Here is a 43988-nt window from a genome sequence, read left to right on the forward strand (position 1 = left end):
CAGAGGAGATGGGGATCATGGCTCAGCGCTCGGTAGCAGTAGTCGGTTCGGGATACATGGGCGGGGGCATCGCCCAGGTGCTCGCCCTCGGCGGCGCGCGGGTCGCGCTCGCCGACATCTCGCAGGAGGTCGCCGAGAAGAACCTCGAGCGCCTGCTCGGGGAGGCGGAGCAGTTCGTCGCCGACGGGCTCTTCCCTGCGGACGCGGTCGAGCGCCTGCGGGAGAACCTGTGGGCCGCTCCCAGCATCGAGGAGGCCGTCGCGGACGCCTCCTACGTGGAGGAGGCCGTCCCGGAGATCCTCGACATCAAGCACGGCACCCTGCGCCGGATCAGCGACGCCGCTCCGGCGGACGCCGTGATCGGCTCCAACACCTCCACCATCTCCATCGCCCAGCTCGCCGAGGTCGTCGAGAACCCGGGCCGTTTCCTCGGGGTGCACTTCTCCAACCCCGCGCCGTTCATCCCCGGCGTCGAGGTCATCCCGCACGCGACCACCACGCCCGAGACGGTCGCGGCGGCCCAGGAGATCGTCGAGCTGACCGGCAAGAAGTCCGCCGTGGTCAAGGACGTCACCGGCTTCGTGCTCAACCGCCTGCAGTACGCCCTCTTCCACGAGGCCGCCCAGCTGGTCGAGGAGGGCATCGCCACCGCCGAGGACGTCGACACGCTGGTGCGCACCACCTTCGGCTTCCGGCTGCCGTTCTTCGGCCCCTTCGCGATCGCGGACATGGCCGGACTGGACGTCTACTCCTTCTGCTACGCCTCCCTGCAGACCTCCTTCCCCGAGCGCTTCGCCACGCCCAAGGCGCTCCAGGACCTCGTCGACGCCGGGAAGCTCGGCACCAAGTCCGGCGCCGGCTTCCTTCAGATCCCCGCCGAGCGCTCGAACGACCTCGTTGCGTACCGCAACAAGGCGTACGTGGCCATGGGGCAGCTCCTGAACGACCTGGGCCCCAGCCCGGTCGACGAGGAGACCGCCCAGCAGGGCGGCGCGTCCGCCCACGCCGGCTGAGCCGGCGCCACCGCACACCCCGCCGGGCGGAGCGGCGCTCGACGTCGATCGCCGCTCCGCCCGGCCACCCTCCGAGACCACCGAGGCTGGAACGATGACTTTTCTTGTGAACGATCCTGCGGAGTTCGCGTCCGACGCGCTGCGGGGATATGTGGCCGCCCATCCCGAGCACGTGGTGGCCGCCCACGGCGGGGTGGTGCGCGCCTCCGAGACGCCGGCGGGTCAGCCGGCGCTGGTGATCGGCGGGGGGTCGGGGCACTACCCGGCGTTCGCCGGGTGGATCGGGCCGGGGATGGGCCACGGCGCCCCGTGCGGCAACATCTTCTCCTCGCCCTCGGCCTCCCAGGTGTACTCCGTGGCGCGCTCGGCGGAGAACGGCGGGGGTGTGGTCCTGGGCTTCGGCAACTACGCCGGGGACGTGCTGCACTTCGGGCAGGCCGCGGAGAAGCTGCGCGCCGAGGGCGTGGACGTGCGGATCATCCGGGTGTCCGACGACATCGCCTCGGGCCGGGCCGAGGCCCACCGTGAGCGCCGCGGCATCGCCGGGGACCTGCCGGTGTTCAAGATCGCCGGGGCGGCGATCGAGGCCGGGGCGGATCTGGACGAGGCCGAGCGGGTGGCGTGGAAGGCCAACGACGCGACCCGGTCCTTCGGGGTGGCCTTCGAGGGCTGCACCCTGCCCGGTGCCGGTGAGGCGCTGTTCCACGTGCCGGCCGGGGAGATGGCGATCGGGCTCGGGATCCACGGCGAGCCCGGCGTGCGGGAGGTGCCGATGGGCACGGCCGACGAGATCGCCGACCTGCTGCTGGACGGTGTGCTGGAGGAGGAGCCCGCCCGGGTCGAGGGCGGCTACCAGGGGCGGGTGGCGGTGCTGGTCAACGGTCTGGGCACGGTCAAGTACGAGGAGCTGTTCGTGGTCTACGCCCGGGTGGCCGAGCGGCTGGCCGAGAAGGGACTCACCGTGGTGGCCCCGGAGGTCGGGGAGCACGTCACCAGCCTGGACATGGCAGGGTGCTCGCTGACCGTGGTGTTCCTCGACGAGGAGCTCGAGCGCTACTGGCTGGCCCCGGCCGACACCCCGGCGTTCCGCCGGGGTGCCCCGGACACGGCCGGGCGGCCGGCGCGGACCGGGGTGCACACCCCCGGCGCGGAGGAGGTGCCCGAGGCCACCGCGGAGTCCCGGTCGGCGGCCGAGCGGGTCGTGGCGGCCCTGGCGGTGCTGGAGGCGACCGCGGCCGAGCACGAGGAGCACTTCGGCAAGCTGGACGCCATCGCCGGCGACGGCGACCACGGCCAGGGCATGGCCTACGGGACCCGGGGCGCGCTGGCGGCCGCCCGGGACGCGGCCGCGGCCGGTGCCGGGGCGCGGACCGTGCTGCTGCGTGCGGGGGACGCCTGGGCCGAGGAGGCCGGTGGCACCTCCGGTGCCCTGTGGGGCGCGGCGCTGACCGCGGCCGGCGGGGTCTTCGACGACGCCGCCGGGGCCGGGTCGGACGAGGCGGTGGCCGCCCTGGTGGCCGGGATCGACGCGGTCGTCCGGCTGGGCGGTGCGGAGCCGGGGGACAAGACCATGGTCGACGCCGCCCTGCCGTTCCGCGAGGCGCTGCTGGCCGAGTTCGAGACCTCCTCCAACCTGGCGGGCGCCACGAAGAAGGCCGCCGCCGTGGCCCGGGAGGCCGCCGAGGCCACCGCGGACATCACCGCCCGCCGCGGGCGCTCGAAGGTGCTGGGCGACAAGAGCCTGGGCACCCCGGACCCCGGGGCGCTGTCCTTCTCCGTGCTCATGGACGCCCTGGGCGATCTCTTCGCCCGGACCCCGGACGCCCGGTAGGAGGCTGTCGTGACGGTGTGGATCGGCACGAGCTGGAAGATGAACAAGACCCTGGCCGAGGCCACGGACTGGGCCCGCGGCCTGGCGGATGCCCTGGCCGGGCGGGACCTCGGGGACGTGCAGCCCTTCGTGATCCCGCCGGCCACGGCGATCGCCGCGGTGGCGGCGGCCCTGGCGGAGGAGCCCCGGGTGCTGGTCGGGGCGCAGAACGCGCACTGGGAGCCGGCCGGGGCCTGGACCGGGGAGGTCTCCGTGCCCCAGGTCGCCGACGCCGGGGCCCGGCTCGTGGAGATCGGCCACTCCGAGCGCCGCGAGCACTTCGGCGAGACGGACGACACCGTCCGGGCCAAGGTCGCCGCGACCCTCGCCCACGGGCTCGTCCCGCTGCTGTGCGTCGGGGAACCGGCGGAGGTGCAGGCCGCCGGCGGGTCCGGCGCGCACATCCTCGGCCAGATCGAGCGCGCCCTGGCCGGCCTCGAGGCCGAGCAGCTGTCCCGGGTGCTGATCGCCTACGAACCGATCTGGGCGATCGGCGAGCACGGCCGCCCGGCCACCGTCGCGGAGCTGGCCGAACCCTTCGCCGCCCTCGGAGCGGCCTGGGGGCACCGGGTGCAGGGGCTGCTCTACGGCGGATCGGTCAACCTGGACAACGCCGCGGACCTGCTCGGCATCGACCACGTGGACGGCCTGTTCGTCGGCCGCACGGCCTGGCGGCTGGAGGGCTACCTGCGCCTGCTCGAGATCGCGCGGAGCGCTGAGGCGGCCCGCGCGAGGACCATCAACGACGAGAACGACGACAAGGAAAAGGTGAAGTGATGAGCGAGAAGAAGCTGCGGATCGTGATCGGCGGCGACGACGCCGGGTTCGACTACAAGGAGGCCCTGCGCCGGGACCTCGAGGCCGACGACCGCGTGGAGAGCGTGGTCGACGTCGGCGTCTCGGAGACCGAGAACACGGACTACCCGCACGTGGCCGTCGAGGCCGCCCGGAAGGTCGCCTCCGGGGAGGCCGACCGGGCGCTGCTGATCTGCGGCACGGGCCTGGGCGTGGCGATCTCGGCGAACAAGGTCCCCGGGATCCGGGCGGTGACCGCCCACGACTCCTACTCGGTGGAGCGCTCGGTGCTCTCCAACAACGCCCAGGTGCTGTGCATGGGCCAGCGGGTCGTCGGCCTGGAGCTGGCCCGGCGCCTGGCCAAGGAGTGGCTGGGCTACACCTTCGACACCACCAGCGCCTCGGCGGCCAAGGTCGAGGCCATCACCGGCTACGAGAACGGCTGACCGCACCTCGGCACCGGCACCGCCGGGCTCCGGCACGGGACACCGTGCCGGAGCCCGGCGCGTGTCCGTCCGGGGACCGCGACTACGTCCGCGCAGCACGCAGGTGCGCCAGGACGGCCGCCACCACCTCCTCCGGCCGCTCCTCGGCGAGGAAGTGGCCCGCGTCCAGGGCCCTACCCGTGGCCCGCGGGAACTGCCGCCGCCACAGCGCGAGCGGGTCCTCCCGCGCGCCGACCCGCCCCCGGGCGCCCCACAGGACGAGGGCGGGCAGGTCCCGCTGCTCGTGCTCGTCCGCCTCGTCGATCTCCCGGTCCGGGCCGGCGGCCGCGCGGTAGTCGCGGCACCAGGCGTCGACCACGGCGGGATCCCGCGCCGCGTCCTCGTAGGCGGCGAGCGCCGCCGGGTCGAACGGGACCTGCGTGCCGCTGAGCCCCTGGAGCGTCCGGCGCACGAAGTACACGGGGTCGTGGCCGATCAGGGTCTGCGGCAGGCCCTCGCCCTGGGCGAGGAAGGCCCAGTGGTAGTACTGCAGGGCCATCCATGCGTCCATCGACCGCCACACCTCCAGGGTGGGCAGGATGTCCAGCAGGGCCACGGACGCCACCGCGCCGGGGGCGTCGAGCGCCATCCGGTGGGCGGTCCGGGCGCCGCGGTCGTGCCCGACGACGGAGAACCGGTCGTGGCCCAGCGCCCGCATGAGCTGCACCTGGTCGGCGGCCATCGCCCGGAAGGTGTGGTCCTCGCTGCTCGTGCGCGAGCCGCCGTAGCCGCGCAGGTCGGCCGCGACCACGGTGAACTCCTCGGCCAGCACGGGGGCGAGGTGGTGCCACATGGCGTGGGTCTGCGGGAAGCCGTGCAGCAGGAGCACGGGCGGGCCGTCGCCGCCCGTGCGGGCGTGGATCGTGCCGTCGGCCACGGGGACGTCGTGGGCGGTGAAGTCGGGGAACACGGTTCCTCCTGCAGGTCGGGGACGGGCCGCGCGGCGCGGGGCCGGGACTGTAATGCGGGCCCGGCGGCGTTGTACGTGATGGGCTGGACCGCACAGGCTCCAGACAACACCAGCGAGGAACCGGGAGAAACCCCATGAACCACGCCCCGACGCAGTTCGTCGACCCCGAGGCCCCCACCGGTCACGGCACGAGCACGCGGGAGCTCGTGGAGACCGCCGAGCGGTACACCGCGCGCACGTACTCCCCGCTGGACGTGGTGGCGGCCCGGGCCCAGGGCACCACCGTCACGGACGTGGAGGGCCGGGAGTACCTCGACTTCCTCGCCGGCTACTCGGCGCTGAACTTCGGCCACGGCCACCCGGCGGTCCTCGAGGCGGCCCGGACCCAGCTGGAGCGCGTGACGCTGACCAGCCGGGCCCTCCACAACGACCAGCTCGGCCCCTTCGCCCGGGAGCTGTGCGAGCTGCTCGGCCAGGACATGATGCTGCCGATGAACACCGGCGCCGAGGCCGTGGAGTCGGCGATCAAGGTCGCCCGCAAGTGGGGCTACGAGCGCAAGGGGGTGGCCCCGGGCCGGGCGCAGATCGTGGTGGCGGCGGGGAACTTCCACGGCCGCACCACCACGGTCATCAGCTTCTCCGACGACGACGAGGCGCACCGCAACTACGGCCCCTACACGCCGGGCTTCGTGACCGTCCCGTTCGGGGACCTCGCCGCCCTCGAGGCGGCCGTCACCGAGGACACCGTCGCGGTGCTGCTGGAGCCCATCCAGGGCGAGGCCGGGGTGATCGTGCCGCCGCCGGGGTACCTGCAGGGCGTGCGGCGGTGCACGGCCGAGCGCGGCGTCCTGCTCGTCGCGGACGAGATCCAGTCCGGGCTGGGCCGCACCGGCCGGACGCTGGCGTGCGAGCACGAGGACGTGGAGGCGGACCTCTACCTGCTGGGCAAGGCCCTGGGCGGGGGAGTCCTGCCGGTGTCCGCGGTGGTGGGCCGGGCGGACGTGCTCTCGGTGCTGCGGCCCGGCCAGCACGGCAGCACGTTCGGCGGGAACCCGCTGGCCGGCGCCGTCGGCCGCGCCGTCGTCGCCCTCCTCGCCACCGGGGAGCCCCAGGAGCGGGCGCGGGTCATGGGGGAGAAGCTGCACGCCGGCCTGGCGGAGCTGGCGCCGCTGGGCCTGACCGAGGTGCGCGGGCGCGGGCTGTGGGCCGGGATCGACATCGATCCGCGGCTCGGCACCGGCCGGGAGTGCTGCGAGCGGCTGGTGGCCCACGGGATCCTCGCCAAGGACACCCACGGCTCCACCATCCGGCTGAGCCCGCCGCTGGTGATCACCGACCGGGAGCTGGAGCGGGGCCTGACCGCGCTCGCGGACGTGCTGCGGGAGATGGCCGGCCGCTGACCCGTCTCAGCCCGTCCCGGCGGACTCCGTCCCGGCGGGCGCCTCCCCGTGGGCCAGCGCCGACTCGATGCTGCCGGCGAGCTGCGCCGGCGAGGTCTTCGGGGCGAAGCGGCGGATCACCTGCCCGTCCCGGCCCACGAGGAACTTGGTGAAGTTCCACTTGATGGCGTCGCCCATGATCCCGCCCCGCTCCTCGCGCAGCCACGACCACAGGGGGTGGGCGCCGGGGCCGTTGACGTCGACCTTCTCGAACATGGGGAACGTGACGCCGTAGTTGCGGCTGCAGAAGTCGGCGATCTCCTCCTCGCTGCCCGGCTCCTGGTGCCCGAACTGGTTGCAGGGGAAGCCCAGGACCACGAGCCCGTCCTGCCGGAAGTCCCGCCACAGCTGCTCGAGTCCCTCGTACTGCGGCGTGAACCCGCACTCGCTCGCGGTGTTGACCACGAGCACCACTTTCCCGGCGTACTCGGACAGCGGCTGCTCGCGCCCGTCCAGGGTGGTGGCGGTGAAGTCGTGCAGCGTGGTCATGGGAGCCTCCGGGTCGGTCGAGGACAGATGGTCTGCCCCCATTCTGCCGCCCGGACCGCCCGCCCAGGACGCCGAGATTGCGGCTGACGGCTACGTAACCCCGCGCGGTGGCCGACAACCGCAATCTCGCGGGTCAGGGTTGCGGGCCCGCGGGTCAGTGCTGCGGGCCCTTCATCCGGGCCAGGAAGCGGAACCGGTCCCCGCGGAACACCGAGCGGGTCCACTCCACGGGGGAGTCGTCCGCCGTGAACCCGAGCCGGTGGATCAGCAGCAGGGGAGCCCCCATCTCGATGCCCAGCAGCCGGACGTCGTCCGGGCCGGCGAGCCGGGTCTCCACGGTGTCCTCGGCCGCCACGATGTCGATGCCGTAGTCCCGGCGCAGCGCGGTGTACAGGGAGCCGGTCCGGTCCAGGTGCGCCGCCAGGCCGGGCAGCGCTCCGGCGAGCAGGGCGACCTCGTGGGCCAGCGGCTCGCCGTTGATGAGCCGGATCCGCTCCACTCGCGCGAGCTCGGCGCCGACGGGCACGCGCAGCCGGGCCGCCGCGTCGTCGTCGGCGGCCGTGCGGCTCACGTCGAGGACCGTGGAGGAACTCACGAGGCCTTGGGCGTCGGCGTCGTCGCTGAACGAGGTGAGCTGGCGGACGTAGGTGAACCGCGGCGGGGCCACGAAGGTCCCCCGGCCCTGGGCCCGGCCCAGCACCCCTTCCGCCACGAGCTCGCCGATGGCCTGGCGGACCGTGGTTCGGGAGGTGGCGTACTGCTCGGCGAGCGCCCGCTCCGTGGGGATGAGCGCGCCGGGGGTCGCGTCCCGCACGAGCGCCCGGAGCTGCTCCTTGAGCAGGTAGTACTTCGGGACGGCCCGCAGCTCCGCGCTCATGGGGCCAGCATATCGACCGCGCCGCCCGGGCCTGCGGGCCCCGGTTCCCGCCGTGTGAGCATTGACACACAAATTGGTCTAGTCCAAGCTGGGGGAACGACAGCTGTGACGATCGCGAACACTGCGGCCGAGAGAAGGGGAACTGCTCATGAGTGCACGAACGAGGCGCCGGTCCCGGGCCGTGGTGCTGGGGACCAGCCTGTCGATGGCCGTGGTGCTGGCCGCCTGCGGCGGCGGGGAGAGCGCGAGCGGCGGCGGGGAGGGCGACGGCGTGATCGAGGTCTGGGCCCACAGCGGCCAGGCGGCCGAGGCCGAGGCGCTCGAGGCCCTCGTCGCCGAGTACAACGACTCGCAGGAGGACGTCAGCGTCGAGCTGACCCTCATCCCCGAGCCGGACTACACCAGCACCGTCCAGGCGACCGCCGCGGAGGACCTGCCCGACGTGATGGAGATGGACGCCCCGACGATGGCGTCCTTCGTCTACGACCGCAAGCTCGTGCCCCTCGACGACGTGGTGTCGCAGGAGACCCTCGAGAACCGGATCGAGGGCGTGCGGGAGAGCGGCACGTACCAGGACCGGACCTACGCCGTCGGCATGTTCGACGTCGGGCTCGGGCTGTGGGGCAACCAGCAGCTCCTCGATGCCGCGGGCGTGGACGCCCCGGCCACCGCCGGCGAGGCGTGGACGGCGGAGGAGTTCGAGCAGAACCTGCAGAAGCTGGCGGAGGTCAGCCCGTCGGGCAACGCGATCGACCTGGGCGAGGCCAACGGATTCGCCGCCGAGTGGGGCACCTTCACCACCTCCCCGGTCCTGTGGTCCAACGGCGGCACGCTCATCCGGGACGGCGCGGCGGTCGGTGTGCTCAACAGCGCCGAGAACGTGGAGGCCCTCGAGGAGTGGGCCTCGTGGAAGGAGCACACGGACCCGAACACCAGCGGCACCGCCTTCCCCGACGGGGACGTCGCCCTGACCTGGACGGGCAACTGGATGTACCCCACCTTCAGCGAAGCCCTCGGCGAGGACCTGGTCCTGATGCCCCTGCCCGACCTCGGCAACGGCACCAAGGCGGGCCACGGCTCCTGGCAGTGGGGCGTGACGCCGGCGGCCGGCGGCGACCAGGCCGCGGCCGGTGCCTTCCTCGACTTCCTGCACTCCGACGAGAGCATCGCCACGATGGTCGAGGCCAACGCGGCGGTGCCCGGCACCACGAGCTCCCTCGAGGGCAGCGAGCTCTACGGCGAGGGCGGGCCGCTGGAGCTGTTCGCGTCCAACCTGGCCTCGGCCTGCAGCTCGGAGGAGGTCACCCAGGAGTGCATCGCGGTGGCGCGGCCCATCACCCCGGGCTACCCCACGGTCACGAGCTCCTACGGCAGCGCCCTCGCGGCGATCTGGGGCGGGGCGGACCCGCAGGAGGAGCTCGACAGCGCGGCGCGGGCCATCGACGCCGACTTCGAGGACAACAACGGCTACCAGGACGAGTGACCGCCGCGGCGGGGCCGTCCAGCGGCCCCGCCGCGCACCTGCGAGGAGTGCACCATGACCACCACACCGGGCCTCGCGGCCCCCGCGTCCGCCCCGGCGGACGTGCCCGAGGCTCCACCGCCCCGCAGGGGGCTCCGGCGGGACGGACTCGCCGGGGTCCTCATGACGGGTCCCGCCGTGCTGCTGCTCGTCCTGTTCGTCGCGGTCCCGTTCGTCGCGGCCATCGGCTTCTCCTTCCACAACGTCCGGCTCGGCGACCCGCGCGATCCCGTCTTCATGGGGCTGACCCAGTACGCCCGGATCTTCACCGACCCCGACGTGTCCAGCCGGTTCCTCAGCGCGCTGCTCCACAACCTGGTCTTCGCGGCCGTGGTGGTCCCGGTGCAGACCGCCCTCGCGCTCGCGCTGGCCCTGCTCGTGCAGAAGACCGTCCGGGGGGTCGGGATCTTCCGGTCCGTCTTCTTCCTCCCCGTCGTCTTCCCCATCGCCCTGGTGGCCCTCATCTGGCGGCTGATCCTCGCCCGCGGGGACGACGGCCTCCTCAACTCCCTGCTCGGGTTCTTCTCGGGCGGCGCCTTCGGGGCCCAGGACTGGCTGGGCTCCGAGCTCACGGCGCTGGCCTCGGTCATCGTCCTGTCGATCTGGCAGGGCGTCGGCTTCCAGATGGTGATCCTGCTGGCGGCCCTGCAGCAGGTGCCCGCCGACCTCTACGAGGCGGCCCGCCTCGACCGGGCCGGTGCGTGGCAGCGCTTCGTGCACGTCACCCTGCCCGGGATCAACACCACCCTCGTCTTCGTGGCGCTCTACACGATGATCCTGTCGCTGCGCGTGTTCGACCAGATCTACGTGCTGGCCCGCTCCGGCGGGGGGCTCAACGAGGACGCCACCCGCACCGTGATGTACGAGGCGGTGACGTCCGCCTTCGACGAGAACAACATCGGGCGCGCGAGCGCCATCTCCGTGGTGTTCTTCGTGATCGTGGTGGTCCTGTCCCTCATCCAGCGCCGCGCCACCCGCGAACGGGAGGACTGACATGACGCAGACCGGCTCCGCCGCCCGCCGCCGCCGCAGGACGGACGTGCCCCGCTACGCGGTGCTCGTCGTCACGAGCCTCCTGTTCTTCGCCCCGGTCGCCTACATGGTGGCGGCCTCGCTGGCCCCCGCCTCCCGCACGCTCGCCGGCTTCGAGGTCTTCGACCCGCGCGAGTGGGGCCTGCACAACTACACCGGCGTGGCCTCGAGCCTGTCCTCGGACAGCACCGGCCACCTGTGGCGGTTCTTCTTCGTGTCCGTCACCGTCACGGTCTGCGTGGTGGGGCTCGGGCTGGTCGTGAACTCGATGGCGGCCTTCGCCCTGTCGCGGCTGACCTGGCGGGGCAGGAACCTGGTGCTCCTGGGCGTCCTGCTGCTGCTCATCGTCCCGTTCGAGGCCGTGGCCGTGCCCATGTTCTACCTCTACAACGACGCCCGGAACACCCTGTGGATCCAGATCGTGCCCTTCATCGGCAACGCCCTGTCGATCTTCCTCTTCTACTCGTTCTTCTCCGGCATCCCCCGCAGCATCGACGAGGCCGCCCGGATGGACGGCGCCGGGCCGCTGCGGGTGTTCTGGCAGATCATCGCGCCCATGAGCAAACCCGCGTACGCGTCGGTGGCGGTGCTGACCTTCCTGACCCAGTGGGGGGCGTTCCTGTGGCCGGTGCTGATAATCTCCGAGCCGAACCTGCGCCCCCTGCCCCTCCAGATCAGCGTCTTCGCGGGCCAGCTCCCGCCGGCGTGGGGCGAGGTCATGGCCTTCGGAGTGCTCCTGGTGGTGCCCGTGATCGTCGTGTTCCTCGTCTTCCAGCGCTGGTTCATCGAAGGCGTGGCGAGCTCCGCCGTCAAGGGCTGAGCCGGACCGCCCCGGCACCGCCCACCTCCACCCGTCGTCCGGAAGGACCCCCATGCAAGTGCTCGTCCTGCCCACGGCCGGCGACGTCGACGCGCGCGCGGCGGACCTCGTCGCCGAGCAGGTCTCGCGCCGGCCGGACACCGTGCTGGGCGTGGCCACGGGCTCGTCCCCCCTGGGGGCCTACCGGGAGCTCGCCCGCCGCCAGGCCCACGGTCTGCTGGACCTCACGCGGCTCCGCTGCTTCGCCCTCGACGAGTACGTCGGGCTGCCCTCCGGGCACCCGGCCGGCTACGCCGCCGTCCTGGAGCGCGAGCTCGCCCGGCCCTTCGGTCTACCCCCTTCGCGGGTGCAGGTCCCGGACGGCTCCCGGGGGGACCTCGGAGCGGCCTGCCGCGACTACGAGGATGCCGTCGCCCGCGCCGGCGGCATCGACCTCCAGATCCTGGGCATCGGCGCCAATGGCCACATCGGCTTCAACGAACCGGGGTCCTCGCTGTCCTCCCGCACCCGGGTCAAGGCACTGTCCGCGCGGACCCGTGCCGACAACGCCCGGTTCTTCGAGGCCCTCGACGACGTCCCCACCCACTGCGTGACCCAGGGGCTGGGCACGATCCTCGACGCCCGCCGGGTGCTGCTCGTCGCCCAGGGCGAGCGCAAGGCCGCCGCGGTGGCCGCAGCCGTGGAGGGGCCCGTGTCCGCGATGTGCCCGGCGTCCGTCCTGCAGTTCCACCGGACGGTCACGGTCGTGGTGGACGAGGCGGCGGCGAGCCGGCTCGTCCTGACCGACTACTACCGGTTCGTGGCCGAGGCCGAGCACCGGCTGCCCCGGGAGGAGGGATGACGTTCCGCCTCGCGGACCACTGGGTCTGGGACAGCTGGCTGGCCGACGACGGACAGGACTACCACCTGTTCTTCCTGCGGGCCAGCCGCGCCCTGCGGGATCCCGACCGGCGTCACCGCCGGGCCTCGATCGGGCACGCCGTCTCGTCCGACCTGGAGAACTGGGCCCTCCTGCCGGACGCCCTCGTGGCCGGCGACGAACCGTCGTGGGACGACATGGCGACCTGGACGGGCAGCACCGTCCAAGGCCACGACGGCCGCTGGCACCTCTTCTACACCGGTGTCAGCCGCGCCGAGGACGGGCTGCGGCAGCGCATCGGATCGGCCGTCTCGGACGACCTGATCAGCTGGGAGCGCACCGGTGCGGGCCCGCTCGAGGCGGACCCCCGCTGGTACGAGAAGCTCGGGGAGGGCACCTGGCCGGACGAGGCGTGGCGGGACCCCTTCGTCTTCTACGACGACGACAGCCGGCAGTGGCAGATGCTTGTGACGGCACGCGCCGCCACGGGGGATCCGGACGCCCGCGGCGTGGTCGGCCACGCCGTGAGCGACGACCTGGAGCACTGGACGGTCCGCCCCCCGCTGACCGCGCCCGCCGGCTTCGGGGAGATGGAGGTCGTCCAGTCCCAGGTCGTGGACGGGACCGCAGTGCTCATCTTCTCCTGCCTCCCGCGGCTGGCGCCCGGCATCCCGTTCTCGGAGACGAGCACCGGGACCTGGATCGCCCCCGGCGCCGGCCGGCTCGGACCGTGGGAGCTCGAGCGGAGCTCCAGCTTCTTCGTGCCCGGCGTCTACGCCGCCCAGCTGGTCCGCAGACGCGACGGCCAGTGGGTCGTCTTCGGCTTCCAGAACGGGGTGGACGGCAGCTTCGTCGGCGAGATCGCGAGCCCGGTGCCCCTGGCGGACCTGCTGACGGAGGGCCGGCTCTTCCCCGTCCACGAACGACCACCCATCCCCACCCCCTGCACAAGGAGCACCTCATGATGAAGAAGCTGATGGCCGTGGGATCCGCGGCCGCCCTGCTCGTGACCGCCGGCGCGCTCGGTGCGTCCCCCGCCGCGGCGGCCCCGGGCCACGGCCCGGACCGCAGCACCGACCTCCGCGTCATGTCCTTCAACATCCACCACGGCGCGGACGGGGACGACGTGCTGGACCTCGAGCGCACCGCCGCCGTGATCGAGGCGTCGGGCGCGGAGGTGATCGGGCTGCAGGAGGTCGACGACGCCTGGTCCTCGCGCAGCGACTTCGAGGACCAGGCGGCCCGCCTCGCGGAGCTCCTGGACATGCACTACGTCTACGGCGCGAACCTGGACGCAGCGCCCGCCGAGGGGCGGACCGAGAACAGCCGGTACGGCAATGCGATCCTCAGCGAGCACCCGATCATCGACTCCGAGAACCACCTGCTGACCAGCATCGAGTACGCGGAGCAGCCCACCGAGCAGCGCGGTCTATTGGAGGCGGTGATCAACGTGAAGGGTCACCACGTCGGGTTCTACAGCACCCACCTCGACCACCAGCGCGCCGAGCAGCGCGAGCTGCAGGCCCGGGAGATCCTGCAGATCACCGGCGAGAGCTCGCGCCCGGCGGTGGTCGTCGGGGACCTCAACGCCGAACCCGACGCCCCGGAGCTGCAGGGCTTGTCCGAGGTGTTCACGGACGTCTTCGCGGCCCTGGGCCAGGACGACGCCTACACCTTCGCCCCCGACGGCGCCCCGGTCGAGGACGCCGGCCTGCGGATCGACTACGTCCTCGTGTCCGAGGAGGTGCGGCCGCGGGCCGCGCACGTGGTGCGCACCTCCGCGTCGGACCACCTGCCGATCGTCGCCGACCTCGCGATCCCGCGGTCCCCGAACGGGCTGGTCCGGTAGCCCCCTGCCGGTTTGACGTCCCGCACCACCGGAAGGAGGAGAGGCCCTTGGTCACCGATGACTCCCCGCGCAGGACGGTCCTCTCGGGCCGCGTGCACACGGGGCACACCGAGCACCCGGACGGTCTGGTGGTCGTCGAGGGCGATCGCGTCGTCCACGCCGGGCCGCGGTCCGGCTGCCCCGGTGGCGACCCGGGAGAGCACCACGTCCTGGGCCCCGGACAGATGGTGCTGCCGGGGCTCGTGGACGTGCACTGCCACGGTGGTTTCGGCGCGGACTTCTCCTCCTCGGCGGAGGAGGAGATCCGCGCCACCCTCGAGCACGTCCACCGCCAGGGCACCACGACGCTCGTGGCCAGCCTGGTCACGGCCTCACGGGAGGACCTGCTGGGCGCCGTGCCGCTGCTGGCGGCGCTCACCGGGGAGGGGCTGATCGCCGGGATCCACCTCGAGGGCCCGTTCCTGTCCACGGCCCGCTGCGGGGCGCAGGACCCCGCGTGGATGCTGGAACCGGACCTCGGGCTGGCCGCCGACCTCGTCGCCGCCGCGGCGGGGGCGCTCCGGACGATGACCTTTGCCCCGGAGCTGCCCGGCTCCCGGGACCTCGCCGAGCTGCTCGTCGCCCACGGCGTGGTCCCCTCCCTCGGGCACACCGACGCGGACACCGCGACCGTCGACGACGCGCTGCGCCACCTGCAGGGCCTGCTCCGCGACGCCCCCGGGGACGGCCCGCCCCGCTCGCCCACGGTGACGCACCTGTTCAACGCCATGCCCGCCATCCACCACCGGTCGCCCGGGCCGGTGCCGGCCTGCCTGCGCGCCGCCGCGCAGGGCCGGGCCGTCGTCGAGCTCATCGCGGACGGCACCCACCTGGACCCCAGCATCGTGCGGTGGGCGTTCGAGCTGGCCGGCGCGGACAGCATCGCGCTGGTCACCGACGGGATGGCCGCGACCGGGCTGACGGACGGCACCTACACGCTCGGCGCGGCGGAGGTGCGGGTGCAGGACGGGGTGGCCTCCCTGGTCTCCAACGGCTCCATCGCCGGAGGCACGGCCACGATGCTGGAGGTCCTGCGCCGGACGGTCGCGGCGGGTGTCCCTCTCGGGGACGCGCTGCGCTCGGCCACCGTGGTCCCGGCCCGCGTCCTGGGCCTGGCCGGGGAGGCCGGGAGCCTGGCGGCGGGTGCGCTCGCGGACCTCCTGGTCGTGGGGGAGGACCTCCGGCTGGACGCCGTCATGCGCCGGGGCGAGTGGATCTCCGGGACCCCGCCCCACTGACCCTGCCCCGGCGGCGCCGAGGTCGCAGCTGACGGCCACGCAGCCGGGCGCGGTGGCCGTCGGCTGCAACCTCGCGGGACAGGAGCGGGGCGCGGGCGCAGGTGGGTAACGATCCCCCGGGCGGCTCCTGTGGGCTGCGGGGGCGCGGCGTACCCTGGCCGTGTCGGAAGGAGCCCGTCATGACACAGCGCAACGAAGCGTGGCCCGCCGGAACCCCCTGCTGGGCCGATCTGACCGCGTCCGATCCCGGCCGCACGCAGGACTTCTACCGTGCGGTGCTCGGCTGGGAGTACGACGAGCCGCGGCCGGAGCACGGCGGGTACCGCAACGCCCTGGTCGGCGGGAGGCCCGTGGCCGGGCTCTCCCCGGCGGCCCCGGACCTGACGGGCGTCCCGCACGTGTGGCAGGTCTACCTCGCCTCGGACCGGATCGACCTCTGCGCCGAGCGGGTCCTCGCCGCCGGCGGCACCCAGCTGATGGAGCCGGTGGAGGTCGGCGGGTCCGGCCGGATGGGCGTCTGGCAGGATCCCACCGGGGCGTCCTTCGGGATGTGGCAGGCCGGGGAGCACATCGGCTTCGCCGTGCTCGACGTGCCCGGCAGCGTCGCCTGGTGCGACCTCATGACCCCCGACCACCACACCGCCCGGGACTTCTACGCCCACGTCTTCGGCTACCACTACGAGGACATCGGCGAGGACGGCGTCTCCTACGCCACGTTCACGGTGCCGCACGGGGACCGCCCGGCCGGCGGCATCGGCGGGACCGACCCCGCGGCGGAGAACGCTCCCGCGGTCTGGTCGGTCTGCTTCCAGGTCGACGACGTCGACGCCGCCGTCCAGCGGGTGCGCGACGCCGGCGGAGCGGTCATGGAGGACCCCTTCGACTTCGCCTACGGGCGACTGGCGGTCGTGGCCGGCCCGGACCGGGAGTCCTTCGCGATCATGACCCCGGGGGAGCCGATGTAGGTCGTCGGCGCGCCACGCTCCGCCCCCCTGCGGGGCCGTGGCGGAGCGTGCGCGAGCGGTCCGTGATCCCGGTCACCCAGCGGTAGCATGGTGACCCAGCGGACATCCACTCACCTCCCCAGAGATCGGAGCGACATGAACTCCATCGTCCTCGCCGTGGTCGGTGTGGCCATGATGATCCTCGGGTACCTCCTGTACTCGAAGTTCGTGGCCCGCCGGATCTACCAGCTCCAGGACTCCTTCGTCACCCCCGCCCACGAGCTCAGTGACGGCGTGGACTACGTCCCCACCAACAAGTACGTGCTGTGGGGCCACCACTTCACCTCCGTGGCCGGTGCGGCCCCCATCGTGGGCCCCGCCATCGCCGTCATCTGGGGCTGGGTGCCCGCCTTCCTCTGGGTGACCCTCGGCACCGTCTTCTTCGCCGGCGTGCACGACCTCGGCGCCCTGTGGGCGTCCAACCGGCACCGTGGCAAGTCCATCGGCTCGCTGTCCGGGCAGTACATCGGCCACCGCGGCCGCAACCTGTTCCTGGTCGTGATCTTCCTCGTGCTGCTCATGGTCAACGCCGCGTTCGCCGTGGTGATCTCCAACCTGCTGGTCGGCACCCCCACCTCGGTCATCCCCACGTGGGGCGCCATCGTGGTCGCGCTGCTCATCGGCCAGGCGGTCTACCGCTACAAGTGGAACCTCGCCGTCGTGTCCGTGGTCGGCGTCGTGGCCCTGTACTCCCTGATCCTGGTCGGCGACCGCTTCCCGGTGGTCCTGCCGGAGACGGTCCTGGGCCTGCCGGCCAACGCGTTCTGGATCGTGGTGCTCTTCGTCTACGCGGGCATCGCGTCCGTGCTGCCCGTGTGGATGCTGCTGCAGCCGCGCGACTACATCAACGGCCTCCAGCTGTTCATCGCCCTGGGCATCCTCTACGGCGCCGTCCTGATCTCCGCCCCGACCGTGGTGGCGCCCGCGTTCAACGCCTCCGTGCCCGAGGGCACGCCGAGCATCGTGCCGCTGCTGTTCGTGACCATCGCCTGCGGCGCGATCTCCGGGTTCCACGGGATCGTGGCCTCGGGCACGTCCTCCAAGCAGCTGGACAAGGAGCCGGACGCCCGCTTCGTCGGCTACTTCGGGGCCGTGGGCGAGGGCCTGCTGGCACTCGGCGCGATCATCGCGACCACCGCCGGGTTCCGCACTCTCGCCGACTGGGAGGCCGTCTACAGCGCGTTCGGCCAGGGCGGCGTGGCCGCGTTCGTCCAGGGCGGCGCCTCGGTCGTCAACTCCGGGCTGGGCATCCCGCCGTCGCTGAGCGCGACCATCCTCGCCACGATGGCCGTCCTCTTCGCGGCCACCACGATGGACACCGGCATCCGCCTGCAGCGCTTCGTGGTGCAGGAGGCCGGGCACATCATGGGCGTCAGCATCGGCAAGGTGGTCTCCACCCTCATCGTCCTCGCGGTGGCCATGGGGCTGACCTTCAGCGCGGGCGCGGACGGCTCCGGCGGCATGCTGATCTGGCCGCTGTTCGGCACCTCCAACCAGCTGCTGGCCGGTCTGACGCTGTCGATGATCGCGGTGATCCTGCTGCGCAAGGGCCGCCCGGTCCTGCCCGTGCTGGTGCCGCTGGTGTTCCTGCTGGTGATGTCCGTCTACGCGCTGATAGTGCAGCTGGGGCAGTTCTGGGCCGCCGAGAACTGGTTCCTGCTCGTGCTCGACGTGATCATCCTGATCGCGGCCCTGTGGGTCATCGTCGAGTCCGTGGCCGCCATGAACGCGGCCCGGAAGAGCCCGCCCGAGCTGGACGAGGAGACCGTCAGCACCTCGGCCGGGGAGAACCGCTCCCTGTGAGCCGGTGAGGGTCCTCGACCGGCTGCGCTCCGTGCAGGCCCGCCTCGGTGCGGGCCTGCACGAGTTCTACGTGGCGCCCTACCGGCGCACCTTCGCCCGCGCCCAGCGCGACGAGGAGGACCTGTTCATGATGCTGGTCCTCTCCGAGGCCCTGGGCGTGCCCAACCCCGCCAGCTACTACACCGTGGAGCTGCTGCCCGTGGTCTACGACCGGTTCCACGACTGGCACCGGCGGATGGGCATGGAGCGCTCGCCCCTGGAGCACATCTCATGCTGCTAGAGCTCGCCGCCGCCCGCCGGGTCCTGTTCGTGGGCGGCAAGGGCGGCGTCGGCAAGACCGCCGTCGCCTCCGCCACCGCCCTCGCCCAGGCCCGCGCCGGCCGCCGGGTGCTCGTCGTCTCGACCGACCCCGCCCACAACCTCGGGCACCTGTGGGAGCGCCCGGTGGGGGACCGGATCACCCCGCTGGCCCGCGACCTCGGCGGCGGCGCCCTCGACGGCATCGAGGTGGACCCGGTCGCCACGACCGACGCCCACCTCGCCGCCGTGGGTGCCACCATCCGCCGGTTGATGCCCGAGCACCTCGCCGCCGAGGTCGACAAGCACATGGAGCTCGCCCGGGACTCGCCCGGCACCCACGAGTCGGCGGTGCTCGAGCGGATCGCGGAGCTCGTGGACACGGGCCTGGACGACTACGACCTCATCGTCTTCGACACCGCACCCTCCGGGCACACCGCCCGGCTCATGGCCCTGCCCGAGATCATGTCCGCCTGGACCGAGGGGCTGCTGCGGCGCCGCGGGAGGGCGGAGAAGTTCGGGGCCGCCCTGCGCGGTCTCGAGGACCGGGACGCCGCGAGCGAGAGCATCGTGGGCACCGGCCGGCCCCGGGACCCCCGCGAGGAGCGGGACCTCGAGATCCGGCGGATCCTGCTGCGCCGACGCGAGCGCTTCGAGGCGCTGCGCGAGGTGCTGGTGGACGCCGAGCGCTGCAGCTTCGTCATCGTCCTCGCGGCCGAGCGGCTGCCCGTCCTCGAGACCGTGGAGCTGCACGAGCAGCTGGTCCGCGCCGGCGTGCACGTGGGGGCCCTCGTGATCAACAAGCGCTCCCCGGCGGACGCCGGGGACTTCCTCGCCGGGCGGCGCGCGCTGGAGGAGGTTCACGTCGCCACCCTGCGCGGTGCCCTCCCGGGCGTCCCGCTGCTGCAGGTCCCCCTGCTGCCGGGGGACGTCGTGGGCCAGGAGGCGCTCGAGCGGTTCGGGGACGCGCTCGCCCAGGCTGATCTCAGGGCCACGTGACACGCTGACGCGCATGACCTCCACCGCGGACCGTCCGGACGCCGGGCGACGACGACGGGACCCCGCCGACCTCAGCTCCTGGATCCTCGCGGGCGTCGCCGCGACCGCTCTCGCCGTGGGCCTGGCCGAGCTGCTCGCCTGGGTGACCGGGCCGGTGGGCGCGCCCCTCACGGCGGTGGGCGGGGTGATCGTGGACGCGGTCCCGGCCCCGGTCAAGGACGCGGCGATCGCGCTGTTCGGCACCGCGGACAAGCTCGTGCTGCTGCTCGTCATGGCCGCCGGGCTCGTGGCGGTCGGCACGGGCATCGGGGCGGCCCAGCGCGCCACTCCGCCGATGGGCACGGTGCTGCTCGGCGTGCTGGGGCTCCTCGGGCTGCTGGCGGTGCTGACGCGGGCGGGGCCGACCGTGGCGGACACGGTCCCCGTCGTCGTCGGCACGGGGGCAGGGGCGCTCTTCCTGACGGTGCTCACCCGCCGCACCGCTCCCTCCGTCCGGTCCGGGCCCGCCCTCGACCGCCGCGGCTTCGTCCGGGTCTCCGCAGCCGCCGCCGTGCTGGGCGCCGCCGCCGGTGTCGCGGGACGCTGGGCGTCCGCGGCCGCGGCCCGGGCGCCCGCCGCCCGGGACCTGCTGCGGATCCCCGCCCCGGCCGTGCGGGACCCGGTCCCCGCCGGGGCCGACCTCGGCGTGGCGGACGTGGAGCCCTGGCTCACGCCCGCCGACGACTTCTACCGCATCGACACGGCCCTGTCCGTGCCGCGCATCGACGTGGACGCGTGGGAGCTGCGCCTCCACGGCATGGTGGAGCGCGAGCTGACGCTGCGCTTCGAGGACCTCACGGCCCGGCCGCTCGTCGAGCGGATCGTGACGCTGGCGTGCGTGTCCAACCCCGTGGGCGGCGACCTCGTGGGCAACGCGGTGTGGACCGGCGTGCCGATCCGGGACCTGCTCGCCGAGGCCGGGCCCTCCGCCGAGGCGGACATGGTGCTCTCGACCTCCGAGGACGGGTTCACGGCGAGCACCCCGCTCGAGGCCCTGACCGACCCCGGCCGGGACTCCCTGCTCGCGGTGACCATGAACGGGGAGCCGCTGCCGTTCGAGCACGGGTACCCCGTGCGGATGGTCGTGCCGGGGCTCTACGGCTACGTCTCGGCGACCAAGTGGGTCGTGGACCTCGAGGTCACCCGCTTCGACCGGGCGGAGGCGTACTGGACCTCGCGCGGCTGGACGGCCCGGGGACCGATCAAGATGTCCTCCCGCATCGAGGTGCCGGCCGAGGGCGGGCGCACGGAGGCCGGGCCCGCGGTCCTCGCCGGCACGGCCTGGGCCCAGCACACCGGGATCGCCGCCGTGCAGGTCAGCGTGGACGGGGGGCCGTGGCAGGACGCCGAGCTGGGCTCCGCGGGCACGGACGACACCTGGCGGCAGTGGGTCCTGCGCACCGACCTCCCGGGCGGCCGGCACACCGCGCGGGTGCGTGCCGTGGACCGGGACGGGACCGTCCAGACCGCCGAGCAGGCCCCGCCCGCCCCGGACGGCGCCTCCGGGTGGCACGAGCGGACCTTCACGGTGGCCTGACCGGCCCGTCCTGCGCTCCCTCCGCGCCGACCGCCGGGTCAGGGGCGGTCGGAGGCCGGGACCGGACCGGTGGAGGAGCGGACGACGAAGTGGGCCGGGAAGAGCTCGTTCGACGGTTCGCGGCTCCCTCCGGCCAGGTGCTCGAGGAGCCGCTCCACAGCGCGGGTGCCCTGCTGCCGGGCGTGCTGGTCCAGGGTCGTCAGGCCGAAGGCCTCCCCGATGGGATGGGCGTCGACGCCGATGACGGACAGGTCCCCGGGCACGGTGAGCCCGAGGTCCCGCGCCGCCAGGATCGTCCCGGCCGCCATCTCGTCGGACGAGGCGAAGATGGCGGTCGGGCGGTCGGCGGGGTCCGCCAGGAGGTTCTTGGCCTGCTGGTACGCGTCGGTGAACGTGTAGTCCGCGATGAGCGACCACGCGGCTTCCACGGCCAGCCCGGCGTCCGCCATCGCCCGCTCCCAGCCGTCCCGGCGGTCGCTGGACATGGGGAAGTAGCGCCTGCCCTCCTCGGCCCCGCCGAGGTGCGCGATCCGCCGGTGGCCCAGCCCGATGAGGTGCTGCGTCGCGCGGCGCCCGACGTCGAGGTCGTCGATGCTGATGGTGGGGGCCCCCACCAGGGGGCCCCCGACCCCGACGAGGGGGATGCCGGCGGAGAACAGCTGCTCGGTCTCCGCCGGGTCCAGGTGCAGGGACACCGCCACGGCCGCGTCCAGGCGCTTGCGCAGCAGGAAGTCGGTCAGGACGGTCTCCCGGTAGCGGTCCCCCTCGAAGTTGTAGAGGGTCAGGTCGTACCCGGCCTCCATGAGCGCGCCGGCCACTCCTTCGAGGACGGTGGAGAAGTACCACCGGTCGACGTGGGGGAGGACCACCCCGATGTTGCGGCTCCGGCCGCTCGCCAGGCTCGAGGCGTGGTAGGACACGACGAAGCCCAGTTCCTGCGCCGCCTCGCGGACCCGGGCCCGGGCGCGGGGCGAGACGTGCCCCTTGCCGCTGAGCGCGCGGGAGACGGTCGCGGTGGACACGCCCGCCCGCGCGGCGACGTCCTGGAGTCGGGGTGGGTTCATCGTCCGGTCGTCCCGGGGTCCTCCGTCTGCAGCCATGCGCACTCCTCCGGGTCCAGGATATGCGGCGCGGAGGCCGGGGACCCGCTGCGGAGCAGGACCGGCAGGTCCGGCAGCTCGACCGGGGCGGAGCCCGTGTTCAGCAGCACCAGGACGCCGTTGTTGACGAGCCCGAGACAGTCCGGGCCCGTGAGGTCCTCCGCCCACGCGAGCGAGCCCGAGCCGAGCCCGTGCTCGCGCCGCAGCGCCAGCGCGGAGCGGTAGAGGGACAGTGTGGACCCCGGGTCGTGGCGCTGCGCCTCGCGCGAGAGCTCCGCCCAGCCCGGGGGCTGCGGGAGCCAGGCCTCGCCCGTGGCGCTGTAGCCCAGGGACGCCCCGGTGCCGGTCCAGGGCAGCGGCACCCGGCAGCCGTCACGGCCGAGCCGGCGCCCGCCGGTCCGGTGGTAGGTCGGGTCCTGGCGGACGTCGTGGGGGAGGGTCGTGTGGTCCGGCAGGCCCAGCTCCTCCCCCTGGTACAGGTACACGCCGCCCGGCAGGCCGAGCATGAGCAGGGACGCGGCGCGCGCCCGCCGCGTGCCCAGCACGTGGTCCGGCTGCTCGTCCTCGGGCCCGCGGCCGTCGCCCGGGCGCGGGGAGTCCGCGGTCAGCGCCAGGCGGGTCGGGTGCCGCACGACGTCGTGGTTGGACAGCACCCAGGTGGTGGGGGCCCCGACCGCGTCGAACGCCTCGAGGGAGGAGGTGATGATCCGGCGCAGCTCCGCGGCGTCCCACGGCGCCGCCAGGTAGGAGAAGTTGAACGTCTGGTGCATCTGGTCGGGACGCACCCAGTCGGCCAGGCGGTCCAGCGGGTCCACGCTCGCCTCGGCGCAGAGGATCCGCTCGCCGTCGTACTCCGCGAGCACCTCGCGCCAGCGCCGGTAGATGTCGTGGATCTGCGGCTGCCCGAACATCGGGGCGTCGGTGAACGGGTAGCCCGGGATGCTCCCCCCGTCGGCCCGCCCGTCCCAGTCTGGGAGGCCCTCCGCCTTGATGAGCGCGTGCGCCACGTCCACCCGGAAGCCGGCGACGCCGCGGTCGAGCCAGAAGCGCAGCACCCGCTCGAACTCCTGGCGGACCAGCTCGTTGTCCCAGTTGAAGTCGGGCTGCGACGAGTCGAACAGGTGCAGGTACCACTGGCCGGGCTGCCCGTCGGACCCGGTCACCCGGGTCCAGGCCGGGCCCCCGAAGTGGGACTGCCAGTTGTTGGGGGGCAGCTGGCCGGCCGCGCCGCGGCCGTCCCGGAAGACGAACAGGTCGCGCTCCGGGGCGCCGGGACCCGCCGCGAGGGCCTGCCGGAACAGGAGGTGCTCCTGCGAGCAGTGGTTGGGCACCAGGTCGATGATCACCCTGACGGACAGGGCGTCCGCGGCCGAGACCAGCGCGTCGAAGTCCGCGAGGGTGCCGAAGGCGGGGTCGACGTCGCAGTAGTCGCTCACGTCGTAGCCGCCGTCGAGCTGCGGGGAGGGATAGAAGGGGGAGAGCCAGATCGCGTCGATGTCCAGCTCCGCCAGCTGTCCCAGCTCGGTGGTGATGCCGGCGAGGTCGCCGACGCCGTCCCCGTCGAGGTCCCGGAACGAGCGGGGATACACCTGGTAGATCACCGAGGAGCGCCACCACTTCGGCTCCTGGTCGCGGTCGTGGACGGGTGTGAGGCGCAGGGACTGCAGCGCACCGTAGGTCGTGGACATGCGGTCCATTGTAGGGCGGATCACTCCATACTGGAAGCGCTATCACATCCAGTGCCTTGACGAGGCTGTTGCTGTACCGGGTGTGGACAGTCTTGGTGGTAGCGCTTACAGTAGTGAGCCAGCTCACCTCCTGGGGTGAAGCCCCCGGTTGCAGCAGCCCGACCGACCCGCACCACCCCCGCAGACCGACGGCCGTCGCGACCGCGCGACCACGGAAGACATCGAGGAACCCCACCATGAAACACCTCCACCGGGCGGCCTGCGCCGTCGGTGCCGTGCTCCTGCTCGCGGGGTGCTCGGCGGCACCCACGGCCGGGGTCGCCGGCCTGGCCGGCGGGCCGGGCAGCATCAAGATCCAGGCGGGGTCCGACGAGATCCCCGCCCTCCAGCAGATCGCCGAGGAATTCACCGCCGACACCGGGGTGGAGGTGGAGTTCGTCCAGCGGGAGATCAACGCGCAGGCGATCTCCAACTTCATCTCCCAGTCGCCCACGGGGCAGGCCCCCGACATCATCGTCTCGCCGCACGACAACCTCGGGCAGCTGGCGTCCAACGGCGTCGTCGTCCCCGTGGAGATGGGGGACCGGGCGGAGGACTTCACCGAGAACGCACGGGAGGCCGTCGTCTACAACGGGGTGAGCTACGGGGTGCCGTATGCGATCGAGAACGTGGCGATGCTGCGCAACAACGAGCTCACCGCCCAAGAACCCGCCACGTTCGACGAGCTGCGGGCGATCGGGCACCGGCTCATGGAGGAGCGGGGCATCGAGTACCCCTTCACGGTGAGCCAGTCGCCCGAGGCCGGCGACCCGTACCATCTCTACGCCCTGCAGACCTCGTTCGGGGCCGAGGTGTTCGAGCGCACCGCGGAGGGGGAGTACACCGGCAACCTCACCATGGGGGGCGAGGACGGCAACGAGTTCGCCCGCTACCTGCAGGAGCTCGGAGCCTCCGGGGACCTGCGCACCTCCATGACCCCGGACATCGCCAAGGAGTCCTTCCTCGACGGCGAGTCCGCCTTCCACCTGGGCGGTCCGTGGGAGCTGACCGACGTCGAGGCCGCCGGGATGGACGTGAGCGTCCTGCCCGTGCCGCCGGCAGGGGACGAGGAGGCCCGCCCGTTCGTGGGCGTCCAGGCGTTCTTCGTCAACGCCAACGCGCAGAACCCGTTGGCGGCCCAGGACTTCGCCGCCAACTACCTCACGCGCCCCGAGGCGCAGACGGCCATGTACGAGAGCACGGGCCGGCCCCCCGCCAGCCAGGTGGCCGTCGACCGCATGCAGGGCGACCCGCTGCGCTCCGCCTACGCGGAGATCGCCGAGAAGGGTCTGCCCATGCCGGCCATCCCCGAGATGGGCGCGGTGTGGAGCTTCTGGGGCACGACGGAGAACGCCGTCGTGGACGGCCGCGGGGACCCCGTGGAGCTGTGGAACCGCATGATCGACAACATCGAAGGACAGATCTGATGAGCACGCGCACCCCCACCCGGGGCGGGACCGCCGCCCCCGGAGAGACCGGCGGGGGCGCCGGCCTCGGCGCCCCCCTCGAGCTCCAGCACGCCCACTCCCGCGGATTCGGCGTGGGCTTCGTGGTCAAACTGGTCTTGATGGCGCTGATCAACGCGTTCGGCCTCTTCGGCATCCTGGCGGCCTGGGCCGCCGGCAGCTGGGGCATCCTGGCCTTCCTCGTCGTCGCACTGATCGCAGCCGATCTCGTGTACTTCCTGCCGACCAGGAAGCTGCTGCCCGCGAAGTACCTGTTCCCCGGGCTGATCTTCCTGCTGGTGTTCCAGATCTTCGTGCTGATCTACACCGCCGCCACGGCGTTCACGAACTACGGCGACGGCCACAACGCCACGAAGGACGCGGCGATCACCCAGCTCACCACCACGTACGAGCAGCGGATCGAGGGCTCCGAGGCCTACCCGGTCACGGTGCTCGAGGGCGAGGGCGAGGGCGAGGGCGAGGGCGAGGACGGCCTGGCCCTGGCCACGGTGCGCGACGGCCAGGTGCTCGTGGGGGCGGCGGACCAGCCCCTGGCCCCGCTGGACGGCGCGACCACCGCCGATGGCCGGGTGTCCGAGGCGCCCGGCTACGAGCTCCTCGACTACGGGGGCGTCGTGGCGGCCGCCGGCGAGCTGGCGGACCTGCGGGTGCCCGTGGGCGAGCAGGAGGCCGAAGGCGTGCTGCGCACCGACGACGGCCGGACGGCCTACGCCTACGAGCCCACGCTCGTGCACGACGAGGCGGCCGACGCCATGGTCGCCGACGACGGCACCGTGTACGCGAACAACGGCGAGGGCGCGTTCGTCAGCGCCGAGGGCGAGGCCCTGCGGCCGGGCTGGCGGGTCTTCGTGGGCCTGGACAACTTCGGGGCGATCTTCGACCCGGAGGTCCTGGGCGGCCCGTTCGTCTCCGTGACCCTGTGGACCTTCGCCTTCGCGATCCTCTCGGTGGCGCTGACCTTCTTCCTGGGGCTGCTCCTGGCGATCCTGTTCAACGACGAGAAGCTGAGGTTCCGGAACGTCTACCGGGCCGTCATCTTCCTGCCGTACGCATTCCCCGCGTTCCTGTCCATCCTGATCTGGGCCGGTCTGCTCAACGCGGACTTCGGCTTCGTCAACCAGGTCCTGCTGGGCGGCGCCGGGGTGCCCTGGCTCGAGAATCCCTGGCTGGCCAAGCTCTCGCTGCTGCTGGTCAATCTCTGGCTGGGCTTCCCGTACATGTTCCTCGTGACCACCGGCGCCCTGCAGGCCATTCCCGGCGAGCTCTACGAGTCGGCCGAGATGGACGGTGCGGGGCCGGTGCGCCAGTTCGGGTCGATCACCCTGCCCATGCTCATGGTGGCCGTGGGCCCGCTGCTCATCGCGTCCTTCGCCATGAACTTCAACAACTTCAACGTGATCTACCTGCTCACCGGAGGCGGTCCCCAGGACCTGGAGTCCACCACAGGGGTGGGCGCCACGGACATCCTCATCTCGTTCGTCTACAAGATCGCGTTCGCCGGCGGCACCAACGACTACGGTCTGGCCTCCGCCCTGTCCATCCTCATCTTCATCATGGTGGCCGTCATCTCCGCGCTGACGTTCCGCCGCAGCAAGGCTCTCGAGGAGATCAGCTGACATGTCCACTCCCACCGCACCCACCCCGGGCGACCGCCCCGGCCCCGACGGCACGGACCGCGCCCCCTGGGCCGCCGCCGCGGCCGCGCCGTCCGCCGGAACCTCGACCACCCTCCAGCCGACGGACACGCTGCGGCCCCCGGGCGCAGCGCCCGGGGCTGCCCGGCCCCGCCGGCGCCGTCGCTCCGCCGGCGGCGGGTGGAAGCACCTCGCCGCGATCGCCGCGTGCGTCTTCGCCCTCTTCCCGCTGGTCTACGCCTTCTCGGCCTCGCTGTCCGCCTCGGGCTCCCTGCTCGGGTCCAACCAGCTGTTCTCGGACGTCACCGGCGCCAACTACACCAACCTGCTCAACGACCCGCAGAACCCCTACCTGACCTGGTTCGGGAACTCGCTGTTCGTCTCAGTCACCACGGCCGTGGGCACCGTGCTCATGGGCGCGGCCGCCGCCTACGCGTTCTCCCGGTTCCGCTTCCGCTCCCGCAAGGGCGGGCTGCTGGCCCTGCTGGTCATCCAGATGTTCCCCCAGCTGCTGGCGTTCGTGGCGATCTTCCTGCTGCTGTTCGCGATCTCCGGGGTCTACCCGTTCATGGGCCTGAACTCCCGGCTGGGACTCGTCGCCGTCTACCTGGGCGGGGCGCTGGGCGCCAACACGTTCCTGATGTACGGCTTCTTCAACACCATCCCCAAGGACCTCGACGAGGCCGCGGAGATCGACGGCGCCTCGCACGCCCAGATCTACTGGACGATGATCCTGCCGCTGGTGACCCCCATCCTCGTGGTGGTCGGGATGCTGTCCTTCATCGCGTCCTTCTCGGACTTCCTGCTGGCCCAGATCGTGCTCCAGGACCCGGACAAGTACACGCTGGCCGTGGGGCTGTACCAGTTCGTCTCCGTGCAGTTCGGGGAGAACTGGGGCGTCTTCACCGCCGGGGCGATCCTGGCGGCGATCCCGGTGGTCGCGCTGTTCCTGTTCCTCCAGCGCTACATCGTCTCCGGGCTCACCGGCGGCGCCGTGAAGGGCTGACCGCCCGCCCGGCACCTGCGCCGAACCCACCGGTCCGGCCCGGGGGACGGGTCCTGTCATGATGGGGCAGGACGGGCGACGGGCAGAACGGGAGGTGGCACGCGGTGACGCTGGTGGACAACGTGGTGTACGTGGAGGGCCGGCGCACGTCGACCCCGGAGGACCTCGACGAGACCTACGCGGCGCTTCGCGGGCGCGGCGGGATGGCCTGGATCGGTCTCTACCGCCCCGAGCCGGCCGAGGTGCAGTCCGTGGCCGCGGAGTTCCGGCTGCACGACCTCGCGGTGGAGGACGCCCTGAAGGGCCACCAGCGCGCCAAGCTGGAGCGCTTCGGGGACACCCTCTTCGTGGTGCTGCGCCCGGCCCGCTACCTGGACGACGTGGAGAAGGTCGAGTTCGGGGAGCTGCACGTGTTCGTGGGCCGCGACTTCGTGGTCACGGTCCGCCACGCCGAGTCCCCCGACCTGGCCGCGGTCCGGCGCCGGCTGGAGGCCGCGCCGGAGTTGCTGGGCACGGGCCCGCAGGCGGTGCTGTACGGGATCCTGGACGAGGTGGTCGACGGCTACGCCCCCGTGGTCGCGGGGCTCGAGAACGACATCGACGAGATCGAGGACGAGATCTTCGGCGCGGACCGGGACGTCTCCCGCCGCGTCTACGAGCTCTCCCGGGAGGTCATCGAGTTCCAGCGTGCCGTCCACCCGCTGGTGGCCATGCTGGAGGCCCTGCAGCACGGGGCGGAGAAGTACGGGCTCGACCTCGAGCTGCAGCAGCGGCTGCGGGACGTGCAGGACCACGCCATCCGGGTGGCCGAGCGCGCGGACGCGTTCCGGGTGCTCCTGCAGAACGCCCTCACGGTGCACGCGACCCTGGTGGGGCAGCGGCAGAACGACGAGATGCAGCGGCTCACCGAGTCGGCCCTCGCGCAGAGCGAGGAGGTCAAGCGGATCTCCTCCTGGGCCGCGATCCTCTTCGCCCCGACCCTGGTGGGCACGGTGTACGGGATGAACTTCGAGCACATGCCCGAGCTCGCGTGGCCGCTGGGCTACCCGCTCGCGCTGCTGGCCATGCTGGGCATGGGGGTGGCCCTCTACGGGGTGTTCAAGTGGAAGCGGTGGCTCTGAGCGGCACGGGTCGACCTCCGCGGCGCCCCTCCCTGCGGGCTGCTCAGATGCTGTTGCGCATCGCCCGGATCCCCACGGTCAGGCCCAGGGCGGCCAGCACGACCGCCGCGAGGGCGCCGGCGGCCACGGCCGGATCGCCGAACTGGCCGTTGAACAGGGCCCGCTCGGCGTCGACCATGTAGGTGAGCGGGTTGAACCGCGAGAGCACCTGCATCCACCCCGGACCGGCCTCGAGCGGCAGGAGCATCCCGGAGAGCAGCATGAGCGGGAACAGCAGCCCCTGCTGCACGGTCCAGAACATCCAGTCCCGGTTCCGGGAGACGATGGCGAGGGCGTAGCTCAGCGCCCCGAGCCCCACCCCGAAGACCGCGAGGATCGCCAGGCCCACCACCATGCCGGGCAGGGACGGGCGGAAGCCGAAGAACGCGGCTACCCCGGAGAGCACCAGCGCCTGCAGGACCAGCGGCACCATCTCCTTGCACGCGCGCCCCACCATGAGCGCGGAGCGGGTCACCGGCGCCACGAGCATCCGCTCGTGCGCCCCGGACTGGATCTCGAACAGCAGGTTCGAGCCGGTCATCGCGGTGCCGAACAGCGCGATCATCACCACGATGCCCGGCACGAACCACTGGAACGCCTGGTCGAGGGGCAGCCCGGTCATCCCGCCCAGGAGCGGGCCGAAGAAGGCCAGGAACATCAGCGGCTGCATGAGCGAGAACACCAGGCTGAAGGGGTCCCGGACCACGGGCCGGAGCTCGCGGACGAAGACGCTGACGGAGTCGTGCAGGATCCCTGCCGGGCGGGCCCGGTCGGTGCCGCCGGGGGACTCGCCGGTGGTCGGAACGGCGGTCATCGGGGTGCTCCCGCGCTCGTGGCCTCGGCGGCCGGGTCGGTCTCGGACGCGTCGGCCCGCTCCTCGCGCAGGCTCCGGCCGGTGAGCCGGAGGAAGACGTCGTCGAGGGTCGGGCGGGTCAGCTCGGCGGTCCGCACGGCGTGGCCGGCCCGGTCGAGCTCGCGCAGCAGGGCGGACAGCACGCGCTCGCCGTGCTCGACCGCGACGACCACGCGGGTGCCCTCCCCGGCGGGGACCGCCTCCGGCTCGGCGCCGCCGGCCCCCGCCGCGGCGGCCGCGCGCCGGACGGCCGCCGCGGCGGCGGGCGGGTCGGCGTCCAGGGTGAGGGCGATCCGGTCGCCGGCCAGGTCCGTCTTGAGCCGGGACGCGGTGTCGTCGGCGATGATCCGTCCCCGGTCCACGACCATGACCCGCTCGGCGAACTGGTCGGCCTCGTCGAGGTAGTGGGTGGTAAGGAACAGCGTGGTCCCGTAGCGGCGGCGCAGCTCGAGGATGTGCTCCCACAGGTGCGCGCGGGACTGCGGGTCCAGCCCGGTCGTGGGCTCGTCGAGGAAGAGCAGCTGGGGGCCGGGGATCAGTCCCAGGGCGATGTCCACGCGGCGGCGCTGGCCGCCGGAGAGCTTCATCGTGGGCCGGCGGACGAGGTCGCCGAGGCCGAGGGCCTCCACGAGCTCGTCCACGCGGCGCCGCGTCTCCGCCCGGCTCAGCCCGTACAGGGCGCCCTGGCTGAGCAGCTCGTCGCGGACCCGCTGGTACTGCCCGGCCCCGTTCTTCTGCCCGATGTAGCCGATGCGGGCGCGCACCTCGGCCGGCTGCCGGGCGACATCGAACCCGCACACGGTGGCGGAGCCGCCGGTGGGCCGCAGCAGCGTGGTGAGCATGCGCAGCGAGGTCGACTTGCCCGCGCCGTTGGGCCCGAGGAACGCGGTCAGCGTGCCGGGCGCCACGTCCATGGTCAGGTCGGCCACCGCTTCGACGGTCCGGCCGCCGGGCCCGCGGAAGCTCTTGCTCAGCCCGCGGGCGCTGATGATGGGTGGGGTGCTCATGGGTCCACGGTAGAGCGCATTCAGGCCAGCAGCTGTCCGCAGGGGGGCGTAGATTGCGGGTCATGTCCGATCCGACGTCGCGGGTGCTCCGGCTGCTCTCCCTGCTGCAGACCCACCGCTACTGGTCCGGGCCCGAGCTCGCCGAGCGGCTGACGGTCTCCGAGCGGACGCTGCGCCGGGACATCGACCGGCTGCGCGAGCTCGGCTACGAGGTCACGGCCCGCCCCGGCACGGCGGGCGGGTACCAGCTCGCCGGCGGCACCAGCATCCCGCCGCTGCTGCTCGACGACGACGAGGCCGTGGCCATCGCCGTGGGGCTGCGCACCGCCGCGGTGCACGGCGTCGGCGACGGCGAGCAGACGTCGCTGAGCGCCCTGGCCAAGGTCCAGCAGGTGCTGCCGCGGCACCTGCGCCGCCGGGTCGCCGCGCTGCAGGCGCACACCGTCCCGGTGGCCCGCACGGACGCGCACGTGGCCACCGAGGTCCTCGCCCAGCTCGCCCTGGCCTGCCGCGACCACGAACGGGTGCGCTTCCGCTACGTCGACCGGCAGGGCCGGGAGAGCGCCCGGCTGGTCGAGCCGCACTCCCTGGTCCCGCGGGACCGGTGGTGGTACCTCGTGGCCTGGGACGCAGACCGCGCCGACTGGCGCACGTTCCGCATCGACCGGCTGCGGAAGCCGGCGGGCACCGCCGTGCGCGTCGCGCCGCGGGAGCTGCCCGCCGCGGACGCCGCCGAGTTCGTGCTGGCCGCCCACGGCGCGGCCGCCGCGCGGCACGAGCTGACGGTGCGGATGACCGTGGGCCTGGACCGGGTCCGGGAGCACTTCGGGCCGTGGGCGGCCACGGCGGTGCAGGGTCCCGGGGACACCGTCGACTGGACCGTCACGGGCGGCTCGGTCCCGGAGCTGCTGATGGCGCTGCCCTGGATCCCCGCGGACGTGCCGTGGCGGCTGCTGTGCTCGGACGAGGTGGCCGAGGCCGTGCGCGGGTTCCGGGACCGCCTCGGCGACGCCCTGGACGGCCCGTCGCTCTCGGCCTCCAGCGGGCCGGGGGAACCCAGCCCTTAGAGTCGTGGACGTGACCGTCCAGACCACCGCCCTCGACCCCGCGCGGGTCCGGCGCGCCCGGATCGCGGTGTCCGCGTTCTTCCTCACCAACGGGGCCCTCTACGCCAACCTGCTGCCGCGCCTGCCGGAGGTCAAGGACGCGTTCGGGCTCTCCAACACCCTCTACGGCCTGCTGGTCGTGGCGTTCCCGCTCGGGGCGATCCTCGTGGGCGCCCTCCCCGCCCGGGCGATCCGCCGCTTCGGCTCCGGCCGCGTGGCGGCCCTGGGCACCGTGCTGCTCTCCGTGTGCCTCGCGGCCGCCGGAGCCGGGGCGGGCCTGGGCGCCGGCACGGGGCTGGGCGCGGGGGTGTTCCTCACGGCGATGTTCCTGGGCGGCGCCCTGGACGCCCACGTGGACACCGCCCAGAACGCCCAGGGAATGGAGGTCCAGCGTGCCCGCGGCCGCTCGATCATCAACTCCCTGCACGCCCTGTGGAGCCTGGGCGCCGTGGTCGGCGGGCTCATGGGCACCGCGGCGCTGGCCCTCGGGGTGCCCCTGGGGTGGCACCTGCCGGCGAGCGGGCTCGTGTGGAGCGCGGTCGCCCTCGTGGCGCTGCGCGCCGCGCTGAGCCCGGCCGAGGGGCAGGAGCTGCGCACGGTCCGCTCGGACGACCCGCCGCCGGAGGACCCGCTGCCGGACGGCACAACGACGACGGGCCCCGGCACCACCGGCTCCCGGCCGAACCCCGGCCCCGGGCCCGCCGGGACGGGGCGGCGGTCGGCGGGGCGCATCGTCGTCGTCAGCCTCCTGCCCGTGGCCGTGATCGCGATGGCCGGGGTGATGGTCGAGGACGCCGGGCAGAATTGGTCGGCCGTGTACCTGAACGCCGAGCTGGGCGCCCCGCTGGCCACTGCGGGGCTCGGACTCGTGGCGCTCATGGCGGCGCAGTTCGTGGGCCGGATGCTCGGCGACCCCATGACCGACCGCTGGGGCCGGGCCGCGGTGGTCCGCGCCGGCGCCGCCCTGAGCGCGGCCGGGATGCTGCTCGTGGTCCTCGCCCCGGCGCCGGGCCCGGCCGTCGCGGGCTTCGCACTGGCCGGGTTCGGCTGCGCCACGCTCGTGCCCGCGGCCTTCCACGCCGCCGACGACATCCCCGGGCTGCGGACCGGGACGGGCCTGGCCCTGGTCAGCTGGCTGATGCGGATCAGCTTCCTCGGTCTGTCCCCTGCCGTCGGGGTGCTCTCCGACGCCGTGGGGCTGCGGGCGGCGCTGCTCGTGGTCCCGGTCTTCGCGCTCGTAGCGGCCCTGATGGCCGGCGTCCTCCGGGAGCGCCGGACCCCCTGACCTGGGGCTCCACACCCCCACACCCCCGCACCCCGCGCGCCGAGTCCCCCGTGTGGTCGCAGTTCCCCCGGATCGGTCGGGGGGAACTGCGAGCACACGGGGGACTCAACGGGGTCGGCTGGTGGGGAGCAAGGCAAGGCAAGGCAGGGCAGGGAAGTGTGTCAGCCGTTCCACTGGGTCAGCTGCGCGAAGACCAGGAACAGCGCGCTCAGCACCACCCAGATGCCGAACAGCGGGAGGAAGAACCGGACCCACTTCTCCCACCGCACGCCGCCGATCGCGAGGGCGGCCATGAAGTACCCGGAGGTGGGGTAGAGGATGTTGGACGGACCGTCGCCCAGCTGATAGGCAAGCACGGACGTCTGGCGGGTGACACCGACCAGGTCGGCCAGCGGCGCCATGATCGGCATGGTCACCACGGCCTGGCCGCTGCCCGAGGGGACCACGAAGTTGAAGAGGGTCTGCACCGCGAACATGCCCAGCGCCGCGAGCGCGGCGGGCAGCGCGTCCACGGCGTTGCCGAGGGCGTGGACGACGGTGTCCAGGATGTTGCCGTCCTCCAGCACCACGGCGACGGAGCGGGCGACGCCCACGATGATCGCGCCCTCGAGCACGTCCCGCATGCCCTCGGTGAAGGCGGCGCAAACCTCGTTGACGGACAGGCCCGCCACGAGCCCGACGACGACCGACAGGACGATGAACATCCCGGCCATCTCGAGGAAGAACCAGCCCTGGGTGAGCACGCCCCACACCAGCACGCCGACGATCGGCGCGGAGGTGAGCAGCGCGGCGCCCTGGCGCCGGGTGAGGACGAGGGGCTCGCCGGAGTGCCCGTCGGCGTAGAGGCGGCGCTTCTCCGCCTCGGCCGGCTCGTCGTGCAGCAGGCCCCGCTCCGGGGAGCGGCTGATCCTCCGGGCGTAGCGCATGACGTACACGGAGCCGGTGACGACCAGGGCCAGGAGCACGAGGAGACGGAGACCGAGTCCGGAGAAGGGCTCCAGACCCGCGATCTGCTGGCCCAGCCCCGTGTTGATGGGGTTGAGGACGCCCGCCGTGAAGCCGGCGGTGGTGCCCACGAGGGCGACGGCGACGGCGGTCAGGGAGTCGTAGCCGAGGGCGATCATGACCGGCAGGATCACCGGGATGTAGACGAGGGCGAGCTCCTGGGTGCCGATCAGCGAGGCGATCACGGCGAAGGCGGTGATGAGCACGGGGATCAGCAGCGTCCGCCGGGACGCGAAGCGCCGGCTGGTGCGGTCGAGGGCGGCCTCGATGATGCCCGTGCGCCGGAGCACCATGAACGTCCCGCCGATGACGAACGTGAAGAACACGACCTCCGAGGCGTCGACGAGTCCCCGCGGGATCGCGGTGACGAAGTCGACGAGGGAGGTCGGCGAGGACTCGACGGCGCCGTAGCTGGACGGGTCGATCATCTCGCGGTCGTCCGGTCCGAGGACGCGTTCGTACCGGCTGGCCGGCACGAGGTAGGTGGCCAGGGCGGCGAGTCCGGACAGGACGAAGAGCACCACGTACACGTGGGGCATCCGGAACCGCGGGCGCTCGCCGGCCGGTCGCCGGTCGAGCGGGGTGGTTGTGGTGGCCATGGGAGTTCCTTCGGTGGCGCGGGAGGAGGGCGACAGCCACGGTATGGAACCCGCGTTTCATCGACGACGCCACAAGATGTCGGAATCGTTTAATGCAACTAGGCTTGTGCTGGAACGATCGTTTCATCCGGGCGGGGCACCCCGGAGGTTGCTCACCCCGGCTATCCTGGGGTGACCATGTTCCACCACTTCTTCCTCTGACGGGTTCCGGATCCCGCCGCGCGTCCGCCGCGGCGGTCCGTCGTCCTGCCCGCCCGTCCCCTCGTCAGGAGCCCCGGCCGTCCGGCCGCGCGCGGCTCCGCACCCCGGAGGAAGCATGTCCGCCGTTCCCGTCCACCGTCCCGCCGTGCCCGCGGGCGAGCACGCCCAGCTGACCGCCACCGGGATCCGCCTGGTCCGCGGCTCCCGCACCGTCCTGGACGGGCTCGACCTCACGATCACCCCCACCACCCGCCTCGGCGTGGTGGGGGAGAACGGCCGCGGCAAGACCTCGCTGCTGGAGGTGCTCTCGGGCGCCCTCCTCCCGGACGCCGGCACCGTCCGCCGCACCGGCACGCTCGCCGTGGTCGACCAGGAGCTGCCCGTGCCGCCCGAGGGCACCGTGGGGGACCTCCTGGACCTCGAGCTCACCGCCGAGCACGCCGCGGTGGCGCAGGTCGAGGCCGCCGCCCGGGCCCTCGCCGCGGACCGGCCGGGCGCCCCGGAGCAGTACGCGCAGGCGCTGGCGGTCGCCCAGGCCCTCGACGCCTGGGACGCCGACCGACGGGTGGGTCTCGCCCTGCAGGCCCTGCACGCCGTGTCCGACCGCTCCCGGGTGCTCGGCACCCTCTCGGTGGGCCAGCGCTACCGGGTGCGCCTGGCCTGTCTGCTCGGCACCGTCCACGACCTCCTGCTGCTGGACGAGCCCACCAACCACCTCGACGCCGCGGGGCTGGCCCACCTGGGGGCGGCGCTGCGGGAGTTCCGCGGCGGCGTGGTCCTGGTCAGCCACGACCGGCGGCTGCTGGGCCAGGTCGTGGACACCGTCCTGGACCTGGACCCCAGCCGGGACGGACGCCCGCGGTGGTACGGCGGAGGGGTGGCGGGCTGGCGCGCCGGCCGGACCGCCGAGCGCTCGCGGTGGATCCACGACCACCGGGAGCAGCAGGCCGAGCACGCCCGGCTGGCCGGGAACCTCCAGCGCGCCCGCTCCCGCCTGGTCGACGGATGGCGCCCGGACAAGGGCACCGGCAAGCACACCCGCGCCACCCGCGCGCCGGGGCTCGTCCGCTCGGTGCACCGCCGGCAGGAGGACCTCGAGCGGCACCGCGTGGACGTCCCCGAGCCCCCGCTGGAGCTGTCGGTGCCGGAGCTGCCGGCGCTGCCCGGCGTCGAGCTGGTGCGCGCCGAGGGCGTCGCGGTCACGGGTCGGCTGCTCCGGCCCGTCGACGTGGTGCTGGAGTCCGGGGACCGGCTGGTCGTCGCAGGCCCCAACGGGGCGGGCAAGTCCACCCTGCTGCAGGTGCTCGCCGGTGCGCTGGCTCCTGACGCGGGGCGGCGCGCCGCCGCCCCCGGGGCGCGGATCGGCCACCTGCTGCAGGACGGGGTCCGGCACGGGGCGCGCTCGGCCCAGGAGGTCTACGAGCAGGAGCTCGTCCGGCTCGTGCTCGCGGACCGGCTGGCCGAGCACGAGGTGGCCCCCCTGGAGTCCCTGGGTCTGCTGGCGGCGCGGGACCGCGGACGCCCCGTGGCGGAGCTGTCGGCCGGGCAGCGGCGGCGCCTCGAGCTGGCCGTGGTGCTGGCGTCCCGGCCGCACGTGCTGCTGCTGGACGAACCGACCAACCACCTCTCGATCGCCCTCGTGGACGAGCTCACCGAGGCCCTCGCCGCCACGGCCGCGGCCGTGGTGCTGACCACTCACGACCGGCAGCTCCTGCGGGACACGAAGGGCTGGTCGCGGCTGAGCCTGTGACGGCCCCGCCGTGGGCGGGGGCAGGAAGGGGGCGGCCCCGGACCGCGGAGCAGAGGGGCGGTCGGACGCCGTCACAGAGGGGCGTGGAGACGTCACACCTCCTGATTCCATATACCCCCTGGGGTATGATGTCGTCGGCGTCACCACAGACCGTCGAGCCGCGCGATCCCGCCGGGCTGCTCCTCCCAAGATGGAGAACGGATCATGCACCAGAGACTGATCGTCCCGGCCGCTGCGGTGCTCCTCGTGACGGCCATCAGCGCCTGCGGCCCGCAAGCTTCCCCGCCGACCGGGGGCGGCACCGTCCCGACGTCGAGCCCGTCGAGCTCGGCGACGGCGCAGCCCGGAACGGCGCCCGCCTCGGGTGCTGCCGGGGCGGTCCCCTCGGTGCCGACTCCTCCGGCCCCGGCCCACCCCGTGGCCGCGGCCGCGTGGGAGGCCCTGATGTCCCCCGAGGGCGAGTACGCCGCTTCGGCGCAGTACCGGGCGGTCGTCGACGAGTTCGGACCCGTCGAGCCGTACGCGAGCATCCAGGCCGCCGAGGAGCAGCACGTCGACGCCCTGACCCGCCAGCTGGAGCGGCTCGGTGTCACGGTCCCGCCGAACCCCTACACCGCGCGGATCCCCGCGCCCACCGACCTCGAGGCCGCCGCCACCGCCTGGGCGGCCTGGGAGGCCGACAACATCGCGCTCTACGACCGACTGCTGGAGGAGGTCCGCGGGGACGAACCCCTGACCCGCGTCTTCACCAACCTGCGCAGCGCCTCCCAGGAGATCCACCTGCCGACGTTCGAGGCGGCGGCGGCCAACGGGGGCCGGCTCACCCCGGAGCAGATGCGGGTCCTGGGCCACGGCTGACCCGTCGCTCCTCCTGCGGGAGGAGTGCGCCGTGGTCGCCCGCGGGCCGTCCGCCGCCTCCCGCACGGATCGGCTCCGGCCGCCTCGTCCTGTCCGGTCGGGCCTGACCTCCCCCGGAGACCGCGCCCGCCCCTAGACTGCCGAGCAGGGGGCGCGTGAGCCGCGTCACCGCACCGGGAGTGCCGAGGAGGACACCATGAGGATCCGCGCCGCCGTCGTCGAGGGGATCGGGGCCCCGTTCGAGCTGGAGGACGTCGAGCTCGCCGAACCCGGCCGCGGGGAGGCGCTGGTCCGGATCGTCGCGACCGGGGTCTGCCACACCGACGCCATCACCCGTGCGGGCGACATGCCGCTGCCGCTGCCGGGGATCCTGGGCCACGAGGGCGCGGGGATCGTGGAGCGGGTCGGCGAGGGCGTCAGCGCCGTCGTGCCCGGCGACCGGGTCGTCATCGGGTGGCCCTCGTGCGGAGCGTGCCGCAACTGCCTGGACGGGCAGCCCCGCTACTGCGCCCGGACCGGGGAGGCTCTCGTCTCGGGCCGCCGCTTCCGGGGCGAGGACGCAGGGACCTCGGCCTACACACGGGCGGACGGCTCAAAGGTCTCCGGGCACTTCTTCGGCCAGTCGTCCTTCGCGACCCACTCGATCGTCCTCGCCGACGCCCTCGTGAAGGCTCCCGACGACGTGCCGCTCGAGCTGCTCGGACCCCTGGCCTGCGGGCTGGGCACGGGCGCCGGCGCGGTGCTCAACGAGGCCCGCCCGGGGCCGGGCTCGTCCCTGGTGGTCTTCGGCGTCGGGGCCGTGGGACTGGCCGCGATCATGGCCGCCCGCTGCACCGCCGCCACCACGGTCGTCGCCGTGGACCTGCACGACTCCCGGCTCGAGCTGGCCACCCGCTACGGGGCCACCCACGTCATCAACTCCCGGGACACGGACGTGGTCGCGGAGGTCGCCCGGATCACGGGCGGCGCCGCCGACTACGCCTTCGAGTGCACCGGGGTGGTCCCCGTGGTGGAACAGGCCGCGGACTGCGTGGGCATGCTGGGCACGCTCGTGCTCATCGGCGGCGCGCCCGCCCAGGCGCGCTTCAGCCTCGACCACATGCACGCGCTGTGGGGCAAGCGGATCGTCGGGGTCCTAGGCGGCGGCAGCCGCAGCGGAAAGTTCATCCCCGCCCTGATCGACCTCCACCGGCAGGGGCGGTTCCCGTTCGACGAGCTGGTGCGCTTCTACGAGCTCGACGAGATCGAACAGGCCCTCGCCGACAGCGGGTCCGGCGACGTGGTCAAGCCCGTCATCCGCATGCCCCGGTGACGCGGCGCCCCCACCGCCGCGGCGGGTCCGGCGGGCACGGGCACCCGGTTCAGTCGATCCGCAGCTCGTGGACGCCGCGCTCGAGGCCGCGCTCCACCGCGGCGATGACGTCGTCCACGTTGTGCCCCGGCGGCAGCCGGGGCGGCAGGCCGGTGAGCGCCCGGTCCACGAGCCCGGTGTCCATGTGCGGCAGCCGGGCGTCCACCACCGCGATCCGACGACGGCGCAGCTCCCGCCGCAGCGACCCCAGCCACGAGGCCATGGCCGCCTTGCTGGCGGCATAGCCTGCCATCCCGGCCAGCGGCAGCTCCGCGACCACTCCGGTGAGGACCGCGATCGCGCCGCCGTCCGCGACGTGGGGCAGGGCCGCCCGGATGACGGCCATGGGGCCGAGGGCGTTGACCTCGAACAGCTCCTCCACGACGGCCTCGTCCTCGTCGGCCGCGGGGCCGAACGCGGCGATCCCGGTGGCGATCACCACGGCGTCGAGCCCGCCGAGCTCCTCGGCCGCGCGGCGCACCACCTCCGCCGCCTCGTCGTGGTCCACGAGGTCGAGGGCGTGGGCCGCGCGCAGGCCGAGACCGCGCCGCAGCTCCTCCGCGGCGGAGGCGGAGCGGCCCGTCACCACGATGTCGGTGGTGCGCTCCCTCAGCCGTTCGCACAGCCGCTGTCCGAGGACGCCGGTCGCCCCCACCACGAGGATCCTCGCGCCGTTCAGGTCCATGGCCCCACTCCTGTCCCCGGTGCGGCCTCGGAGCGGGCCGTGCCCCGAGCGTACCCAGGCTCTCCGACAGCGCCCAGGAATTTGCGATCCCACAACGATCGCCGGGTGCCCGCCGTCCGCCGTTGCCGACCGCGAACCGGGCGGCGTAGCCTGCAGTCCTCGGAGCCGGGCCGGGCGCACGCCCGGGGCGCTGGTGCTCCGCGATCGGGGGGCCGTCCACATGTCACCGACCACGTCACGACCGACCCGGGCGCTGGGCGCGGCCGCCGCGGCCCTGTTCCTCCTGGCCTCCTGCGGCACCCCGTCCGGCGGGGACCCCTCCGCCGAGGGCACGAGCCCGGCCGCGTCGCTGGCCGCCACGGTGGCGGAGTCCCCGGGTGGGCCGGGCACGGTGCCCGCCTCGGCGGGCACCGCCGACCCGGACCAGGGTCCGACGGCGGGCCCGGCCGCTGACCCGGTCGCGAGCCCGACCACCGGCCCCGCCGAGGACTCGACGGGCACTCCCACCGCGAGCCCCACGGCGGGCCCCGCGGCGAGCCCGGCGCCCGCTCCCATCGAGCTCGTGACCAACTCCGGCACGGCCGCCGACGCCGCCTTCGCCTTCGAGCTGCCCGCGACGTGGAGCGTGGACGGGGACTTCTCGGACGTCGGCGGCACGGTGACGGTGCTCGGGCCGGACGGTGCTCCCGTCGGCCACCTGTCGGTCCTCATCGCCTGGGGCGCCGAGTGCGGCCCCGACTGCTCGATGCCGCCGGTGGCCCACCTCGGGGACGTCCCGGGGAGCGTGCCCCTGTCCAGCAGCGGGGAGTTCGTGGTGCGCTCCGTGGCCATGGACCTGACGTCCGCGCCCGAACTGCGCAACGCGTACGGCTGGCCGGACGCCGTGCGGCTCGTGACCTCGCTGACCGATGCGGACGCCCCTCCGCCCACCACGATGCTGCCGCACGTCCTGTACGGCCTGGGGCTGGTCGAGACCGGGGTGGTCGCGCCCAACGGCATCACCTACCGGACGGTCATCTTCAGCTCGGTCCACGACTTCCCCACGCTCGAGGCCGCCCGGGAGTACGCCGGATCGGAGCAGCACCGGCAGGTCGAGGCGATGATCGCCTCCTTCCGCGCCTGAGTGCCCGAGAGACCGCGCCGCGCGCCGTGGACCACGCCGTGCCAGGGGCGAGGCGGCACGGAACCTCCTACGCGGAGTCGTCGCGCGGGGCGTACCCCATGCGCCGGCTGACCCGCAGGCCCGCCTCCTTGAGGTCGTCGACGATGTCGGCCATGTGCTGCTCCGTGAACCGGAACGCCGGTCCCGAGACGCTGATCGAGGCGATGACCGTGCCGAGATGGTCCCGCACGGGCACGGCGACGGAGTTCAGCCCGATCTCGAACTCCTCGCACACGGTGGCGTAGCCCCGGGCGGCCACCTCGATCAGCTGCCGTTCCAGCTGCTTCTTCGACGTGATCGTGCGTGCGGTGAGGGCCGGCATGCCCTGGTCGCGGAGGACGTGGGCCCTCTCGTCGGACGGCAGCCCCGCCAGCAGCACCTTCCCGCTGGACGTGGCGTGCAGGGGGGTCAGGCTGCCGATCCAGTCGTGGGTCGCGACCGAGGAGGGGCCCATCTCCTGGTCCACGTTGACGGCGTGGCCCTCCCGCAGGACCGCCAGGTTGACCGTCTCGGAGTGGGTCCGAGCCAGGCCACGGACCTCGTCGCGCGCCTCGGCCACCACGCTCAGCCGGCCGGGGATCGCGTGCGCCAGCCGCAGGATACCGAAACCGAGCTGATACGGGCTCCCGTCGCTCGGATGGTGCACGAGGCCCCGGGACTCCAGGGCGCCGAGCAGCCGTGAGGCAGTGGACTTGTGCACCCCCAGCTCCGTGGCCACCTCGGTCACCGTGGAACCACCGGTCCGGGCGAGGACCTCGAGCACGGTGATGGCCCGGTCGACGGACTGGACACCGCCCGGGGTCACCCCGTCCGAGCTGGGCTGCTCCGATGCGACGTCGACAGTGGATGAGGGTCTGGGGGCTTTTGGGGACATGACCCCATGGTAGTCAGTCGTCATTTCAGCACTTCGTCCGCTCTGTCTGTTCCGTCCGAGAACTGCCCGTCCGCCCGAGGAGGGCCGGTCCCGGTGGGAGGCTGCCCCGCGACCTGCGTGCTGGGCCGGGGCACACCCCGGCCCAGCACGGCTGCCCTCACGAGCGGCTTGCCCCCTTCTTGCGGACCTGGCCGTTCTCCTGGCCGTCCACCCGGGCGTAGATCGGCTGACCGGCGGCCGTGGCGTCCACGGCCTGGAACTGGGCCGTGGGCGGATCCGAGCTCTCCTGGGTGACCAGGGTGAACTTCTGGTGCCCGTACTCGTCCACGGCCGTGCGGATGGCCCGCCGCATCACGGAGTCCGACAAACGCTGGCGCAACCACATCGGGTCCGCCCGCAGGTCGCGGGTCAGGGCGATGCACAGGACGAACATCACGAGGACGAACGGCAGCGCGGCGACGATGGTGAGCCGCTGCAGACCGCTCAGCGCCTCCGCGGGAGTATCACCGCCGGCCAGGAGCATGACGGCCGCGACCCCTCCCATCAACACGCCCCAGAAGATCACGACGGGCTTGGACGGCTCGAGGCTGCCCCGGGAGCTGAGGGAGCCCATCACGATGGATGCCGAGTCGGCCCCGGTGACGAAGAAGATGGCGGTGAGCACCATGGCCAGCACTGCCAGGCCGATGGTCAGCGCCTGCGGCGTGCCGAGGTTGTTGAACATGTCGTAGATCGCGCCGTCGAAGGAGATGGTGGGGACGCCGTCGACGACCGTGGCGATCCCGTCGCCGGGGTCGGGGGTCGCGTTCGCCGCCTGCTGGATGTGGATCGCGCTGCCGCCGAAGACGGCGAACCACAGCAGGGACACCAGGGAGGGCACCAGCAGCACGCCGGTGACGAACTGGCGGATGGTGCGGCCGCGGCTGATGCGAGCGATGAACATGCCCACGAACGGCGTCCAGGAGATCCACCAGGCCCAGTAGAAGATGGTCCAACTGGACAGCCACGCCCGCATCTCCTCGCCACCGGAGGCCTCCGTGCGGGCGGCCATCTCCGGGAGCTGCTGGAGGTAGGAGCCGATCGCGTTGGGGATGAGGTTGAGGATGAACAGGGTGGGTCCCACGACGAAGACGATGAGGGCCATGACCACCGCGAGCACCATGTTGGTGTTGGCCAGGAACTGGATGCCGCGCTCGATGCCCGACACCGCCGAGGCCACGAAGCAGAACGTGAGCACCGCGATGATGAGCACGAGCATCGGGGTGGCCACCTCGCCCACGACTCCGTTGAACTGCAGGCCGCTGCCGATCTGGAGCGCACCCAGCCCGAGCGAGGCCGCGGAGCCGAAGAGCGTGGCGAAGATGGCCAGGATGTTGATGACCTTGCCCCCGACGCCGTCGACCGCCCGCCGCCCGAACAGGGACACGAACGCCTCGGAGAGCAGGTTCTTGCGGCCCAGGCGGAAGGTGCCGTAGGCGATGGCGATGCCGAGGACCGCGTACATGGCCCAGGGGTGCAGCGTCCAGTGGAACAGCGACGTGGCCATGGCCGTCTCGATGGCTTCAGCCGTGCCGGCGTCCACCGTGGCCGGTGGCGGGGAGATGTAGTAGAAGAGGGGCTCGGCGACGCCGTAGAACATCAGACCGATGCCCATGCCGCACGCGAACATCATGGAGATCCACGAGACGGTCCTGAACTCGGGCCGTTCGCCGTCCTTGCCCAGCGGGATGTTGCCGAACCGTCCCAGGGCCAGCCACAGGACGTAGGCGACGAACAGGGAGGACATCAGCACGAAGATCCACCCGGTGTTCTCCAGGACCCAGCCCAGCGCCGTGGTCGAGACGGTGGACAGGTTGTCCGTGGCGACGAAGCCCCAGACCACGAAGGCGACGACCAGGGCGCCGGTCACGCCGAAGATCACCTTGTCCAGCCCCTCGAAATCGCCCCGGAGCGAGCTGCGCCGTTTCCGGACCCCCTCCCTGAGCTCGCCGAGGATCTGGGTCTCCTCGGCCTCCGCCTCGTGGAGGTGCGTCGTGTCGTCGACGGGACAGGCCGGCGGGGCTTCCGCGTCCGACGACGGACCCGGTGACGGATTCTCAGTGCTCATCGTGATCCCCTCCCGGGAACAGGTGCTGCGGCCCGGTCCCGGAGGACCGGCGTGGCGCCGTCCCGACGACGTCGCCGATCTTGTCGGTGATCCAGTCGTGGAAGGCGCCGATGTGGTGTTCGGAGGGGACGAGGAC

38 protein-coding genes are annotated in these 43988 nt (G+C 73.2%); 27 read left to right on the top strand and 11 right to left on the bottom strand.

What is annotated here, in order from left to right:
- Window positions 1-17: 17 nt before the first annotated feature.
- From RF647_RS14010 to RF647_RS14025, 4 genes are all read left to right on the top strand, one after another.
- Window positions 18-1013 carry a 3-hydroxyacyl-CoA dehydrogenase family protein gene (locus RF647_RS14010; RefSeq protein ID WP_368812242.1) on the top strand — a complete coding sequence of 332 codons (996 nt, stop codon included), beginning with the start codon at window positions 18-20 and terminating at the stop codon, window positions 1011-1013.
- Between the two features lie 94 nt (window positions 1014-1107).
- Window positions 1108-2844: a dihydroxyacetone kinase family protein gene (locus RF647_RS14015; RefSeq protein WP_368812243.1), complete on the top strand. Its 1737-nt coding sequence runs from the start codon at window positions 1108-1110 to the stop codon at window positions 2842-2844.
- A gap of 9 nt (window positions 2845-2853) precedes the next feature.
- Complete coding sequence (locus tag RF647_RS14020) at window positions 2854-3660, top strand: triose-phosphate isomerase (protein ID WP_368812244.1); 807 nt, start codon at window positions 2854-2856, stop codon at window positions 3658-3660.
- Window positions 3660-4124, top strand: a complete 465-nt coding sequence (locus RF647_RS14025; RefSeq protein ID WP_368812245.1) for a ribose-5-phosphate isomerase — start codon at window positions 3660-3662, stop codon at window positions 4122-4124. The genes RF647_RS14020 and RF647_RS14025 overlap by 1 nt, the downstream gene beginning before the upstream one ends.
- 82 nt (window positions 4125-4206) lie before the next feature.
- Here RF647_RS14025 and RF647_RS14030 read toward each other — a convergent pair whose 3' ends face one another.
- Complete coding sequence (locus RF647_RS14030) at window positions 4207-5073, bottom strand: alpha/beta fold hydrolase (RefSeq protein WP_368812246.1); 867 nt, start codon at window positions 5071-5073, stop codon at window positions 4207-4209.
- Window positions 5074-5207: 134 nt separating this feature from the next.
- Here RF647_RS14030 and rocD point away from each other — a divergent pair, with 134 nt between their 5' ends.
- On the top strand, window positions 5208-6473 hold the full coding sequence (gene rocD / locus RF647_RS14035; RefSeq protein ID WP_368812247.1) for an ornithine--oxo-acid transaminase: 1266 nt from the start codon (window positions 5208-5210) through the stop codon (window positions 6471-6473).
- Between the two features lie 6 nt (window positions 6474-6479).
- On the opposite strand, the gene RF647_RS14040 is transcribed toward rocD, so the two are convergent.
- Entirely contained in the window at window positions 6480-7001 is a 522-nt protein-coding gene (locus RF647_RS14040; RefSeq protein WP_368812248.1) for a glutathione peroxidase, read from the bottom strand.
- A 154-nt stretch (window positions 7002-7155) separates the two neighbouring features.
- Window positions 7156-7878 carry a GntR family transcriptional regulator gene (locus tag RF647_RS14045; protein WP_368812249.1) on the bottom strand — a complete coding sequence of 241 codons (723 nt, stop codon included), beginning with the start codon at window positions 7876-7878 and terminating at the stop codon, window positions 7156-7158.
- Between the two features lie 148 nt (window positions 7879-8026).
- Here RF647_RS14045 and RF647_RS14050 point away from each other — a divergent pair, with 148 nt between their 5' ends.
- The 12 genes from RF647_RS14050 to RF647_RS14105 all read left to right on the top strand — a co-directional run bounded on the left by RF647_RS14050 (window position 8027) and on the right by RF647_RS14105 (window position 20916).
- On the top strand, window positions 8027-9361 hold the full coding sequence (locus tag RF647_RS14050) for an ABC transporter substrate-binding protein (RefSeq protein ID WP_368812250.1): 1335 nt from the start codon (window positions 8027-8029) through the stop codon (window positions 9359-9361).
- Window positions 9362-9415: 54 nt separating this feature from the next.
- Window positions 9416-10393, top strand: a complete 978-nt coding sequence (locus RF647_RS14055) for a carbohydrate ABC transporter permease (protein WP_368812251.1) — start codon at window positions 9416-9418, stop codon at window positions 10391-10393.
- A 1-nt stretch (window position 10394) separates the two neighbouring features.
- Window positions 10395-11252, top strand: a complete 858-nt coding sequence (locus tag RF647_RS14060; protein WP_368812252.1) for a carbohydrate ABC transporter permease — start codon at window positions 10395-10397, stop codon at window positions 11250-11252.
- A 52-nt stretch (window positions 11253-11304) separates the two neighbouring features.
- Entirely contained in the window at window positions 11305-12093 is a 789-nt protein-coding gene (gene nagB / locus RF647_RS14065; protein ID WP_368812253.1) for a glucosamine-6-phosphate deaminase, read from the top strand.
- Window positions 12090-13076, top strand: a complete 987-nt coding sequence (locus tag RF647_RS14070; RefSeq protein WP_368812254.1) for a family 43 glycosylhydrolase — start codon at window positions 12090-12092, stop codon at window positions 13074-13076. The genes nagB and RF647_RS14070 overlap by 4 nt, the downstream gene beginning before the upstream one ends.
- Entirely contained in the window at window positions 13073-13960 is an 888-nt protein-coding gene (locus RF647_RS14075) for an endonuclease/exonuclease/phosphatase family protein (RefSeq protein ID WP_368812255.1), read from the top strand. The genes RF647_RS14070 and RF647_RS14075 overlap by 4 nt, the downstream gene beginning before the upstream one ends.
- Before the next feature lie 47 nt (window positions 13961-14007).
- A complete protein-coding gene (nagA, locus tag RF647_RS14080; RefSeq protein ID WP_368812256.1) occupies window positions 14008-15237 on the top strand; it encodes an N-acetylglucosamine-6-phosphate deacetylase in 1230 nt (409 codons plus the stop codon).
- Between the two features lie 179 nt (window positions 15238-15416).
- Window positions 15417-16202: a VOC family protein gene (locus RF647_RS14085; RefSeq protein ID WP_368812257.1), complete on the top strand. Its 786-nt coding sequence runs from the start codon at window positions 15417-15419 to the stop codon at window positions 16200-16202.
- Between the two features lie 135 nt (window positions 16203-16337).
- Window positions 16338-18044: a carbon starvation protein A gene (locus RF647_RS14090; RefSeq protein WP_368812258.1), complete on the top strand. Its 1707-nt coding sequence runs from the start codon at window positions 16338-16340 to the stop codon at window positions 18042-18044.
- 4 nt (window positions 18045-18048) lie between these two features.
- Window positions 18049-18324 (top strand): cory-CC-star protein, encoded by a 276-nt coding sequence (locus RF647_RS14095; protein ID WP_368812259.1) that lies wholly within the window; start codon window positions 18049-18051, stop codon window positions 18322-18324.
- On the top strand, window positions 18315-19340 hold the full coding sequence (locus RF647_RS14100) for an ArsA family ATPase (protein ID WP_368812260.1): 1026 nt from the start codon (window positions 18315-18317) through the stop codon (window positions 19338-19340). The genes RF647_RS14095 and RF647_RS14100 overlap by 10 nt, the downstream gene beginning before the upstream one ends.
- 13 nt (window positions 19341-19353) lie before the next feature.
- The gene (locus tag RF647_RS14105; RefSeq protein ID WP_368812261.1) at window positions 19354-20916 is read left to right on the top strand and encodes a molybdopterin-dependent oxidoreductase; all 1563 of its coding nucleotides are present in this window, start codon (window positions 19354-19356) and stop codon (window positions 20914-20916) included.
- A gap of 38 nt (window positions 20917-20954) precedes the next feature.
- Here RF647_RS14105 and RF647_RS14110 read toward each other — a convergent pair whose 3' ends face one another.
- Together RF647_RS14110 and RF647_RS14115 are read right to left on the bottom strand one after the other, a co-directional pair.
- The gene (locus tag RF647_RS14110) at window positions 20955-22016 is read right to left on the bottom strand and encodes a LacI family DNA-binding transcriptional regulator (RefSeq protein ID WP_368812262.1); all 1062 of its coding nucleotides are present in this window, start codon (window positions 22014-22016) and stop codon (window positions 20955-20957) included.
- Window positions 21977-23704 carry an alpha-amylase family glycosyl hydrolase gene (locus RF647_RS14115; RefSeq protein WP_368812263.1) on the bottom strand — a complete coding sequence of 576 codons (1728 nt, stop codon included), beginning with the start codon at window positions 23702-23704 and terminating at the stop codon, window positions 21977-21979. Before RF647_RS14115 ends, RF647_RS14110 begins: the two co-directional genes overlap by 40 nt.
- Before the next feature lie 236 nt (window positions 23705-23940).
- Here RF647_RS14115 and RF647_RS14120 point away from each other — a divergent pair, with 236 nt between their 5' ends.
- The 4 genes from RF647_RS14120 (at window position 23941) to RF647_RS14135 (ending at window position 28970) form a co-directional block, all read left to right on the top strand.
- Window positions 23941-25170, top strand: coding sequence for an extracellular solute-binding protein (locus tag RF647_RS14120; protein ID WP_368812264.1), 1230 nt, complete (start codon window positions 23941-23943; stop codon window positions 25168-25170).
- Window positions 25170-26825, top strand: a complete 1656-nt coding sequence (locus tag RF647_RS14125) for an ABC transporter permease subunit (RefSeq protein ID WP_368812265.1) — start codon at window positions 25170-25172, stop codon at window positions 26823-26825. Before RF647_RS14120 ends, RF647_RS14125 begins: the two co-directional genes overlap by 1 nt.
- A 1-nt stretch (window position 26826) precedes the next feature.
- Window positions 26827-27849 carry a sugar ABC transporter permease gene (locus RF647_RS14130; protein WP_229588538.1) on the top strand — a complete coding sequence of 341 codons (1023 nt, stop codon included), beginning with the start codon at window positions 26827-26829 and terminating at the stop codon, window positions 27847-27849.
- 104 nt (window positions 27850-27953) lie between these two features.
- On the top strand, window positions 27954-28970 hold the full coding sequence (locus RF647_RS14135) for a magnesium and cobalt transport protein CorA (RefSeq protein WP_368795379.1): 1017 nt from the start codon (window positions 27954-27956) through the stop codon (window positions 28968-28970).
- Between the two features lie 43 nt (window positions 28971-29013).
- Here the strand turns inward: RF647_RS14135 and RF647_RS14140 are convergent, their stop codons facing one another.
- Both RF647_RS14140 and RF647_RS14145 read right to left on the bottom strand, forming a co-directional pair.
- Complete coding sequence (locus RF647_RS14140; protein ID WP_368812266.1) at window positions 29014-29823, bottom strand: ABC transporter permease; 810 nt, start codon at window positions 29821-29823, stop codon at window positions 29014-29016.
- On the bottom strand, window positions 29820-30869 hold the full coding sequence (locus tag RF647_RS14145; protein WP_368812267.1) for an ATP-binding cassette domain-containing protein: 1050 nt from the start codon (window positions 30867-30869) through the stop codon (window positions 29820-29822). The genes RF647_RS14140 and RF647_RS14145 overlap by 4 nt, the downstream gene beginning before the upstream one ends.
- Before the next feature lie 62 nt (window positions 30870-30931).
- Here RF647_RS14145 and RF647_RS14150 point away from each other — a divergent pair, with 62 nt between their 5' ends.
- Complete coding sequence (locus RF647_RS14150; protein WP_368812268.1) at window positions 30932-31936, top strand: helix-turn-helix transcriptional regulator; 1005 nt, start codon at window positions 30932-30934, stop codon at window positions 31934-31936.
- 10 nt (window positions 31937-31946) lie between these two features.
- Window positions 31947-33260, top strand: coding sequence for an MFS transporter (locus RF647_RS14155; RefSeq protein ID WP_368812269.1), 1314 nt, complete (start codon window positions 31947-31949; stop codon window positions 33258-33260).
- Window positions 33261-33421: 161 nt separating this feature from the next.
- Here the strand turns inward: RF647_RS14155 and RF647_RS14160 are convergent, their stop codons facing one another.
- On the bottom strand, window positions 33422-34864 hold the full coding sequence (locus RF647_RS14160) for a YfcC family protein (protein WP_368812270.1): 1443 nt from the start codon (window positions 34862-34864) through the stop codon (window positions 33422-33424).
- 316 nt (window positions 34865-35180) lie between these two features.
- On the opposite strand from RF647_RS14160, the gene RF647_RS14165 reads away from it, so the two are divergent.
- The 3 genes from RF647_RS14165 to RF647_RS14175 all read left to right on the top strand — a co-directional run bounded on the left by RF647_RS14165 (window position 35181) and on the right by RF647_RS14175 (window position 38985).
- Entirely contained in the window at window positions 35181-36815 is a 1635-nt protein-coding gene (locus RF647_RS14165) for an ATP-binding cassette domain-containing protein (protein WP_368812271.1), read from the top strand.
- Window positions 36816-37019: 204 nt separating this feature from the next.
- Entirely contained in the window at window positions 37020-37673 is a 654-nt protein-coding gene (locus tag RF647_RS14170) for a hypothetical protein (RefSeq protein ID WP_368812272.1), read from the top strand.
- Between the two features lie 196 nt (window positions 37674-37869).
- Window positions 37870-38985, top strand: coding sequence for an NAD(P)-dependent alcohol dehydrogenase (locus RF647_RS14175; protein ID WP_368812273.1), 1116 nt, complete (start codon window positions 37870-37872; stop codon window positions 38983-38985).
- A 49-nt stretch (window positions 38986-39034) separates the two neighbouring features.
- Here the strand turns inward: RF647_RS14175 and RF647_RS14180 are convergent, their stop codons facing one another.
- Window positions 39035-39709 (bottom strand): SDR family NAD(P)-dependent oxidoreductase, encoded by a 675-nt coding sequence (locus RF647_RS14180; RefSeq protein ID WP_368812274.1) that lies wholly within the window; start codon window positions 39707-39709, stop codon window positions 39035-39037.
- A gap of 220 nt (window positions 39710-39929) precedes the next feature.
- On the opposite strand from RF647_RS14180, the gene RF647_RS14185 reads away from it, so the two are divergent.
- A complete protein-coding gene (locus RF647_RS14185; RefSeq protein ID WP_368812275.1) occupies window positions 39930-40832 on the top strand; it encodes a hypothetical protein in 903 nt (300 codons plus the stop codon).
- Window positions 40833-40899: 67 nt separating this feature from the next.
- Here RF647_RS14185 and RF647_RS14190 read toward each other — a convergent pair whose 3' ends face one another.
- Complete coding sequence (locus RF647_RS14190) at window positions 40900-41745, bottom strand: IclR family transcriptional regulator (RefSeq protein ID WP_368812276.1); 846 nt, start codon at window positions 41743-41745, stop codon at window positions 40900-40902.
- 157 nt (window positions 41746-41902) lie between these two features.
- Window positions 41903-43852, bottom strand: coding sequence for a BCCT family transporter (locus RF647_RS14195; protein WP_368812277.1), 1950 nt, complete (start codon window positions 43850-43852; stop codon window positions 41903-41905).
- Between the last annotated feature and the right edge of the window lie 136 nt (window positions 43853-43988).

Source organism: Kocuria sp. CPCC 205263, assembly GCF_040981075.1.
GTDB lineage: Bacteria > Actinomycetota > Actinomycetes > Actinomycetales > Micrococcaceae > Kocuria > Kocuria rosea.

What these genes read in the sequence shown, in the direction of transcription:
- RF647_RS14185 (WP_368812275.1), top strand. Translation starts at nt 39,930, where the DNA reads ATGTCACCGACCACGTCACGACCGACCCGGGCGCTGGGCGCGGCCGCC.
- nagB (WP_368812253.1), top strand. Translation starts at nt 11,305, where the DNA reads ATGCAAGTGCTCGTCCTGCCCACGGCCGGCGACGTCGACGCGCGCGCG.
- RF647_RS14025 (WP_368812245.1), top strand. Translation starts at nt 3,660, where the DNA reads ATGAGCGAGAAGAAGCTGCGGATCGTGATCGGCGGCGACGACGCCGGG.
- RF647_RS14165 (WP_368812271.1), top strand. Translation starts at nt 35,181, where the DNA reads ATGTCCGCCGTTCCCGTCCACCGTCCCGCCGTGCCCGCGGGCGAGCAC.
- RF647_RS14120 (WP_368812264.1), top strand. Translation starts at nt 23,941, where the DNA reads ATGAAACACCTCCACCGGGCGGCCTGCGCCGTCGGTGCCGTGCTCCTG.
- RF647_RS14125 (WP_368812265.1), top strand. Translation starts at nt 25,170, where the DNA reads ATGAGCACGCGCACCCCCACCCGGGGCGGGACCGCCGCCCCCGGAGAG.
- RF647_RS14105 (WP_368812261.1), top strand. Translation starts at nt 19,354, where the DNA reads ATGACCTCCACCGCGGACCGTCCGGACGCCGGGCGACGACGACGGGAC.
- RF647_RS14010 (WP_368812242.1), top strand. Translation starts at nt 18, where the DNA reads ATGGCTCAGCGCTCGGTAGCAGTAGTCGGTTCGGGATACATGGGCGGG.
- RF647_RS14190 (WP_368812276.1), bottom strand. Translation starts at nt 41,745, where the DNA reads ATGTCCCCAAAAGCCCCCAGACCCTCATCCACTGTCGACGTCGCATCG.
- RF647_RS14015 (WP_368812243.1), top strand. Translation starts at nt 1,108, where the DNA reads ATGACTTTTCTTGTGAACGATCCTGCGGAGTTCGCGTCCGACGCGCTG.
- RF647_RS14175 (WP_368812273.1), top strand. Translation starts at nt 37,870, where the DNA reads ATGAGGATCCGCGCCGCCGTCGTCGAGGGGATCGGGGCCCCGTTCGAG.
- RF647_RS14090 (WP_368812258.1), top strand. Translation starts at nt 16,338, where the DNA reads ATGAACTCCATCGTCCTCGCCGTGGTCGGTGTGGCCATGATGATCCTC.
- RF647_RS14170 (WP_368812272.1), top strand. Translation starts at nt 37,020, where the DNA reads ATGCACCAGAGACTGATCGTCCCGGCCGCTGCGGTGCTCCTCGTGACG.
- RF647_RS14085 (WP_368812257.1), top strand. Translation starts at nt 15,417, where the DNA reads ATGACACAGCGCAACGAAGCGTGGCCCGCCGGAACCCCCTGCTGGGCC.
- RF647_RS14075 (WP_368812255.1), top strand. Translation starts at nt 13,073, where the DNA reads ATGATGAAGAAGCTGATGGCCGTGGGATCCGCGGCCGCCCTGCTCGTG.
- RF647_RS14115 (WP_368812263.1), bottom strand. Translation starts at nt 23,704, where the DNA reads ATGTCCACGACCTACGGTGCGCTGCAGTCCCTGCGCCTCACACCCGTC.
- RF647_RS14050 (WP_368812250.1), top strand. Translation starts at nt 8,027, where the DNA reads ATGAGTGCACGAACGAGGCGCCGGTCCCGGGCCGTGGTGCTGGGGACC.
- RF647_RS14055 (WP_368812251.1), top strand. Translation starts at nt 9,416, where the DNA reads ATGACCACCACACCGGGCCTCGCGGCCCCCGCGTCCGCCCCGGCGGAC.
- RF647_RS14070 (WP_368812254.1), top strand. Translation starts at nt 12,090, where the DNA reads ATGACGTTCCGCCTCGCGGACCACTGGGTCTGGGACAGCTGGCTGGCC.
- RF647_RS14195 (WP_368812277.1), bottom strand. Translation starts at nt 43,852, where the DNA reads ATGAGCACTGAGAATCCGTCACCGGGTCCGTCGTCGGACGCGGAAGCC.
- RF647_RS14100 (WP_368812260.1), top strand. Translation starts at nt 18,315, where the DNA reads ATGCTGCTAGAGCTCGCCGCCGCCCGCCGGGTCCTGTTCGTGGGCGGC.
- RF647_RS14060 (WP_368812252.1), top strand. Translation starts at nt 10,395, where the DNA reads ATGACGCAGACCGGCTCCGCCGCCCGCCGCCGCCGCAGGACGGACGTG.
- rocD (WP_368812247.1), top strand. Translation starts at nt 5,208, where the DNA reads ATGAACCACGCCCCGACGCAGTTCGTCGACCCCGAGGCCCCCACCGGT.
- RF647_RS14180 (WP_368812274.1), bottom strand. Translation starts at nt 39,709, where the DNA reads ATGGACCTGAACGGCGCGAGGATCCTCGTGGTGGGGGCGACCGGCGTC.
- RF647_RS14160 (WP_368812270.1), bottom strand. Translation starts at nt 34,864, where the DNA reads ATGGCCACCACAACCACCCCGCTCGACCGGCGACCGGCCGGCGAGCGC.
- RF647_RS14130 (WP_229588538.1), top strand. Translation starts at nt 26,827, where the DNA reads ATGTCCACTCCCACCGCACCCACCCCGGGCGACCGCCCCGGCCCCGAC.
- RF647_RS14140 (WP_368812266.1), bottom strand. Translation starts at nt 29,823, where the DNA reads ATGACCGCCGTTCCGACCACCGGCGAGTCCCCCGGCGGCACCGACCGG.
- RF647_RS14045 (WP_368812249.1), bottom strand. Translation starts at nt 7,878, where the DNA reads ATGAGCGCGGAGCTGCGGGCCGTCCCGAAGTACTACCTGCTCAAGGAG.
- RF647_RS14040 (WP_368812248.1), bottom strand. Translation starts at nt 7,001, where the DNA reads ATGACCACGCTGCACGACTTCACCGCCACCACCCTGGACGGGCGCGAG.
- RF647_RS14145 (WP_368812267.1), bottom strand. Translation starts at nt 30,869, where the DNA reads ATGAGCACCCCACCCATCATCAGCGCCCGCGGGCTGAGCAAGAGCTTC.
- RF647_RS14150 (WP_368812268.1), top strand. Translation starts at nt 30,932, where the DNA reads ATGTCCGATCCGACGTCGCGGGTGCTCCGGCTGCTCTCCCTGCTGCAG.
- RF647_RS14110 (WP_368812262.1), bottom strand. Translation starts at nt 22,016, where the DNA reads ATGGCTGCAGACGGAGGACCCCGGGACGACCGGACGATGAACCCACCC.